Origin of the sequence: Streptomyces sp. NPDC053513 (assembly GCF_044544765.1) — a bacterium.
In the GTDB taxonomy this organism is placed as follows: Bacteria; Actinomycetota; Actinomycetes; order Streptomycetales; family Streptomycetaceae; genus Streptomyces; species Streptomyces litmocidini.
Genome location: NZ_JBITXP010000014.1, coordinates 1 through 57,159 on the forward strand (window position 1 = coordinate 1; position 57,159 = coordinate 57,159).

At 73.1% G+C, this 57,159-nt stretch carries 47 protein-coding genes (1 of these 47 only partly in view); 30 read left to right on the forward strand and 17 right to left on the reverse strand.

Annotated elements, in window-relative coordinates; translation table 11 throughout:
• Positions 1–233: 233 nt before the first annotated feature.
• Positions 234–914, reverse strand: a complete 681-nt coding sequence (locus tag ACIGW4_RS23445) for a ScbR family autoregulator-binding transcription factor (protein ID WP_123456079.1) — start codon at positions 912–914, stop codon at positions 234–236.
• 129 nt (positions 915–1,043) lie between these two features.
• On the opposite strand from ACIGW4_RS23445, the gene ACIGW4_RS23450 reads away from it, so the two are divergent.
• From ACIGW4_RS23450 to ACIGW4_RS23460, 3 genes are read left to right on the forward strand one after another with little or no spacing between them, the layout of a single operon-like run.
• Complete coding sequence (locus ACIGW4_RS23450) at positions 1,044–1,997, forward strand: ScbA/BarX family gamma-butyrolactone biosynthesis protein (protein ID WP_399582657.1); 954 nt, start codon at positions 1,044–1,046, stop codon at positions 1,995–1,997.
• 15 nt (positions 1,998–2,012) lie between these two features.
• A complete protein-coding gene (locus ACIGW4_RS23455; RefSeq protein WP_399582659.1) occupies positions 2,013–2,960 on the forward strand; it encodes an NAD-dependent epimerase/dehydratase family protein in 948 nt (315 codons plus the stop codon).
• Positions 2,961–3,018: 58 nt separating this feature from the next.
• Positions 3,019–3,783, forward strand: a complete 765-nt coding sequence (locus ACIGW4_RS23460; RefSeq protein WP_399582661.1) for an SDR family NAD(P)-dependent oxidoreductase — start codon at positions 3,019–3,021, stop codon at positions 3,781–3,783.
• Between the two features lie 41 nt (positions 3,784–3,824).
• Here ACIGW4_RS23460 and ACIGW4_RS23465 read toward each other — a convergent pair whose 3' ends face one another.
• Positions 3,825–4,475, reverse strand: coding sequence for a ScbR family autoregulator-binding transcription factor (locus tag ACIGW4_RS23465; RefSeq protein WP_123456083.1), 651 nt, complete (start codon positions 4,473–4,475; stop codon positions 3,825–3,827).
• A 340-nt stretch (positions 4,476–4,815) separates the two neighbouring features.
• Positions 4,816–5,910: an Lrp/AsnC family transcriptional regulator gene (locus ACIGW4_RS23470; protein ID WP_260174537.1), complete on the reverse strand. Its 1,095-nt coding sequence runs from the start codon at positions 5,908–5,910 to the stop codon at positions 4,816–4,818.
• A 64-nt stretch (positions 5,911–5,974) separates the two neighbouring features.
• On the opposite strand from ACIGW4_RS23470, the gene ACIGW4_RS23475 reads away from it, so the two are divergent.
• Both ACIGW4_RS23475 and ACIGW4_RS23480 read left to right on the forward strand, forming a co-directional pair.
• A complete protein-coding gene (locus ACIGW4_RS23475; RefSeq protein WP_399582663.1) occupies positions 5,975–7,249 on the forward strand; it encodes an MFS transporter in 1,275 nt (424 codons plus the stop codon).
• The gene (locus ACIGW4_RS23480; RefSeq protein WP_359592149.1) at positions 7,246–8,532 is read left to right on the forward strand and encodes an amidohydrolase; all 1,287 of its coding nucleotides are present in this window, start codon (positions 7,246–7,248) and stop codon (positions 8,530–8,532) included. The genes ACIGW4_RS23475 and ACIGW4_RS23480 overlap by 4 nt, the downstream gene beginning before the upstream one ends.
• Before the next feature lie 13 nt (positions 8,533–8,545).
• Here ACIGW4_RS23480 and ACIGW4_RS23485 read toward each other — a convergent pair whose 3' ends face one another.
• Positions 8,546–9,721: an alkane 1-monooxygenase gene (locus tag ACIGW4_RS23485; RefSeq protein ID WP_399582665.1), complete on the reverse strand. Its 1,176-nt coding sequence runs from the start codon at positions 9,719–9,721 to the stop codon at positions 8,546–8,548.
• A gap of 113 nt (positions 9,722–9,834) precedes the next feature.
• Between ACIGW4_RS23485 and ACIGW4_RS23490 the strand changes: the two genes are divergently transcribed.
• From ACIGW4_RS23490 to ACIGW4_RS23515, 6 genes are all read left to right on the forward strand, one after another.
• Entirely contained in the window at positions 9,835–10,431 is a 597-nt protein-coding gene (locus ACIGW4_RS23490) for a TetR family transcriptional regulator (protein ID WP_398713400.1), read from the forward strand.
• Between the two features lie 222 nt (positions 10,432–10,653).
• Positions 10,654–10,860 carry a cold-shock protein gene (locus ACIGW4_RS23495; RefSeq protein WP_260174540.1) on the forward strand — a complete coding sequence of 69 codons (207 nt, stop codon included), beginning with the start codon at positions 10,654–10,656 and terminating at the stop codon, positions 10,858–10,860.
• A gap of 235 nt (positions 10,861–11,095) precedes the next feature.
• Positions 11,096–11,443, forward strand: coding sequence for a metalloregulator ArsR/SmtB family transcription factor (locus tag ACIGW4_RS23500; RefSeq protein ID WP_123456088.1), 348 nt, complete (start codon positions 11,096–11,098; stop codon positions 11,441–11,443).
• A 100-nt stretch (positions 11,444–11,543) separates the two neighbouring features.
• A complete protein-coding gene (locus tag ACIGW4_RS23505) occupies positions 11,544–12,893 on the forward strand; it encodes an MFS transporter (protein ID WP_399582666.1) in 1,350 nt (449 codons plus the stop codon).
• 153 nt (positions 12,894–13,046) lie between these two features.
• Positions 13,047–14,276, forward strand: coding sequence for a serine hydrolase domain-containing protein (locus tag ACIGW4_RS23510; protein ID WP_398713404.1), 1,230 nt, complete (start codon positions 13,047–13,049; stop codon positions 14,274–14,276).
• Between the two features lie 34 nt (positions 14,277–14,310).
• Positions 14,311–14,697, forward strand: a complete 387-nt coding sequence (locus tag ACIGW4_RS23515) for a VOC family protein (RefSeq protein WP_123456091.1) — start codon at positions 14,311–14,313, stop codon at positions 14,695–14,697.
• Positions 14,698–14,880: 183 nt separating this feature from the next.
• Here ACIGW4_RS23515 and ACIGW4_RS23520 read toward each other — a convergent pair whose 3' ends face one another.
• Positions 14,881–16,836: an amino acid transporter gene (locus ACIGW4_RS23520; protein WP_398713406.1), complete on the reverse strand. Its 1,956-nt coding sequence runs from the start codon at positions 16,834–16,836 to the stop codon at positions 14,881–14,883.
• 189 nt (positions 16,837–17,025) lie between these two features.
• Positions 17,026–18,840, reverse strand: coding sequence for a sigma-70 family RNA polymerase sigma factor (locus tag ACIGW4_RS23525; RefSeq protein ID WP_399582667.1), 1,815 nt, complete (start codon positions 18,838–18,840; stop codon positions 17,026–17,028).
• A gap of 267 nt (positions 18,841–19,107) precedes the next feature.
• Between ACIGW4_RS23525 and ACIGW4_RS23530 the strand changes: the two genes are divergently transcribed.
• Together ACIGW4_RS23530 and ACIGW4_RS23535 are read left to right on the forward strand one after the other, a co-directional pair.
• A complete protein-coding gene (locus tag ACIGW4_RS23530) occupies positions 19,108–19,848 on the forward strand; it encodes a class I SAM-dependent methyltransferase (protein ID WP_399582668.1) in 741 nt (246 codons plus the stop codon).
• Between the two features lie 332 nt (positions 19,849–20,180).
• Positions 20,181–21,524, forward strand: a complete 1,344-nt coding sequence (locus tag ACIGW4_RS23535; protein WP_399582670.1) for a diacylglycerol/lipid kinase family protein — start codon at positions 20,181–20,183, stop codon at positions 21,522–21,524.
• A gap of 21 nt (positions 21,525–21,545) precedes the next feature.
• Here the strand turns inward: ACIGW4_RS23535 and ACIGW4_RS23540 are convergent, their stop codons facing one another.
• Positions 21,546–22,631 carry a hypothetical protein gene (locus ACIGW4_RS23540; RefSeq protein ID WP_148086912.1) on the reverse strand — a complete coding sequence of 362 codons (1,086 nt, stop codon included), beginning with the start codon at positions 22,629–22,631 and terminating at the stop codon, positions 21,546–21,548.
• Between the two features lie 267 nt (positions 22,632–22,898).
• Here ACIGW4_RS23540 and ACIGW4_RS23545 point away from each other — a divergent pair, with 267 nt between their 5' ends.
• The 10 genes from ACIGW4_RS23545 to ACIGW4_RS23590 all read left to right on the forward strand — a co-directional run bounded on the left by ACIGW4_RS23545 (position 22,899) and on the right by ACIGW4_RS23590 (position 33,056).
• Positions 22,899–23,090: a hypothetical protein gene (locus ACIGW4_RS23545; protein WP_123456096.1), complete on the forward strand. Its 192-nt coding sequence runs from the start codon at positions 22,899–22,901 to the stop codon at positions 23,088–23,090.
• A gap of 175 nt (positions 23,091–23,265) precedes the next feature.
• Positions 23,266–24,510 (forward strand): pyridoxal-phosphate dependent enzyme, encoded by a 1,245-nt coding sequence (locus tag ACIGW4_RS23550; RefSeq protein WP_399582673.1) that lies wholly within the window; start codon positions 23,266–23,268, stop codon positions 24,508–24,510.
• Positions 24,507–26,192: a thiamine pyrophosphate-binding protein gene (locus ACIGW4_RS23555; protein ID WP_123456098.1), complete on the forward strand. Its 1,686-nt coding sequence runs from the start codon at positions 24,507–24,509 to the stop codon at positions 26,190–26,192. The genes ACIGW4_RS23550 and ACIGW4_RS23555 overlap by 4 nt, the downstream gene beginning before the upstream one ends.
• Positions 26,193–26,198: 6 nt before the next feature.
• Positions 26,199–27,461: an ATP-grasp domain-containing protein gene (locus ACIGW4_RS23560; RefSeq protein WP_123456099.1), complete on the forward strand. Its 1,263-nt coding sequence runs from the start codon at positions 26,199–26,201 to the stop codon at positions 27,459–27,461.
• Entirely contained in the window at positions 27,458–28,723 is a 1,266-nt protein-coding gene (locus ACIGW4_RS23565) for a DUF1015 family protein (RefSeq protein ID WP_399582676.1), read from the forward strand. The genes ACIGW4_RS23560 and ACIGW4_RS23565 overlap by 4 nt, the downstream gene beginning before the upstream one ends.
• Positions 28,663–29,463, forward strand: coding sequence for a fumarylacetoacetate hydrolase family protein (locus tag ACIGW4_RS23570; protein ID WP_123456100.1), 801 nt, complete (start codon positions 28,663–28,665; stop codon positions 29,461–29,463). The genes ACIGW4_RS23565 and ACIGW4_RS23570 overlap by 61 nt, the downstream gene beginning before the upstream one ends.
• A 49-nt stretch (positions 29,464–29,512) precedes the next feature.
• Positions 29,513–29,947 (forward strand): DUF6917 domain-containing protein, encoded by a 435-nt coding sequence (locus ACIGW4_RS23575; protein ID WP_123456101.1) that lies wholly within the window; start codon positions 29,513–29,515, stop codon positions 29,945–29,947.
• Positions 29,944–31,155 carry an MFS transporter gene (locus tag ACIGW4_RS23580; RefSeq protein WP_123456102.1) on the forward strand — a complete coding sequence of 404 codons (1,212 nt, stop codon included), beginning with the start codon at positions 29,944–29,946 and terminating at the stop codon, positions 31,153–31,155. Before ACIGW4_RS23575 ends, ACIGW4_RS23580 begins: the two co-directional genes overlap by 4 nt.
• Entirely contained in the window at positions 31,142–31,825 is a 684-nt protein-coding gene (locus tag ACIGW4_RS23585; RefSeq protein WP_398713416.1) for an HAD family hydrolase, read from the forward strand. Before ACIGW4_RS23580 ends, ACIGW4_RS23585 begins: the two co-directional genes overlap by 14 nt.
• Before the next feature lie 46 nt (positions 31,826–31,871).
• Positions 31,872–33,056 (forward strand): ATP-grasp domain-containing protein, encoded by a 1,185-nt coding sequence (locus ACIGW4_RS23590; protein ID WP_399582678.1) that lies wholly within the window; start codon positions 31,872–31,874, stop codon positions 33,054–33,056.
• Between the two features lie 79 nt (positions 33,057–33,135).
• On the opposite strand, the gene ACIGW4_RS23595 is transcribed toward ACIGW4_RS23590, so the two are convergent.
• The 3 genes from ACIGW4_RS23595 to ACIGW4_RS23605 all read right to left on the reverse strand — a co-directional run bounded on the left by ACIGW4_RS23595 (position 33,136) and on the right by ACIGW4_RS23605 (position 36,326).
• Positions 33,136–34,680, reverse strand: coding sequence for a phosphodiester glycosidase family protein (locus ACIGW4_RS23595; RefSeq protein WP_399582680.1), 1,545 nt, complete (start codon positions 34,678–34,680; stop codon positions 33,136–33,138).
• Positions 34,677–35,396: a peptidase inhibitor family I36 protein gene (locus ACIGW4_RS23600; RefSeq protein WP_185094674.1), complete on the reverse strand. Its 720-nt coding sequence runs from the start codon at positions 35,394–35,396 to the stop codon at positions 34,677–34,679. Before ACIGW4_RS23600 ends, ACIGW4_RS23595 begins: the two co-directional genes overlap by 4 nt.
• A 261-nt stretch (positions 35,397–35,657) precedes the next feature.
• Positions 35,658–36,326, reverse strand: coding sequence for a hypothetical protein (locus ACIGW4_RS23605; RefSeq protein ID WP_399582682.1), 669 nt, complete (start codon positions 36,324–36,326; stop codon positions 35,658–35,660).
• 196 nt (positions 36,327–36,522) lie between these two features.
• Between ACIGW4_RS23605 and ACIGW4_RS23610 the strand changes: the two genes are divergently transcribed.
• Positions 36,523–38,175 carry a phospholipase A2 gene (locus tag ACIGW4_RS23610; RefSeq protein ID WP_123457563.1) on the forward strand — a complete coding sequence of 551 codons (1,653 nt, stop codon included), beginning with the start codon at positions 36,523–36,525 and terminating at the stop codon, positions 38,173–38,175.
• A 215-nt stretch (positions 38,176–38,390) separates the two neighbouring features.
• Positions 38,391–41,186, forward strand: coding sequence for a S8 family serine peptidase (locus tag ACIGW4_RS23615; RefSeq protein WP_398713421.1), 2,796 nt, complete (start codon positions 38,391–38,393; stop codon positions 41,184–41,186).
• A 58-nt stretch (positions 41,187–41,244) separates the two neighbouring features.
• On the opposite strand, the gene ACIGW4_RS23620 is transcribed toward ACIGW4_RS23615, so the two are convergent.
• Positions 41,245–42,396, reverse strand: a complete 1,152-nt coding sequence (locus ACIGW4_RS23620; protein WP_399582684.1) for a magnesium and cobalt transport protein CorA — start codon at positions 42,394–42,396, stop codon at positions 41,245–41,247.
• Positions 42,397–42,586: 190 nt separating this feature from the next.
• Between ACIGW4_RS23620 and ACIGW4_RS23625 the strand changes: the two genes are divergently transcribed.
• Positions 42,587–43,699 carry a winged helix DNA-binding domain-containing protein gene (locus ACIGW4_RS23625; RefSeq protein WP_399582686.1) on the forward strand — a complete coding sequence of 371 codons (1,113 nt, stop codon included), beginning with the start codon at positions 42,587–42,589 and terminating at the stop codon, positions 43,697–43,699.
• Between the two features lie 125 nt (positions 43,700–43,824).
• Here ACIGW4_RS23625 and ACIGW4_RS23630 read toward each other — a convergent pair whose 3' ends face one another.
• Entirely contained in the window at positions 43,825–44,631 is an 807-nt protein-coding gene (locus ACIGW4_RS23630) for a response regulator transcription factor (protein ID WP_398713487.1), read from the reverse strand.
• Between the two features lie 99 nt (positions 44,632–44,730).
• On the opposite strand from ACIGW4_RS23630, the gene ACIGW4_RS23635 reads away from it, so the two are divergent.
• Positions 44,731–46,416 (forward strand): AMP-binding protein, encoded by a 1,686-nt coding sequence (locus tag ACIGW4_RS23635; protein ID WP_359589905.1) that lies wholly within the window; start codon positions 44,731–44,733, stop codon positions 46,414–46,416.
• Positions 46,413–48,029, forward strand: a complete 1,617-nt coding sequence (locus ACIGW4_RS23640; protein ID WP_399582689.1) for an AMP-binding protein — start codon at positions 46,413–46,415, stop codon at positions 48,027–48,029. The genes ACIGW4_RS23635 and ACIGW4_RS23640 overlap by 4 nt, the downstream gene beginning before the upstream one ends.
• A gap of 75 nt (positions 48,030–48,104) precedes the next feature.
• On the opposite strand, the gene ACIGW4_RS23645 is transcribed toward ACIGW4_RS23640, so the two are convergent.
• From ACIGW4_RS23645 to ACIGW4_RS23655, 3 genes are all read right to left on the reverse strand, one after another.
• A complete protein-coding gene (locus ACIGW4_RS23645; protein WP_399582690.1) occupies positions 48,105–48,713 on the reverse strand; it encodes a GNAT family N-acetyltransferase in 609 nt (202 codons plus the stop codon).
• Between the two features lie 19 nt (positions 48,714–48,732).
• Positions 48,733–49,500, reverse strand: a complete 768-nt coding sequence (locus ACIGW4_RS23650) for a TIGR04222 domain-containing membrane protein (RefSeq protein ID WP_399582692.1) — start codon at positions 49,498–49,500, stop codon at positions 48,733–48,735.
• 88 nt (positions 49,501–49,588) lie between these two features.
• Positions 49,589–50,047 carry a hypothetical protein gene (locus ACIGW4_RS23655; RefSeq protein ID WP_399171936.1) on the reverse strand — a complete coding sequence of 153 codons (459 nt, stop codon included), beginning with the start codon at positions 50,045–50,047 and terminating at the stop codon, positions 49,589–49,591.
• Between the two features lie 1,196 nt (positions 50,048–51,243).
• On the opposite strand from ACIGW4_RS23655, the gene gcl reads away from it, so the two are divergent.
• On the forward strand, positions 51,244–53,031 hold the full coding sequence (gene gcl / locus ACIGW4_RS23660; protein WP_398713450.1) for a glyoxylate carboligase: 1,788 nt from the start codon (positions 51,244–51,246) through the stop codon (positions 53,029–53,031).
• A 51-nt stretch (positions 53,032–53,082) separates the two neighbouring features.
• Here gcl and ACIGW4_RS23665 read toward each other — a convergent pair whose 3' ends face one another.
• Positions 53,083–54,090, reverse strand: a complete 1,008-nt coding sequence (locus ACIGW4_RS23665) for an ArsR family transcriptional regulator (RefSeq protein WP_399582694.1) — start codon at positions 54,088–54,090, stop codon at positions 53,083–53,085.
• A gap of 58 nt (positions 54,091–54,148) precedes the next feature.
• On the opposite strand from ACIGW4_RS23665, the gene ACIGW4_RS23670 reads away from it, so the two are divergent.
• Positions 54,149–55,354 carry an MFS transporter gene (locus ACIGW4_RS23670; protein ID WP_359589899.1) on the forward strand — a complete coding sequence of 402 codons (1,206 nt, stop codon included), beginning with the start codon at positions 54,149–54,151 and terminating at the stop codon, positions 55,352–55,354.
• Between the two features lie 354 nt (positions 55,355–55,708).
• Here the strand turns inward: ACIGW4_RS23670 and ACIGW4_RS23675 are convergent, their stop codons facing one another.
• Positions 55,709–57,159 carry the 3' portion of a catalase gene (locus tag ACIGW4_RS23675; RefSeq protein ID WP_123456116.1) on the reverse strand. The gene runs 7 nt beyond the window's last position, so 1,451 of the gene's 1,458 nt are visible here — the last part of the coding sequence; its start codon lies off the right edge, out of view — the gene reads right to left on this strand; it ends in the stop codon at positions 55,709–55,711.

Genomic DNA, 57,159 nt, shown 5'->3' on the forward strand with positions numbered 1-57,159 from the left:
ACCGCCGCCGCGAACGGGGCGATCTTCGCCTCCGCGAGGGCACGCACCGACTCCCGGAGCATGTCGTGCTCCTCCGAGGGCCGATACAGGTCGAAGTCCTTACCCATGATGGAGCTCCCCTAGACGCTTTTGGCACTGAGTACCCTCAGCAAAACACACTCAGTGCCATGACGCCAGAGCGCCCCGACGCTGTTCTGCGTCGGGGCGCTCAGAAAACCGTGGAGTCGGTTTTATTAATCGTCCGTTTCCATGAAGTTCGCCTGGTCCCGGCGGTGCCGGTTCGCGTCGTATTCGGCGCCGAGCTTCCGTCCGTACTCCTCGGTCAGGCCGAGGCCGGTCAGCAGCGCCGGCGTACAGATGCTCGGCATGAAGTGCTGGAGCAGGACCGAGACGCGATGAATCAGGTCTTTGCGGTCGCACAGGATCTGGGACATCGCCTGGACCCCGGAGAAGGCGCCCGAGAAGAGCGAGGCCGTGTCCGTCACGTCGACGTGGACGAGCAGCTCGCCGCGCGCCTTCGAGACCATCAGGATCTCCGACACCTGGTCGATCCATGCCCGGAAGGGAGCGACCCGGTCGACGCCGATGGCACCGCTGTCCAGGGCCAGGGCGACGCTCGCCCGCACGAGGGCGTCCCGCTGCAGCCGGTGGGCGAGCAGGAAGGCCTGGTCCGCGAGCTCCTGGAGCTTTATCGCCTGCGGGGGCAGCGGGACGTCGAGCATCTGGGCGTCGAGCACGCCGAGGGCGAGATCTTCCTTGGAAGCAAAGTGGAAATAGAGGGCTCCCTTGGTCACCCCCGCGCGAACCAGGATCTCTCCGATGGTCGTGCGCTCGTAGCCCCGCTCGGCGAAGACGGCCGCGGCCGACTGCAGGATCGCCTGCCGGGTCTTGATTGCACGCGCTTGCTGCGCCAAGGCGCCTCCCGCTGTGTCGCTGTCTGTGCCCGTGGTGTGACAAGAAGCATTGAAAAGAAAACCGGGCTGTACGTATTCTAGGTCGGGCGGGCACGCCGCCCGGGGGCGCGGGGATGCACAGGGGGATCCATGGATCGGAACTTTCGAGGCACGACATCGACATGTGTCCCCGGGGAGTTCGTTCACCGAGCTGATCCCGCGGACATCATCCCCACGGGGTGGACCCAGTTGGCGGAGAACCGCTTCTCCGTCTCCGCTCGCTGGCCTGCCGAGCATCCCTTCTTCTCTCCGGTGGCAGGGGACCGGCACGACCCCGTACTGGTGGCCGAGACGATACGCCAGGCCACCATGCTCGTCGCTCATGCCGAATTCGGGGTACCCGTCGAGGACCAGTTCGTCATGTGGGGCCTCCACTACACCGCTGACGCCGAGGCGCTCGCCGTGGACGGCCTGTCCTCGGACGTCACCGTCGACGTCATCTGCTCCGACCTCGACAGCCGCCGCGGCGGCCTCCGCAACCTGCGCACCACCATGGTGCTCACCAGGGACGGCAGGCACCTCGCCACCGGCGGTGCCGCGGCCCGCTCCACCTCGGCCCTGGCCTACCGCCGCGTCCGCGGCGAGCGGATGGCCGCCCTCGGCCGGCCCGTGCCGCTGATCCCGGGCGTCACCCCGCAGCTGGTCGGCCGCGAGCACGCCAAGGACGTCGTCCTCGGCCCGGGCACCCGCCCCGGTCAGTGGCAGCTGCGGATCAACACCCAGCACCCCACCCTCTTCCGGCGGCCGAACGACCACATACCGGGAATGGTGCTCCTCGAAGCCGCCCGGCAGGCGGCGACGCTGACCCTCGGCAGCGGCGCGTACCTGCCGACCGCCATGGACGTCTCCTTCTCGCGGTACGCCGAACTCGACAGCCCGTGCTGGATCGAGACCGAGAGCCTGCCCGGCGCCGCCCCCGGGACGGAGACCGTGCGGGTGACCGGTCTGCAGGACGGCCGACCCGTCTTCCTCGCCACGCTCACCTCCCCGTCCCGGGACCTGACGGCGGCCGGAGCCGGCCTCGGCAGCCGCCTGGCGGGCTGAAACAGACCAGGAACCATGGGGCTTCGCACACTGATCACCGGCGCGACCGGATTCATCGGCGGCCGGGTGGCGGCGGCGGCCGCGGCGTCGGCGGAACCGGCGCACGTACGCCTGCTCGCCCGCCGCCCGCTCGCCCCGCCGCCCGGCCCGGGGGACGGGAGGGTCGAGGTCGTCACCGGTGACCTCCGCGACCCGGACTCCCTGCGCCGCGCCTGCGAGGGCGTCGACGTGCTGATCCACTGCGCCTCGGCGATCGGGACGGCGGAGGACGTGGCCCGCGCCGTCAACGACGAGGGCACCCGCGCCCTGGTCGACGCGGCCGCACGCGCCGGGGTGACCCGGATCGTCTCCCTGAGCACGGCCTCCGTCCACGGCCGCGGCCCGTTCCGCGCGGCGGGCCCCGGCACCCTTCCGCTCGCCCCGGGATCGGCGACCAGTCGCACCCGGGCGGCGGGGGAGCGGTACGTCCTGGACGCGGGCGGGACCGTCCTGCGGCCCCACCTCGTGTACGGCACGGGCGACCGGCAGGTGATGTCCGGCCTGGTCCGGCTGCTCGACGCCCTGCCGGGCCCGCTCGACGGGGGCTCCTCGCTGCACTCCCTGATCGACGTGGACAGCCTGGCGCGGGCCCTGCTCGGCGCGGGGCTCTCCCCGCGGACGCGGCCTGGCCCCCACTTCGTCAACCATCCGGAGCCGGTCACGGCGGCGGAACTGCTCGCGGTCGCCGAGACGCTCGTCGACGGGGGGAGCGGGACCCGGGGGCCGGCGGTGGACATCGCCGAGGCCCGGGAGCTGCTCGCGGACCTCCCCTTCGCGCAGCACCACCTCGCCATGCTCGCCACCGACCACTGGTTCGAGGACGACCGCCCCTGGCGGGAGTGGGGCCAGGACCCGGGACCGGGTTTCGCCGCGAGGATCGAGGACCACATGCCGTGGTACCGGGACCTCCTCGGCCGCTCCTGAGACGGCTCCCCGGGCGGCACCGCCCCGAACGGAAGAACAGAAGGAAGGCACCACCGACATGTCCGCGCTGGCGGGGAAGACCGCGATCGTCACCGGGGCGAGCCGCGGCATCGGAAGAGGCATCGCGGAGCGGCTGGCCGGGGACGGCGCCCTGGTGGCCGTGCACTACGGGCACAGCGAGGCGGCCGCCCACGAGACGGTGCGGGCCGTCGAGGAGGCGGGCGGCCGCGCCTTCGCGTTCCACGCGGACCTGGAGAAGCCAGACGCCGTGGACACGTTCTACGCCGCCCTGGACGCGGGGCTCGCGGAGCGGGGCGCCGGGCCGGAGTTCGACATCCTCGTCAACAACGCGGCGGCGAGCGGCTCGGGCCGGATCCACGAGCTGACCGCCGAGGTCTTCGACCGGCTCTTCGCGATCAACGTCAAGGCCCCGCTCTTCCTCGTCCAGCGGGGCCTCGACCGCCTGCGCGACGGGGGCAGGATCGTCAACATCTCCTCGGCGGCGACGAAGCGCGCCTTCCCCGAATCCGTCACGTACGTGATGACCAAGGGGGCCGTCGACACGATGACCCCGGCCCTCGCCAAGGAGCTGGCGCCCCGGGGGATCACGGTGAACTCCGTGGCCCCCGGTTACGTCGCGACGGACATGAACGCGCACCGCCGCACGACGCCGGAGGAGAGTGCCGCCCTCGCGGCCCACTCGGTCCTCAACCGGCTCGGCACGCCGGCCGACGTCGCGGACGTGGTCGGCTTCCTCGTCTCCGACGACGCGCGCTGGATCACGGGCCAGTGCGTGGACGTGTCGGGCGGCTACAAGCTCTGACCCCCGGTCGCGCGGCACCCCCTCGCGGCCGGGCCGGACGCTCAGCCGACGGGGACGCGGGTGTCGTCGGCCACGGCCGGGCTCCCCGCGGGATCCAGTCCGGCGAGCGCCCCGGGGGCGGCCAGCATCGGCAGCAGGGTGCGCCACAGGCCCGTGACGGTGCGGGGGGAGAGCCATTCGCCGTTGTCGCGCCAGAGGGTCTCCAGGCCGATCGTCGCGGCCACGACGGTGCGGGCGAGGTCCTGTCGGCCTCCGGCGCCGACGGCGAGCAGGCCCTCGTCGGCCGCTTCCGCGAGCCGCTGCTGCACACAGCTCTGCCACTCTTGGCGCAGGCTGAGTTCCGTACGGGAGTCGTCGGCGCAGCTGAGCCGGAAGCCGGCGCGGACGACGACGTCGTCGCGGAGCAGCCGGGCCAGGGCGTGGGTGGTGTCGGTGAGGTTCTGCAGGGCGTTCGACCGCCGGCCGTACACGATCCGGGCGGTGCGGCGCAGGGCGGCGCAGGCCTCCTGCTCGACGGCTTCGGCGACCGCGGCCTTGTTCTCGAAGTGGAAGTGGAGGGCTCCGGGGCTCACGCCCGCTCTCGCGCTGATCGCGGAGAGCGTGGCCAGGGCGTAGCCGTGCCGGTCGAATTCCTCGGCCGCCGACCTGATCAGTGCGTCGCGGGTCCGCGTGGCCCGCTCCTGTTTGGTCACCCAGGGCTCCCATGGCTGTAAACCGACTGCTCGGTATTGTACGAGCCGGGGTGCGCCTTCGGGGTGCTCCGGCGTGTAAACCCTCCTTTGGGGTGAAATACCGGCGGAACCGCTGCGGGAAGGGACGGGGAGGGCGCACGTCGGGGGCCGGGGAGGGGGGCGAAGAGGGGCGCAGGGTACGGGGGGTAAACCGGGTACGCGGTTTGTCAGGCCGCGCGGCACGGCGTCACCGCCGACGCCGGCGAGGCCTTTCGATGCGCCTCGGGTGGGTCAGGAGCACCACCGCGCCCGCGAGCCCGAGCACCGCCTACCACCTCCCCGCGGGCCCCGGGCCGGGGCCTCAGAGTTCGGGCAGCCCCAGCGCGACCCGGCCCGTCGCCCGCCCGTGCTCGTCGAGGAGCCAGCTCATGCGCTTGGGGGAGTGCAGGGCCACCGTCCGGTCCCGCACCTCCAGGGCCGGGAAGCGCTCCGCGAGCTGCGCCTCGAAGGGGTCCACCGCGCCGAGCCCGTGCAGCCAGACCAGGACGAGCAGGTTGTACGGGCCGCTGACCGACGCGCACATCCGCACCTGTTCCAGGCGGGCCAGCGCGTTGCCCGTCCGCTCCAGGAGGGCGTACGGCACCGACGTCCGGTAGATCACCATCGTGGACAGCCCCGCCAGCGGGTGCGCCAGATCGCAGCGCAGGGTGATGTCCCCGTCGCGGATCAGGCGTTGGAGCCGGCGCCGCGCGGTGTGCTCGCTCATGCCCGTGAGCGCGCCGAGCTCCCCGTACCCGAGCCGCCCGTCGGCACCCAGCGCGGTCACCAGCGCCTGGTCCTCGGGCGCGGGGCGCGCGTGCAGATGCGTGCTGTACGTCCGGGGCCGGGCGACGGCGCCCGGCTCGCCGAGCCCGGCCCGTTCCGCGGGGTTCATCGCCCGCATCCGCCAGTCCCGCCCCTCCCCGTACAGCGTCATGCCGAGCCGGGTCCGGGTGGAGCGGACACCGCGCAGTCCGCCGATCCCGGTGTGCACCGCACGGCCCAGGGAGGGCAGGTCCGGGGCGGCGACGGAGAGGAACAGGTCGAAGTCCCCGGCCGTCTCGTCGACGCTGAACACCCACGGCAGCGCCGTGACCGCCGCGCTCACCCGGTCGAAGGCGCGCGGCCGGCACCGCACCTCCACGTAGGCGACGGTGGCCGTCTTCGCCGCGTCGTACGCCGTGACCCAGGCGAGCCCCTCGGCGCGGAGCCGTTCGAAGCGCCGGGCGGCCGTCGTCGGGTTCACGCCGAGCGCCCGCCCGATCCGCGTCCACGGCGCCCGGGGCGCGGCCTGGAGGGCGTCGATCAGCGCCAGATCCAGCTCGGAGAAGGCCACCGTGGAGCCTCCGGTGCGGGATTCCGGCGGAACGGCGCCTCCGAAGATGCTTTCCGGCAATTGCGGGGGGACCTCGCTCACGGACCGGATCGTAGGGGCACTTCCGGCCGGACCACCAGTTCCGGCCACCGGTGAGAGGAGTACCGTGCCTGCTCCGCCCCTTCCCCCGTCCCCGGCGGCGCCGCCCGCGCGCCGCGGGACCGTCCGGCTCACGGTCGCCCTGCTCTTCGCGGCCTGGCTGGTCGACTACGCCGACCGGCTCGTGATCAACCTCGTCCTGCCGTCCCTCGGCGCCGAGTTCGACCTCGACCGCACGCGGCAGGGCCTCGTCGTCTCCGCGTTCTTCCTCGCCTACGCCCTCTGCCAGATTCCCGGCGGCCTGCTCGCCGACCGCTTCGGCGGCCGGCGCGTGACCCTCTGGGCGCTGCTCTCGTGGTCGGTCTTCACCGCCCTCACCGGCTTCGCCTGGTCGTTCGCGGTGCTGCTCGCCCTGCGCTTCGCCTTCGGCGCCGCCGAGGGCGTCTTCCCGCCGGCCTCCATGAAGGTCCTGGTCGAACGCACCACGCCCGAGGAGCGCGGCAGCGCCAACGGGACGGTGATGAGCTCCAACGCCCTGGCCGCCGTCGTCACGCCCCTCGCCGTCGCCCCGCTCGTCGCCGCCTTCGGCTGGCGCTCGGCCTTCTGGTCCACCGCGGCCCTCGGCGTCCTCGTCCTCGTCGCCGTACGCCTCCGGCTCCCGGCCCCGCTGCCCTGCACGGAAGGGGCCGGGACCCCGCGCCCCGCCCTCCGCGCCGTCCTGCGCAAGGGCGTCCTGTGGCGCTTCGCCCTCATGATGTTCGGCTACAACACCATCGTCTGGGGCCTCAACACCTGGGTCCCGTCGTACCTGAGCGAGGAGCACGGCGTCTCCCTCACCGAGGCCGGAGCGCTCGTCGCCGTCCCCGCGCTCGGCGCCGCGGTCGCCACCGTCCTCGGCGGGCGGCTCTCCGACCGGCTCGGCGGCCGGCACCGCCTGATCGTCGTCCCCGGCATGACCGTCGCCGCCGTCGCCCTGCTCCTCATGGCGAACGCGCCGTCCCTCACCGGTTTCGTCGTCCTGGGCACCGTCGCCGTCTTCGCCGCCTCCCTCGCGTACATGCCGATCTTCGCCGTCCCCCTCGCCGGCCTCGCCCCGGGGTACGTGGGCGTCGGCAGCGCCGTCGTCATCCTCGGCGGCCAGGTCGCCGGCATGGTCGCCCCGCCCGTCATGGGCGCGCTCGCCGACGCCTTCTCCTTCCACGTCGCCTTCGGCTTCCTCGTCCTCGGCGCGGTGATCGCCGCCGTCATGGCGTGCCTGACCCCGCAGGACGCCGACGCCTTCCGCGCGGCCGCCGACCGCGCCCCCCGCCCCTCCCGCACCACGAAGGAGTCCCTCGCATGACCGCCGACACGTCGCTCGCCCCCCTCCTCTCCGGCCTCGACGCCCGCCTGCCCGATCTGCGCGCCCTCTACGAGGACCTGCACGCCCACCCCGAGCTGTCGTTCCAGGAGTTCCGCACCGCGGGCGTCGTCGCCGGGCGGCTCCGCGCGCAGGGCTGGGAGGTCACCGAGGGCGTCGGCCGCACCGGCGTCGTCGGCGTCCTCGCCAACGGCCCCGGCCCCGTCGTGCTGCTCCGCGCCGACATGGACGCCCTCCCCGTCAAGGAGGAGACCGGACTGCCGTACGCCTCCACCGCGACCGGCACCGACCCCGACGGCCACGAAGTGCCCGTCATGCACGCCTGCGGGCACGACATGCACGTCACCTGTCTGCTCGGCGCCACTGACCGGCTCGCCGCCCACCGGGACGCCTGGCACGGCACCGTCGTCGCCGTGTTCCAGCCCGCCGAGGAGGTCGGCGGCGCGCCCGCCATGATCGAGGACGGCTTCCTCGACCGCTTCCCGCGCGCCGAGGTGTGCCTCGCCCAGCACGTCGCCCCGGCCCCCGTCGGCTTCCTCGGCACCCGGCCGGGACCGGTGATGGCCGCGTCCGACAGTTTCCGGGTGACCCTCTTCGGGCGCGGCGGCCACGGGTCCACGCCCGAGACGGCCGTGGACCCCGTGGTGATGGCGGCCGCGGTCGTCATGCGGCTGCAGACCGTGGTCTCCCGGGAGGTCGGCGCCTCGCAGACGGCGGTCGTGACCGTCGGATCGCTGCACGCCGGGACGAAGGAGAACATCATCCCGGACACCGCCGAACTGAAGGTCAACGTCCGCTCGACCACCCCGGCGGTGCGCGACCGGCTCCTCGCCGCCGTCGAGCGGATCGTCCGCGCGGAGGCCGCCGCCTCGGGCGCCCCGAAGGAGCCCGAGATCGTCCCGCTCAACTCCTTCCCGGTCACCGTGAACGACGCCTCCGCCACCGCCGTCGTCCAGGCCGCCCTCACCGAAGCCCTCGGCGGGGGGCACGTCTTCACCCTCCCCCGGGCGATCACCGGCAGCGAGGACTTCGGCGTCTTCGGGACCGCGCTCGGCGTCCCCTCCGTCTTCTGGCACTTCGGCGGCGCCGACCCCGCCCTGTACGCGGGCGTCGACCCCGGCTCCCTCCTGGAGGACGGCCTCCCCGACACCGTCCCCGCCAACCACTCCCCGCACTTCGCCCCGCTCCCCGGCCCGACGATCCCCCTCGGTGTGACCGCCCTCCTCGCGGCCGCCGCGCCGTGGCTGACGAAGCGGTCGGAGTGAGGGGCGGGGGAGTTCAGCCGGCCGCCGTCCCGTACCGGGCGAGCAGGCGGGCCCGGCGGGACGGCTGGAGGTTCGCCCGGGTCACGTCCCCGTCGTAGTGGGCGAGGACCCGGGGGTCCATGACGCGGCGCCAGAGCGGGGGCACGTACGCGAGGACGATCATCCCCGCGTAGCCCGTCGGCATCTCGGGTGCCTCGTCGAAGTGGCGCAGCGACTGGTAGCGCCGGGTGGGGTTCGCGTGGTGGTCGCTGTGCCGCTGGAGGTGGTAGAGGAAGACGTTCGAGGCGACGTTGTCGCTGTTCCAGCTGTGGCGCGGGGCGCACCGCTCGTACCGTCCGCTCGCGGTGCGCTCCCGCTGGAGGCCGTAGTGCTCGGTGTAGTTGATGACTTCGAGCAGGCAGAAGCCGAAGACCGCCTGGACCGCGAGGTACGGCAGGACCCCCGGCCCGAAGGCGAGCGCGAGCCCCGCGAAGAGGACGAACGACAGCGCCCAGGAGCCGAGGATCCTGTTGCGCGGGCTCCACACGGACCGGCCCCGGCGGGTGAGCCGGCGCTTCTCCAGATGCCAGGCGGAGGTGAGGCTGCCGAGGACGGTCCGGGGCAGGAAGCGCCAGAAGCTCTCGCCGAGCCGGGCGCTCGCGGGGTCCTCCGGGGTGGCGACGCGGATGTGGTGGCCGTGGTTGTGCTCGACGTAGAAGTGCCCGTACCAGGTCTGGGCGAGCGCTATCCGGGAGAGCCGGCGCTCCAGGGCCTCCGTCTTGTGCCCCAGCTCGTGGGCGGTGTTGATGGCGATGCCGGCGACCCCGCCGAGGGTGAGCGTCAGCCCGATCCGGTCCACGAGGGAGAGGTCGCCCCGGGTGATCAGCCAGCAGCCGAGGACGAGGCCGGCGTACTGGAGGGGGAGGTAGAGGTAGGTGCACCACCGGTAGTAGCGGTCCTGTTCCAGGTGGGCGATCGCGCTGTCCGGAGGGTTGGCGGAGTCCTTGCCGATGAGGTGGTCGACGACCGGGAAGACCACGTACAGGACGAGGGTCCCGGTCCACCAGAAGAGACGGAGCCCGGTGGCGTTCACCAGTCCCCAGGAGAGGAAGGGGAAGGCCGGGATGAGCAGGCCGAACAGCCAGAGCCAGCGCTTGGGGTCGCGCCAGGCGGCGGCGGGGGCTTCGGGGGCGTCGCTGTGCAGGGCCAAGACCGGCTCCTCGGAGAGGTGGACACTTCGCTTGCCTACTGTCCAGTTCATAGACGGAAGCCGTTTGAGCGTCAATGCTCTGGACAGTGCCCGGTGGATAAAGTGGGGGCACGATGACACGTTTCCGCGAGAGTGTTCGGTCCCTCCTGCGTGAGCAGGTGCTCGACGCCGCCTACCGGCTCGTCGCCGACGACGGCTGGGGCGGGCTGCGCATGGCCGCCATCGCGCGGGCCGCGGGCATCAGCCGCCAGACGCTCTACAACGAGTTCGGCTCCAAGGAGGCCGTCGGCAACGCCCTGGTCCAGCGCGAGCTGGAGGGCTTCCTCGTCGGGATCCAGCGGGAACTCGACGCGCACCGGGGCGAGTTGGAGGCGGCGGCGGCGGCGGGCGTCGGCTACACGCTCCAGCAGGCCGTGGACAACCCCCTCATCAAGAGCGTCCTGCTCGCGGCGCGCGGCGGCGAGGACGACCTCCTCGCCTACCTCACGACCCGCCCGGAGCCGGTCTTCGGCACGGCGATGGCGATGCTCGACGCGTACGCGACCGAGGCCTGGCCCGATGTCGACGAGGAGTCCCGGGGGCTCGCCGTCGAGGCGATCGTGCGGCTCACCGTCAGCCACATCGTCCAGCCGGTGGCCCCGCCGGAGGAATCGGCCCGGCGCATCGCCAGGATCACGGCGCGGATCGCGTACCCGGGCGGCCGCGCCTGAGGGGATCCCCGCGGGGAAAGGGGCGAGGCCCGCTGTCGGACACGGGGGATCTCCGACAGCAGGCCTCTGTTGAACATTGTACTAGATCGTCCGGGGTGCTCCGCACGCCCGAGGGCGGTGGCGAAGGGCGGACCGTCGGGGTACATCTCCCCTGAGACGCGGAAACGGCCACCCGGGCCGGACGCTCCCGACCGCGTCGCCGGTGACGACGAGGAGGTCGCAGTGGAAGGCAGAAGCAAAGGGTTCGTGCGGTCCTTCAACCGACTCGGCGGGTACGGCTTCGTCGTCCCCGTGGGCTCCGAGGAGCAGGTGTACTTCAGCGCCGAGGACATCGAGGGCGCGCAGCGGACGGTCTCCGAGGGCCAGCAGGTCTCCTTCGTCCTGGTCCTCGGCGAGGGCCGCTTCGAGGCGAAGGAACTGCGCGTCTGACGCCGCCGGGCCCGGGGCACGGAGACCGGCCGGGCCTCGGGGTGTGAAGACCGGCCGGGCCTCGGGGTGTGAAGACCGGCCGGGTCGGCGGGCCGCCGGGTCCGTCCGCCCTGGGCGTCCGGGGCCGGTCCGGAGTCGGCGGGGCCACGGCACCCCGGCCCGGCCCGGGTCCGCCGGGCCCCCGTGTCCGCTTCCTGGGTACGGTGGGCGCATGTCCACACCCGGGCCCGCGCCCATGGAACCCGCAGCCGCCGCCCGCCCGCACGAGCGGACCCCGGGGGCGCGTGAACTCGCGGCGGCGGCCGAGGTGTTCGGCCTGCTCGCCGACCCGACCCGGCTCCATCTGGTGTGGCTGCTCACCCGGGGCGAGGCCGACGTCGGCGCCCTGACCGAGGCGTGCGGGGCCGCGCGCCCCGCCGTCAGTCAGCACCTCGCCAAACTGCGCCTCGGCGGACTCGTCACGACCCGCAAGGAGGGCCGCCGGGTCGTGTACGCCATGCCGGACGGGCACCTGAAGCGCCTGGTCGTCGAGGCGATCAGCCGCGCCGACCACCAGGTGACCGGAGAGCCCTGGCACGACTGAACCGCCCGCACCCCAGTAGCGTGAACATGTGCGCACTCGTGCACGCGTCGGTTACGGTGGAGACCTCAGCCGTCCGCCGTGGCCGACCGGGGGCTCCCCCATGCTGTCCGTCCTCCGCAACCGCACCTACCGGCGCCTCTTCGCCGCGCAGGTCGTCGCCCTCACCGGCACCGGCCTGGCGACCGTGGCCCTGAGCCTCCTCGCGTACGACCTGGCCGGAGCGGACGCCGGGGCCGTGCTCGGCACCGCCCTCGCCCTCAAGATGGCCGCGTACGTGGCCGTCGCCCCGCTCGCCGGAGCGCTCGCCGACCGGGTGCCCCGGCGCGCGCTGCTCGTCTCGATGGACCTGGCGCGGGCGACGGTCGTGCTCGCCCTGCCGTTCGTCACCCGGGTGTGGCAGGTGTACCTCCTGATCCTCCTGCTCCAGGCCGCCTCCGCCGCCTTCACCCCCGCCTTCCAGGCGACGATCCCACAGGTGCTGCCCGAGGGGCACGACTACACCGAGGCCCTCTCCCTCTCCCGCCTCGCCTACGACCTGGAGAGCCTGGTCAGCCCCCTGCTCGCCGCCGCGCTGCTCACCCTCGTCCCGTACTCCTGGCTCTTCACCGGCACCACCGCCGGGTTCCTCGCCTCCGCGCTCCTCGTCCGGACCACCGCCCTGCCCCCGCCACCCCGGCCCGAAGCCGCCGGGACCGGCACCGGCCGCCTGTACGCCAGGGTGGCCTTCGGCGTCCGGCTCCTCCTCGCCACCCCGCGGCTGCGCGCCCTCCTCGCCCTCGACCTCGCCGTCGCCGCCGCCGGCGCCGTGGTCCTCGTGGACACCGTGCTCCTGGTCCGCGACACCCTCGGCCGCCCCGCCGGCGACGTCCCGCTCGCCCTCGGCGCGTACGGGGCGGGGTCCATGACCGTGGCGCTGCTGCTGCCCCGCGTCCTGGACCGGGCGGACGACCGAGCCGTCATGGTCCGGGCCGCCCTCGTCCTGCCCGGCGCCCTCGCGCTCCTCGCCCTCGGTCTCACCGCCGCCCCGGGGCCCTGGTCCTGGCCCGCGCTGCTCGCGGTCTGGCTGGTGGCCGGCGCGGCCGGCTCGGCGGTCCTCACGCCCGGCGGCAGGGTGGTGCGCCGCTCGGCCGCCGGGGGCGACCTGCCGGCCGCCTTCGCGGCCCGGTTCTCCCTCTCGCACGCCTGCTGGCTGCTCGCCTACCCGCTCGCCGGCGGGCTCGCCGCATGGGCGGGACCCGCCGTCTCGGCGGCCGTGCTCGCCGCCCTCGCCCTCCTCGGGGCCGTGGGCGCCGCCCGCCTCTGGCCCCGCGAGGACCCGGCCGAGCTGGAGCACGTCCACCCCGAGCTCCCGGCCGGCCACCCGCACCTGGCCGGGGCCGGCGCCCACCACGCGCACGCCTTCCACATCGACGCGCTGCACCGGCGGTGGCCGGCCGCGCCGGGCCGGTAGACGAGCCCGGCTCCCGGGCGGCACGACCGGGCGGCACGACCGAGTGGCGGGACGGGGCGGCGGCCGTCCCGTCTGCCCCACATGGATGCCTCTCGTCCGCTCCGTGGAGTGTTCGACCGGTTCAAGACGGTTCCTGCCGACATAGTGCGGGACATGAGACCCACCCCCACCCGGAGCCGGTCCCGCAGGGCCCTCCTCTGCGCCGCGCTCCTCGCCCTCACCGTCCAGACCGCCGCCGCCCCGGCGCTCGCCTCCCGCCCCGGGAGGCCCGGCGGGAGCGACTGCGTGCGGACCGAGCGGCCCCTCGACGGCAAGGCCCGCCGGATCCTCGACATCACCCGCAAGGCCAAGAGCGACCTCAAGCTCAAGTCCGTCCAGCTGCGGGTCACCGTCGACGGACACGAGGTCGTCACCGACGCCCTCGGCGAGTCGATGACCGGAGTCCCCGCCGAGCCGGACATGCACTTCCGGGCCGGTTCCGTGGCCTTCGCCCACATCGCCACGGTCCTCCTCCAGCTCGTCGAGGAGGGGAGGGTCGGCCTCGACGACACGGTGGAGCGATGGCTGCCCCACCTGCCCAAGGCGGACCGGATCACCCTGCGGATGCTGGCCGACAACACCACCGGCCTCCACGACTACGTCACCGACCCGGCCTTCCTCGCCGAACTGGTCCCGCACCCCTTCCGCCAGTGGACCCCGGCGGAGCTCCTCGCCTACCCCCTCAAGCACTCCTTCTGGTACGAGCCGGGCACCAGCTGGAGCTACTCCCACGCCAACTACCTCCTGCTCGTCGCCGCGCTCGAGAAGATCACCGGCACCCGCATCGACCGGCTCGTCAGGGAACGGGTCACCGGCCCGCTCGGCATGCGGAACACCAGGAACGGCTTCACCCCGGACATCCCCGGCCCGGTCCTGCACGCCTTCACCTCGGACCGCGGCTTCTACGAGGAGTCCACCTTCTGGAACCCCTCGTGGACCACCGCGCCGGGCGCGGTCATCACCACCCACATCTGCGACCTGGCCACGTCGGCGCGGGCCGTCGGCAGCGGTGAACTCCTCTCCCACCGCTCGTACCGCACGCTCCTGAACCCGGGGACGGTCGGCCTCGGCGGAGGGACGGCCAGGTGCCCCGCCTCGATCTGCCTGAAGCAGACCGAGGCCAAGCACTTCGGCCTCGGCGTCATCGTCGTCAACGGCTGGGTGCTGCAGAACCCGTCGTTCTCCGGGTACGCGGCGATCCAGGCGTACCTCCCGTCGAAGCGGCTCGCCCTCGCGGTCTCCGCGACGAAGACCCCCACCACCCCCGAGGGCAACATGGCCGAGGTGGTCGCCCGGCGCATCGCCGCCGCGCTCGCCCCGAACGACCCGCTCGCGATCACCTGACCCCGTGTCCGTCCGCACCACAGGAGGAAACGCCATGCGGATCCACGTCACCAGTGTCTTCGTCGACGACCAGGACAAGGCGCTCCGCTTCTACACCGAGAAGCTGGGCTTCGTGAAGAAGACGGAGGTCCCCCTGGGCGACTACCGCTGGCTGACCGTCGTCTCGCCGGAGGCCCCCGAGGGCACCGAGCTGCTCCTGGAACCCGACGCCCACCCCGCCGCCAAGGCGTACGCCGAGGCCCTGGTCCGGGACGGCATCCCGGCCACCTCCTTCGCCGTCGACGACGTCCGCGCGGAGTACGAGCGGCTGAGCGCCCTCGGGGTCCGCTTCACCCAGGAGCCCACGGAGGCGGGACCGGTCGTCGTCGCGGTCCTCGACGACACCTGCGGCAACCTCGTCCAGCTCGCCCAACTGCCCTGACCGGCCCCGTCCGGAGACGCCCCGGACGGCAGCGCCTGTCCGTGGCGAGCCGTCGGACGTGGGCGGCGGCCTCGTCCGCGTCCGTGCCGACGTCTGCTGCCCGCCCCGCTCGGGACGGGCCGGCGCCTTCGCCGCCCGCCGCCGCACGCGGCGGGCGCACGAGGTGTGAGGTCGCCGCCCGGCTCAGCCGACGTGGACGCGGGGGCGGCGGTCCCGGTCGGGCTCCGCCTCGCGCAGCACCTCGCGGGTGGTGGGGGCGACCTCGCCCCGGCCGAGGAGGAAGAAGCGGAAGAAGTTGGCGAAGGGGTTGCCCTCGGTCCACTCGAAGTAGATGTGGGGGCGGACGCCGGTCAGGTCGCGGGCGTGGAGGAGGAGGGCCGCGAGGGCGTTGGGGACGGAGGAGGACTCGACGGTGAGGACGCGGTAGCGGTCGTGGAGGACCTCGCCGCGGACGGTCAGGCCGGCCTCGAACTCGGAGGGGTCGGTGACGGTCACCTCGACGAAGACGAAGTCCTCGGTGGTCGGCAGGTCGTTGTCGGCGCGGATCTGCTCGATCTTGTCGTGGTACTCGGCGACGTCCCGGTCGCCCGGCTCGTTGGCGATGAAGCGGGGGGTGCGACGGGACACGTCCTGGATGAAGCGTTCGGCCATGTCGTCGAGCTCGATGTGGGTGACGCGCAGCTCGAAGGCGCGGCCGAGGCGGGAGAGGAGCGAGATGAGGATGATGCCGGCGATGAAGCAGGCGCCGATCTTCACGCCGTCGGGGCGCTCGATGACGTTGACGACGGTCGTGTAGAGGAAGACCACCGAGATCACGCCGAAGCCGATCGTCCAGCCCTTCTGCCCGGCCTTGCGCGCGGCGATGGTCACCGCGATGGCGGCCGAGCAGATCAGGACGAGGACACCGGTGGCGTACGCGCCGCCCTGGGCGTCGACGTCGGCGTCGAAGATCCACGTCACCAGGAAGGCGACCAGGGTGAAGACGATGACCATGGGGCGCACGGCGCGCGCCCAGTGCGGGGCCATGCCGTACTTCGGCAGGTAGCGGGGCATCAGGTTGAGCAGGCCGGCCATGGCAGAGGCGCCCGCGAACCAGAGGATCGCGATCGTGGAGACGTCGTAGACCGTGCCGAAGGCGCTGCCCAGGTACTCGTGGGCGAGGTAGGCGAGCGCGCGGCCGTTGGCGTTGCCGCCGGACTCGAACTCCTTCTGCGGGATCAGGACCGTGGTGATGAAGCTGGTGCAGATCAGGAAGACGCTCATGATCAGCGCGGCCGTGGTGAGCAGCTTCTTCGTCCCCCGGATGCGTCCGGCGGGCCTGGCCTCGGTGTCGTCCGGATCGCCCTGGACGTGCGGCATGACCGCCACGCCGGTCTCGAAGCCGGACAGGCCGAGGGCGAGCTTCGGGAAGACGAGCAGGGCGACGCCGACCATGGCGAAGACGTTGCCGTGCTCCTGGGTCAGCGCCGCGGACCAGTCGGTCACCACGTGGCCCTCGGTGAGGACGTGCCACAGGCCGGTGGCCACGACGACCACGTTCAGGCCGAGATAGAGCCCGACCAGGGCCACCGCGACGCCGATGGCCTCCAGGAAGCCCTTCAGGAACACCGCGCCCAGCAGGGCGATCAGCACGAGCGTGATGATCATCTGCTTGTCGTGCAGCGCCGATTCGAGATGGGGGTTCTCCACCAGGTGGGTGGAGGCGTCGGCGGCCGACAGGGTGATGGTGATGAGGAAGTCCGTCGCGGCGAATCCGAGCAGGGTGAGGACGAAGAGCTTGCCCTGCCAGAAGGACAGCAGCCGCGACAGCATCGCGATCGAGCCCTCGCCGTGCGGGCTCTCCTCCGCCACCCGCCGGTAGACCGGCAGGGCGCCCGCCAGGGTGACGATCACCAGGACGACCGTCGCGACGGGGGAGAGGAGCCCGGCGGCCAGGGCCGCGATGCCCGGCTGGTAACCGAGGGTCGAGAAGTAGTCGACACCGGTCAGGCACATCACCCGCCACCAGCGCTGCCCCTGGTGGGTGGCGTCCGGCGCCGCCTCCACGGGCCGGGAGGGCCTGCCCTTCCCCATGTCGGAGAGGCCCTCCAGCATCCACGCCCGCAATCGTCCGGTGCGGGCGTCCTTCGTGGTGGCCATACGGGTGTCCCTGGAGTGTCGGCGGGCGTCGACGAGGCGTCGACCCGGCTGTCGGCTTTCGGCCATCGAATGGACGGCCGGGCAAGCCTAAGCAGCCCGGGAGGGCCGGAGCCGGGGTCACGCGTCAGGGAACCGTCAAGATGCCCCTCATGGACGTCGTCCTCGTCACATCGGGCCCCTCACCGGGTCTCAGCGGCTGCCGAAGGCCTGCGTCCAGTAGGGGCCCCCGGAGGTGTGGAGGCCGACGCCGATCTCCTTGAAACCGCAGTTCAGGATGTTCGCCCGGTGACCGGGGCTGTGCATCCAGGAGTCCATCACCTCGGCCGCCGTGGTCTGGCCCTTCGCGATGTTCTCGCCGTACGACGACCACGCGTATCCGGCCGCGGTGATGCGCTCGCCGGGGCCGTCGCCGTCGGGGTCGGTGTGGTCGAAGAAGTCCCGCGCGGCCATGTCGTCGGAATGGCCCTGGGCGGCCTCGGTCAGCAGGGGGTGCTCGGTCAGCGGCCCGCAGCCCGCCTTGGCGCGTTCCGCGTTGACCAGCTCGATCACCTGCTCCTGGGCGGAACCGGAACCGGAACTGGAACCAGAACCGGAACCGGATCCGGCGGCGGAGCCGGAGGTCGTGTGCGTGCGGGTGGGACGGGGAGCGGAAGCGGTCGAGGGCGCGGCCGTACGCGTCGGCCGGGGTGGCGGTGAGGTGCGGGAGGCGGTCGGCGCGGGGCGCGAGGGCTTCGGGGTCGTACGGGGGGTCTTCGAGGCCGACGGCGAAGAGGCGGCCGAGGGGGAGGCGGCCGCCGGGGAGGCGGTCGATCCCTGAGGGGCGGGCAGGCCGGTGCCGGTCGTCGCGGCGAGGGTCGTCTCCCTGCTCTCCGTACCCTCGTCGGGGCCGGTGGTCAGGGTGAAGGCGCCGCCGGTGACCGCCACCACGGCTATGCCCGCCGCGATGACGGCGCGCCTGCGGCCCCGCTGTTGCCGGCGCCGGCGCCGGGCGGCGCGGCCGCTCCGGGGGCCGCGCCCCGCGGCCCCTCCCCGGGGCCCGGCCCCGGCTCCCGTACCGACCCCGGCCCCGGCTCCCGTACCGGCTGCGCAACCGTGCGACGGCGCGGTGAGCGGCCCGGCGTCCGGCGACGCGAGCGGGTCCGCGACCGGACCGGCCACCGGACCGGCGAGCGGAACGGCCGACGGGGAGACCGCGGCGACGGTCTCGAAGCCCGCCCGCTCGCGGACGCCCGCGAGGAGCAGCGCGGCCGGGGGCACCAGGAGCAGCCCGGCGAGCAGCCCCTCCGCCGGCACGAGCCCGCTCCACAGCCCGGCGCAGTACGCGCACGCGCGCGCGTGCCGGGCGATGCGCTTGCGCCAGAGGGCCGACGGCCGGCCGTCCCAGGTGTCGATCTCGTGGTGCAACGTCGCGCACGGCGGGTTCTGCGACAGGGCCCGCACGACGACCCGCGCGGTCTCGAGCCGCTCCTTCATCCGCTGGACCCGCACCGCGGTGTGCTGCGGGGACAGCCCGAGCGCGGCGGCCACCTCGTGGCGGCTCAGCTCGCCCGCACATTCCAGCCACCACAGGGAGAGCAGCTCCCGGTCGTCCGGCTCCATCCAGCGGGTCGCCTCGGCGGTCTCGCGCCGCTGGCCGGAAAGGTTCAGCCGGACCACGGCCAGCTCCACGAAATCGGCCCCCGGCTGCGCGAGCTCGCGGGCGTCGTCGAGGCCGCTCGCGGGCAGGCCGGCCTGCTGCTGCCGGTGCCAGTGGCTGCGGACGCCGTTCATGGTGATGGCGACCAGCCAGGACCTGAAGCTGTCCGGGGACCGCAGGTCGCCGAGGCCGGCGAGCGCCCGCAGCATCGTCTCCTGCACCACGTCGTCGACGTCGTGGTGGCCGTTCATCGCCCGGCCCACGATGTTGTAGACCAGCGGCAGTTGGAGGGCGATGAGCCGGTCCTGCGCCCGCGGATCTCCGCTCTGTGCCGCCCTGACCAGTTCCGTACCGTGCTGTGCGCCCATGCTCCGAACCACCCTGTCCGTTCCCGCTGTCGTCTACGGCCAACAACTGGGAGATCACGGGGCGGCGGGCCGATAACAGGAATCGGCGGAGGAGTTTCCGGAGTCCTCGACGTCCCCCGGGACCGTACGCGCCCCCGTACGGGAGGCCAGCGCGGTGTCCGGGACTTCGTGGGATCCGCCAGTACGGACTGCCGTCGCGATCCGGCAAGACTGCCGAGGCACGACTGATCACCAGGGACATGACCGAGCACCGGGGAGGATCGCGCCATGGGCGTGCAGCTGTACGACGAGATCGGCGAGACGTTCGAGGGATTCAAGTCCCTGCCGCTGACACGGTACGGGGAGGTGCCCAGCTTCCTGGGCCTGGTCGGCGACGTACGGGGCAGGTCGGTCCTCGACCTCGCCTCCGGCACCGGCTTCTACAGCAGGGAGTTCAAGCGGCGGGGCGCCTCCGAGGTGCTCGGCGTCGACATCTCCGGCGCGATGGTCGACGCCGCGCGGGCCTTCGAGGAGAGCGAACCGCTGGGCGTGCGCTACGAGGTGGGCGACGTGTCCGAGCTGCGCGACCTCGACCGGCGCTTCGACATCGCGCTGGGGGTCCAGCTCCTCAACTACGCGCCGGACGTCGCCGCCATGGAGCGGATGTGCCGCCACGTGCACCGGAGCCTGGAGCCCGGGGGCGAGTTCTTCGTGCTCGCGCAGAAGCCCGACTACCGCTTCGACGGGCCGTCCCTCGCCAAGTACGGCTTCCTCTGCGAGGCGACCGGCGAGGAGATCGAGACCGGGCCGCGCGTCCGGATCACGGCGCTGCTCGACCCGCCGATCTCGTTCGTCGGCGCCTGCCCGCGCCGCGAGGTGTACGAGGGGTCCCTGCGGGCGGCCGGTTTCGGCGAGCTGACCTGGGTCCCGCTGGAGATCTCCGAGGCCGGCGTCCGTGAGTTCGGCGCGGACTTCTGGGCGGACTGCCTCGCCAACCCGCCCTTCGAGCTCCTGCGCTGCCGCGCCTGAGGGCCGACCGTCCGTCCGACCGGCTGTCCGGCCGGCCTCTGCCCGCCGGGCCGGGAGGCCCCCGAGGAGCTCGAACGGCCCGCACCCGGATGCCCTCGGGACCGGGACCGGGCAGGCTGGTGTCCCGGACCGGACACGGGACCCCGCGAGCGCCCGGCCCCGCGAGCGCCCGGTCCGCGACCGGGCACGGCTCCGTGGCTGTACACGGCTCCGTGGTCGGGAACGGTCCCGTGGTCGGGCACGGCTCCGTGGGCGTACACGGTCCCGTGGTCGGGCACGGCTCCGTGGGCGTACACGGTCCCGTGGTCGGGAACGGCAGGGGAGAGGACGGCATGGAAGGCTCAGGACCCGCAGGGAACCCGGCCGCGCGGCTGCTCGCGCGGCTGGCCCTGCTCGCGGCCGTCGGTTCACTGGTCGTGCTCCTGCTCGCGATCGGGGACGGCGGCCTCGCGGTCGTCGGGGCCGGGTTCCTCGGCCTCGTCCTCTGCGCCGCCGGCGTCTGGTGGTTCGTGTCGCGCCGGGGCGCCGTGCGCCTGCTCGGGGCGCTCCTCGCGATCGCCGCGCCCGTCGGCGTCCTGGTCCTCTTCACGTACGAGGGCCTGTGGCTGACGGCGCTGATCCTGGGCCTGTGCTGGGGCGCGGCCCTGGCCTGCGCACGGGCGGCGCTGCGCCGATCGCGTCCGAAGCGGTCGATGCGGGCGGCTCCGGCGGCCCGGCCCCGGCGGCCGGTCCTGATCATGAACCCGAAGTCCGGCGGCGGGAAGGTCGAGCGGTTCCGGCTCGTCGAGCGGGCGGAGGCGCTCGGGGCCCGGGTGGTCCTGCTCGACCCGTCCGCCCCGGCCGACGTCGAGGCGCTGGCCCGGGAGGCCGTGGCCGGGGGAGCGGACCTGCTCGGCGTCGCGGGCGGCGACGGCACGCAGGCCCTGGTCGCGGCGGTCGCCGCCGAGCACGACCTGCCGTTCCTGGTGATCTCGGCCGGCACCCGCAACCACTTCGCCCTGGACCTGGGCCTCGACCGCACCGACCCGTCCCGCTGCCTCGACGCGCTGACCGACGGCGAGGAGCTCCGGATCGACCTCGGCGACGTCGCCGGCCGGGCCTTCGTGAACACGGTGTCCTTCGGGGTGTACGCCGACGTCGTCCAGCACCCGGAGTACCGCGACGACAAGGCCGGCACGGCGCTCTCCCTCATGCCGGACCTGCTGCTCGGCGAGGGGGTGCGCCGGATCGACGCACGCGTCGACGACACCGTGCTCTCCTCCCAGCAGGCCCTCCTCGTCAGCAACAACCCGTACGTCTCGCCCGACGACATCAGCGGCGCCGGCCGCCGGCCCACCCTCGACGACGGCGAGCTGGGGGTGCTCGGGATCAAGGTCACGGACGCGGCGCAGGCCGCCGACCTGGCCGTCCGGGGCTCGCAGTCCACGGCGCTGTCCGTCCTGACCGCCCACCGCGTCGAGGTGACCTCCGACGCGGAGGAGATCCCCGTGGCGGTCGACGGCGAGGCGCTGCGGATGCCCACCCCGGTCGTCTGCACGCTGCGGCCCGGCGCCCTGCGCGTCCTCGTGCCGCGCGACCGTCCGGGTGTCCCCGCGCCGGTGCCGCCCGTGAGGTGGCGCCGGGTCATCGACCTCGCGTTCGGCCGTGCGGAACGGTCCGCCGAGGCGTCGCCGTGACGGGGCGCCGGGCCCGTCGGATCAGGCGTCGTCCGAAGGCCCGGCCGCCGGCTCCTCCTGCGGAGGCGTCCGGTCCGCTCCGGCCGCACCGGACGGGCCGAGCAGGCCCCGGACGGCCGCCAGGTAGCCGGCCTGGAAGCGGCTCTCGGCGCCGAGCGACTCCATGATCGCGGCGATGTGGCGGCGGCAGGCCCGTACGGACATGCTCAGGCGGCGGGCCACGCCCTCGTCCTTGTGGCCGAGCGCGAGGAGCTCGACGATGGCCCGGCGGAGGTCGCCGTTGGCCTGGCCGTAGCCGACGCGGTTGGGGGCCGCGCAGAACGGGGTGGCGGTGCTCCACAGGCTGTCGAGCGAGCGGTAGAGGTACTCGACCACGGCGGGCTCGCGCACGACCACCGCGCCCACGCCTCCGGAGGGCCGGACGCGGTCCGGCAGGACGGCGACCTCGCGGTCGAAGACGATGATGCGCTCGGCGACCTGGTCGCTGGTGCGCAGTTGCGAGCCGTGGTCCGTCATCTTCGCGAAGTGCGCCTGGATGTACGGGTGGGCGAGGACCGCGTGCGGATAGAGGGTGCGGATGCGCACGCCCCGCTCGATGACGTCCAGGGTCCGCTGGAGGCCCTCGTCCAGCGCTTCGGGGGGCGGCAGCACCGGATGGGCGGCGAACACCTCGGTGCGGCAGCCGGAGGTGAGCCGGCCCAACTCGGCCTGGACGGCGGGAAGTCCGGTGAGGACGTCGACCGAGGTGCCGCCCCGGTCGAGGTGCCGGGCCTCGATGTAGGTGGGGTTGAGGGTGAGCAGATGGGAGCGGATCTGCTCGATGGACCGCCGGTGGAGCTGCACCTGTGCCTCGATGGGGCCGGTCAGATGGGCCGCGGCCACCTCGGGGCTGCTGGGTATCAGCGCGCCGTCCTGCGGGGAGAGCCGGAGCAGGTGCATCCGGAGCAGGTCGGCCACCCCGGTGGCGACCTCGGCCTCGGCCAGGCCGGTCTCCGCCGTGAGCGTCTCGACGTGGGCCCGGCCGTTGCGCAGAACCCGTTCGTAAAGCAGCTGGTGGATCTCGGTGAGCCGGGGAAGGGTATCGGGAGGGTGGCCCACCTGGTGCATCTCAACAGGATGTTGAGGAATTACTGGAGCGAATCCCTCCGGTTTATCGACAGGAATGCGCTCCACTGCTTCGCGGTCAATGCGTTCTGTCCGGTTCTTGCCCACTTGTGTGTTCCTGTCCGGGTGGGGGGTTCCTGCCTGCAACTTGATGACACCGGTGGTATCTGGTGCGCAGCCTACTCGCGGCCGCAGGATTACTTCCGCCGCACCCCGGCAGAACATCGAGCGCCTTGCCGTGACCTGGCAGGGGCACCTCAGGAGAATGACGTGCAGTTCGTGGAAAAAATTACTCGATCCCTTGTTGTCATCGGTTTTTCCGCCGCGGTTTCCGTGATGATCACCCAAGCCGCGCAGAGCGGGTTCCCGACCCCTTCGACGGCCTCCGCGGGGTCGTCCGTGACGCTCGCGGGCCCGGCCCGCCCCGCCGTCGGCCCGCAGCCCGACATCATCTGGCACTGAGTTCCGGCATCGCACGAACGGGCCTCCCGGACGGTATGCCGTAACCGCCCGGGGCCCGCGCGATCGCCCCATCGGCCTTCTGCCGCCTGCCACTTCGGACGCCTGGCGCGGATGCCCGCCGCCAGGCCGCAGGCCGGCCGCCTCCAGTACTCCATCGACGCCCAAGGGGTCCGTCATGCCGTTCGTCAAGTACGCGGAACTTATCGACAGTTACGCGCGTGGATCGAGCGAGAAGGTCGTCCACCACTGCTGCATTCGCTGCGGGAAGGAGAGCGACGACCCGACGCTCAACCGCTGTCCCGAGTGCTCCGGGGCCATGGACGCCATCTACGACCTCGATTACGCCGCGCAGACCGAGTGGGAGGATTCCCCCAATCCGCTCCTGCGCTATTTCCCGCTCATTCCGGTTCGGGACCCGAAGAACGTCGTGTGGCTGGGCGACGGAAACTCGCCCTGTATTCAGTCGCACAAGCTCGGCGCGGAGATAGGCCTTCCCGGCCTCTTTCTGAAGGACGAGTCCTTCAATCCGACCCGTTCCACCAAGGACCGTATCGCCTCCATGGGAATTTCCCGGTTCGGGGAGCTCGGAATCACGAAGCTCGCACTCGCCTCGACGGGCAACAGCTCGACCTCCTACGGCCGCGCCGTCCAGATCGTGCCCGGCTTCGAGGCCCACATCTTCGCCGGCCGGGCGTTCGTGCACCGCCTCAACTACGGCGACCACCCGCGGGTCAAGACGTACGCCATCGACGGCGAGTTCGCCACCGCGGGCAACGCCGCCCAGCGCTACGCCGAGGAGAACGGCCTCTTCTCCGAGGGCGGCTTCTTCAGCCTCTCCCGGCGCGAGGGCCTCAAGCTGGCCTACCTGGAGGCGTTCGACGCCATGCCGGTCACCCCGGACTACGTGTTCCAGGCGGTCAGCAGCGGCATGGGCCTGCTCGGCGCGTACAAGGGCGCCCTCGAGTACCTCAGGCTCGGCCGGCTCTCCAGGCTGCCCCGCTTCGTCGCCATGCAGCAGGCCAGCTGCGCCCCCATGGCCCACGCGTACGCCGAGGACTCCGAGACCATCCAGGACCGGCACATCGTCAAGAACCCCAAGGGGCCGGCGTACGCCATCCTGCGCGGCAACCCCACCCCCAGCTACCCCTACATCCGCGATGTGGCGAAGGAGTCGGGCGGTGACATCCGGTCCGTGACCACCGAGGAGATCGAGCACGCCAAGGACCTGCTGCGCACCGTCGAGGGCATCGAGGTCTGCCACGCCGCGGCCACCGCCTTCGCCGGAGTGATCGCGGCCGTCGCCGACGGCCGGGTGCCCTCCGACGCCAACGTCCTGGTCAACCTGACCGGTGGAGTGCGCCCGCACCGCCCGTCGCCCTCCCAGGTCATCGACTTCGAGATCGCCGAGGCGGACCTGTGAGCCTTCCCTCCACCCCCGTGACCCCGGCCGCCGCCCCGACGGCGCCGACCGTCGCCGAAGCCGCCGTCGACGAGCTCGCCCGCGCCGGCGTCCAGCACGTCTTCGGCTTCCCCGGCGAGACCTCGCTCCCGCTCTACGTCGCCCTCCAGCAGCGCCCCGAGGTCGACCACGTGCTGGCCCGCTGCCCGCGCTGCGCCGGCTACATGGCCGAGGCGTACGCCCGGATCTCGGGCCGGGTCGGCGTGTGCGACGCGCCCGGCGGCATCGGATCGCCCTGGACCACCCCCGCCCTCCTGGAGGCGCGCAACAGCTCCACCCCGCTGGTCTTCCTGGCCAGCGGCATGGCGCGGCGCAAGGAGGACCGCTGGGCCACCGGCGAGGTCGACCAGCAGGCCCTGTTCGGCCCCGTCACCAAGAAGACCGTCCGGCTGGCCGGCCCCGAGCGCACCCGCGAGGAGGTGGCCGGCGCGCTGTCCGCGGCCGCGACCCCCCGCACCGGACCCGTACTCCTGGAATTCCCCGCCGACAGCCTCGACCAGGCCGTCCACGGCGGTCCGAGCCCGGCGTCCGCGTCCTGGGGCTGCGCCTACCCGCAGGTGCGGGCCTACCCCGACCCCGCGCTCGTCACCGCCGCGGCCGACGCCGTGCGGAACGCCCGCCAGACCGTCGTGGTCGCCGGCGGCGGCGTCCACCTCTCCGGCGCCGTCGAGGAGCTGCGCGCCCTGTCCCGGGAGACCGGACTGCCCGTGGCCACCACGCTCAACGGCAAGGGCGCGGTCGACGAGGACGACGCCCGCTCGCTCGGCGTCACCGGCGCCAAGGGCCTCGAAGTCGCCAACCGCTACGTGCACGAGGCCGACTGCGTGATCGTGCTCGGCAGCAAGCTCGGCGACAAGTCCTCCGACGGCTACAGCTGGCCCGAGCCCCACCAGACCCTGGTCAACGTCAGCGACGACGCGGCCGAACTGGTCCGCGGCGCCCGCGGCGGCATCGTCGTGCAGTCCGACGTCCGCGCCTTCTGCGAGGCGCTGCGACGCGAACTGGACGGCTTCCGCTACCCGGGACCGGACGTCCACCGCGCGGAGCCGCGCTGGGACACCGGCCTGACCGACACCCTCTGCCGGATGCTCACCGACGCGCTGCCCGAGGACGGCATCCTCGTCGCCGACGCCAGCGTCTCCAGCGGCTGGGCCGGCGCCGCCGTCCGGCTGCGCGGCGGCACCCGCAGGCTGCTCACCCCGCGCGGCACCGGCAGCCTCGGCTACGCCCTGCCGGCCGCCATCGGCGCCTCCGTCGCCCGCCCCGGCGCCCGGGTCGTCGCCATCGGCGGCGACGGCGGACTGTCCATGGCCATGCACGAGATGGAGACCGCGGCCCGGCTCGGCCTGCCGCTCGTCTACTTCCTGCTGAACAACGAGCGCCTCGGCCTCATCGACCGCCACGCCACCGACCTGCTCGGCGGCGACCCGGTGAGCTCCTCGTTCACCTCCGTCGACTGGCAGTCGGTCGCCGCCTCCTTCGGATGGCGCTCGCACCGCGTCACCGACACCGACGCCCTCAAGAGCGCCTGGGACGAGATCCTCGCCCCGGCCGACGGCCCGGCCCGGCCCACGCTCGTCGAGTGCATCGTCCCCGCCACCGAGATGGCACCCGACTTCCTGCTCACCCTCAAGAGGAACTGAACCGACATGAGCGTCCTGATCCTGCACACCAGCAACGCCAGCCGCAAGCGGCACTTCGCCCGCGCCCGCCTGCACGGGGAGCGCCTGCTCCTCATCGTCAAGAACCCCACCTGGGAGACCGAGTTCGTCGACCGCGTCGTCGCCGCCGACACCAGCAGCATCGAGGACACCGTCGCCGCGGCCCTCGAACTCGCCGCCTCCGAGACCGAGAAGATCGACGCGGTCGTCGCCTTCGTCGAGCACAGCGTGCCCGCCGCGGCCGCGGTCGCCGCCGCCCTCGGCGTCCCGTTCGTCTCCGAGAAGACCGCGCACATCGCCCGCAACAAGTTCGAGATGCGCACCGAGTTCGCCCGCCACGGCGACGTCCCCGGCCCCGGCTTCGGCCTCGCCCACACCCTCGACGAGGCCCGCAAGCTGGCCACCGACATCGGCTACCCGCTGGTCATGAAGCCGCTCATCGGCGGCGGCAGCATGTACGTCCGCCGCGTCGACGACGAGACCGAGCTCGACGAGCACTTCGAGCTGATCCGCTCCGGCTCCTGGGACGGCTTCGACTACGACCCGCTGTACCGCGCCGACCGCGAGAAGTACGGTGCCGCCCTGCTCCTGGAGGGCTACATCCAGGGCGACGAGATCAGCGTCGAGTCCATCGTGCGGGACGGCGTCACCCACGTCGTCGCGATCCACGACAAGCCGCTGCCGATGGAGGGCCCCTTCTTCGAGGAGGTCTTCTACTGCACGCCCACCCGGCTCGCCCCCGAACTCCAGGCCCGCATCAAGGAACTGACGGCCAACGCGCACGACGCCCTGAACATCCACACCGGCGCCACGCACACCGAGTTCCGCATCACCGCCGACGGCGAGCCGGTCATCCTGGAGACCGCCGCCCGGCTCGGCGGCGGCCCCATCTACCGCTCGGTGCTCACCAGCACCGGAGTGGACATGGTCGACGCGGTCCTCGACGTCTCGCTCGGCCGCACCCCGAACCTCGACCCCCCGGCCCCGGTCCGCCCCACCGGCTTCTTCATGTTCTTCGCCGAGAAGGCCGGCGTGATCACCTCGATCAGCGGGGTCGAGGAGGTCCGCGCCTCCGAGGGCGTGGTCGAGGTCGAGCTCTACAAGAACATCGGCGACGCCGTCCAGGTGCCCCCGCACATCTGGCAGGCGCACGGCCACGTCGTCTTCACCGTGGACGACGCGGCCGACCTCGACGCCCGCTTCGCCGAGCTGCGCGACATGCTGCGGATCGACGTGGCGCCCGAGCAGTGAGGACGGGACCCCTGTCCACCGCCGCGCCGCTGCGACCGTTCCGCGCCCTGCGGTACGGTCCGGCGGCCGGCGGCCCCCCGCACGGACTCCTCAGCCCGCCCGGCGACGGCGTCACCGCCGACCGCGCCGCCGCCCTCGCCGCCCACCCCCACGCCTTCCTGCGGCTGGTCCGGCCCGACCTCCTCGAAGGACGGGAGACCTGCGGACAAGCCGACGGCACCGCGCGGTTGCTGCGGGAGTGGACCGCCCGCGAGGTGCTCCGCCGGGACGCGGACCCGAGCCTGTACGTCGTCGAGCAGTGCACCGGCGACGCGCGCGTGCAGCGGGGCCTGATCGGCGTGCTCGACCTGGCGCATCCCGGCTCCGCCGAGGTGCGCCCGCACGAGGAGGTCGACCCCCACCGGGTGCGGGCCCAGGCCCACCGCCGCAAGGCCGCGGGCGCGGACCTCGAACCGGTGCTGCTCTGCTTCGACGGCTCCGAGGCGGACCCCGACGCCGCCCCCTCCGTCGAGGCGGGCGCGGCCTGCCTGGACCGGGTGGCGGCCGGCCGGCCGCTCGTCGAGACCTGGGCCGAAGGGTGCCGCATCCGGCTGTGGCGGGTCGACGACCCCGTACGGCTGGGCACGCTGGACGCCTACCTCGCGGGCCGGCCGCTCTGCATCGCCGACGGCCACCACCGCTGGGCCGCCGCCGAGGAGCAGTACCGGGCCGACCCCACGGGCCCCGGCCGGACCCTGCTCGCCATGGTCGTCGACGTCGGCCGCCACCCGCTCACCTCGTCGGCCATCCACCGGGTGCTGACCGGAGTGCCGGCGGCCGAACTGCTCGCGGCCGCCGGGGAACCGCATCCGCTCCCCTCCCGTCCCGCGCACGCCGTCGACGTGCGCGGCCTGCTGCCGGAACACGTCCACGACCCGCTGGCGGCCTACCGGCTCGCCGAACGGCTGATCGCGCGGGTACGGCCGGACGGCCGGGGCGTGGAGTTCGAGGCCCGCCGGGACCGGGCCGTCGCGCGGGCCGCGGCCACGTCCGGCACCGCCCTGATCCTGCCGCCGGTCGCCTTCTCGGCGGTACGCGAACGGGCCGCCCGGGGCCTGCTCATGCCCCGCAAGACCACCTCGCTCACCCCCAAGCCGTGGAGCGGGCTGGTGGTCCACCGGCACCACCCCGAATCCACCTCCCACCATTCCGAGGAACAGGTATGCGACTGGCGCGAGTCCGAGTCCATCACGACGGCACCGAGCACTACGCGGCCGTCGTAGCCGCACCGACGGGCCCCGGCGGCCCGGACGGCATCGAGTACGTCCTCCTGGAGCGGAACCCCTTCGACGGATCGGCGGAACCGCTCCGGCAGCCGGACGGCCCCCGGATCCCCGCCCGGTCCGTGACGCTGCTCTCGCCCGTCCCCGACTCCGCCAAGGCCGTGGGCATCGGCCGCAACTACGCGGGCACCGTCGACGGCCCCGGGGACTCCCCGCTCTTCCTCAAGCCCAGCACCTCGCTGCTCGCCCACGGCGAGCCGATCGTGCAGCCCGCCTTCTCCGACGAGATCGGCTTCGAGGCCGAGCTCGCCGTGGTCATCGGCCGCACCTGCAGCCGGGTGCCGCACGGGAGCGCGCAGGAGTACGTGCTCGGCTACACCTGCGCCAACGACGTGACGGCCCGCGACGCCCAGCGCAGCGACGGCCAGTGGACCCGGGCCAAGGGCTTCGACACCTCCTGCCCGATCGGCCCCTGGATCGTGACCGGCATCGACGTCGCCGACCTCGGCATCACCGCCCGGCGCAACGGCGTGGTCGTCCAGCACGGACGCACCTCCCAGATGCTCCTGGAGATCGCCGGACTGATCGAGCGGGTCTCCGCCGCCATGACGCTGAACCCCGGCGACGTGCTCCTGACGGGAACCCCGGTCGGCGCCGGCGGCCTGAGCGTCGGCGACGAGATCGAGGTGGAGATCGAATCCGTCGGCAGGCTGGCCAACCGCGTGGTCGCGATCCGCTGACCCGCCGGCCGACCCACAAAACGGACAAGGCAAGGAACGGAACCTGACAGTGGCCCCCACGACTTCGACCCTCTTCTCCGCCCGCAGCGACGTGACCGCCCACTGGGTGGCCGTCATGCGACACCGCAGGAACGACCGGGCACTGGTGCCCGCCCCGCTGCGCACCCGCTGCCTGCGGGCCGGGGAGATCCACGAGTTCATCCTGTGCCGCCCCGGCACCGACCCGGCCGAGCCGATGAACGAGGTCTCGTACCTCGGATTCGCCGAGATCTCCCGGGGCGGCGTCCTGGAGGTCGGCGACGAGCTGTACGCGGGCAACCGCCTCGTCGGAACCATCCACGGCTTCGACGAGATCCACCTGCCCAACCACTACAACATCCTCGTCGCCGTGCCCGAGCTGATCACCGGCGCCGACGCGGGGCTGCGCCCCGGCGAACCACTGACCATGACGGCGGGGGCGGACAAGAAGGACCACACCCCGTGACCGCCACCGCCGCCGCTCCCCCCGTGCCGATGCGGCGGGCCGTCCTCACGATCTCGGCGACCCGGGTGGTCACCAGCCTCGGCTTCTACCTCAGCATCCCGATGCTCGGCGTGATCGCGCTGCGCAGCGGCACGATGAGCGCCGCCGACGTGGGACTGCTCGTCGCCACGCACGCCCTGTTCCGGCGCGCGTTCAGCATCCCGCTCGGCATCGCCTGCGACCGGTGGGGCGCCCGGCCGATGCTGGTCGGCGGCCTGTTCGCCGAGACCGTCGCGTACGGGCTCCTCGCGAGCGGCACCAGCTTCCCGCTGTGGCTCGGCGCCCTCGTCCTCGACGGCCTCGGCGGGGCCGCGTACAACGCCGGCGCCAGACTGCTGCTCGCCCGGGTCGCCCAGGGCAACGCGGCCTCGTCCTTCGCGGGCTTCTACATCGCGACCAACCTGGGCGCGCTGTTCGGCCCGCTCGCCGCCGCCGCCCTGTCGGGCGCCGGCCACCCGGCGCTGCCGCTCGCCCTGTCGGCCGGCGCCTACGGGATCAGCACGGTGGCCGGGTTCCTGGTCACCCGCCGGATCGCCGACGAGACCAACCCGGGCGCGCGCTTCGGCAAGGCCGTGCTCGCGCCGCTGCGCCACCGGTCCTTCATGGGCTACTGCGCCAGCACCGTCCCCCTCTGGTTCGGCATCTCCCTGCTGGTCTCGGCGCTGCCCCTGGAGGCCGAGCTGAGGGACCTGAGCGCCTACGACGTGGCCGTGGTCAACGCCCTGAACGCCCTGGTCGTGGTCGCCTTCGGCGGTGTCGTCGGCCGCCGCGCCGACGGCTGGTCGCTGGCGGCCCGGCTGAAGGTGCTGGCGATCGGGTCGCTGACGATGTCCGCCGGAAGCCTGGTGTGCCTGGTCCCCGGCCGCCCCGGCCTGTACGGGGGGCTGCTCCTGGTCACCGTGGGCGAACTGGCCCTCATCACCGCCGCGGACGTCGTCGCCGTCCAGCTGGCGCCGCCCGGCGAGACCGGCGCCTACCTCGGCTACGTCACCTTCGCCTGGGCGGTCGGCGGCGTCGCCGCCGGCATGCTCGCGGGCCGGCTGCTCGACGTCCCCGGCTCGGGCACTACCCTGTTCTGGCTGATCAGCGCGGCCCTCGGCCTGGCGGGCGCGGCCGCGCTGCTGCGTCGGTCGGTGCGCGTCGGGGGAGCTGCCCATGGAACTGCCTGAGGACTGCGCGGGCGTCCTTCTGGACCTCGACGACACGCTGATCGACTTCAGCGAGGCGAGTCCGGCCGCGCTCGCCCACGTCCTGGGCCCCGACGCGGACTTCGCGGAGTGGATGGAGCTCACCGAGGAGCTCTACCCGCGGTTCACGGCGGGCGCCATCGGCTACCGGGAGCTGGAGCGGCGGCGGCTGGCAGCCCTGCTCACCCGGATGGGACGGCCCGTGCCCGACGTGCCGGAGCTCGACGCCGTCGAAGCGCACCGCAGACGCGAGGTCGAGTCCCGGCTCCGGCTCTACCCCGACGTGCTCCCGTTCCTCGCCCGGGTACGCGCGTCGGGGCGCCGCATCGGCGTCCTGTCCAACTCGGACGGCCCGCAACAGCGGCGAAGAACAGAGCAGTTGGGCCTGGCGCCGTGGCTCGACGCGGTGACGGTCTCCGGTGACACGGGCATCGCCAAGCCGCGCCGGGAGGCCTTCGCCCTGGCCTGCCGCCGACTGGGCGTCCCGGCCGCGCGGACCGTGCACATCGGCGACAGCCTGGAGGCCGACGCCCTCGGCGCCCACGGGGCCGGCCTCGGCGCGGTCTGGCTCCACCGCCCCCACCGGGGCCCGACACCGCCGCCACCGGCCCGGGGCGTCGCGGTGGTCACCACGCTCGACGCGCTCGTGTGACGCGGCCGCCCCTCATCCTTCCTTCCCTTCCTCCCAGGAGCGCACCATGCACCTCCTCCTCGTCGGAGCCTGGCCCGAGCTGGCCAACTGCCTGATGGGGCTGCCGGCCCGAGTGACCCTGATGCAGACGCCGGGGACGCCCCACAGCCCCTGGCCGGAGCGGCAGACGACCGTCGACTACACCGACACGGCCGAGGCCCTGCGCCGCGCGGCCGAGCTGCACGCGACCGACCCCTTCGACGCCGTGGCCGGCTTCCGCGAGCTGTCGCTGCCCGCCGTCGCCGTGATCGCCGAGGGCCTCGGCATCCCCTGCGTCCCGGGCCCGACCACGAGCCTCGGCCAGGACAAGGCGGCCGTACGCGACCTGCTGGCGGCGGGCGGCTGCCGCACCGTCCGGCACCGGGTCTGCGCCGCCCCCGAGGAGCTCGCGGAGTTCGTCCGGGAGGTGGGCCTCCCGGTGGTGGTGAAGCCCGCGTCCGGCGCGGGCAGCGCCGGCGTCCACGCCCTGAAGGAGCCGGGCGACCTGGAGGCGGCCTGGGCCCACACGGCGGCCGCGGACCAGGGGGCCCTCCTGGCGGAGGAGATGATCTCGGGCCGGGAGTTCAGCGTGGAGGTCCGCTCGGTGGCGGGTGCCCACGAGGTCGTGGCCGTGACCGAGAAGCACACCACCGGTGCCCCGCACTTCGTGGAGACGGGCCACGTGGTCCCGGCCCGGCTCACCGCCGCCGAGCGGACGGCCGTGGCGGACGAGGCCGTCCTCGCCCTCAAGTCCGTCGGCCATCTGGACGGCCCCTCCCACGTGGAGATCATGCTCACCGCGGACGGCCCGGCGGTCATCGAGATCAACCGGCGGCTCGGCGGTGACCGCATCTGGGAACTGGTCCAGCTCGCCACCGGCCGCGACATGATGCGCGAGTCCCTCCTCGACGCGACCGGCGCGGCGTCCGAGCCCGCCCCGCACGCCGCTCGCGCCGCCGCGATCCGCTTCGTCCAGGCGCCGCGCGAGACGACCGCCCCGGAGGTCCCGACGGACCTCGACCCGGGTGCGGAGACACCCGGGTTGGTGCGACTGCGCCTGTCCCTCCCCGCTCCCGGGACGCCCGTCCGCCCGATGCGGTCCTCGCACGACCGCCTCGGCTATCTGATCTGCGTCGCCGACACGCCCGACGCGGCCGACGCGGCCGCCGACCGGGCCCTCGCTCGGACCCTGGAACGGCTGTTCCCGGAGTAGGCCCGGCCGGGCCGACCGCGTACCGAGGGCCTCGGCGGGCTGACGCCGGGGCCCTCGTGGCCGTACCGCCGGCGACGCCCTACCCCACGACCGGGCTGCCGCCGGCGGCGACGTAGAGCGAGTCGTAGACCCGGCGCTCGACGCCGGGAGCCGGGCCGTCGGTCAGGCCGTTCACCGGACGCGCGCCGTCGCCGAGCAGCATCGTCGACGAGCCGCCGCCGTCCTGGTTGAGGGCGTCCACGACGCCGAGGGCCTTCAGCGGCTCGGTGACCTCCGCGAGGAAACCGCCGTCGGGGTGGTACTGGTCGCGCGGTCCGCTCAGGGTGACCAGGAGGGTGCGGCCCCGGTCGTCCACGCCGACGGCGGTGCGGGAGTCCCGGCAGAAGTCGGTCCTGGCCTGGGGGGTCGCGGCGGTGACCTCCTTGCTCCGGCCGTTCTCGTCGTAGAGGCGGCCGCAGCTGCCGTGGGCGTAGCCCGTGGGCCCCGAGCTGCCGTACCTGTCGACGCCGTCGCGCATGAGCAGGGATCCGCCGTCGACGACGTCCACCGTCTCGTCCAGGGGGATCTCCCGCTTGATGCCGTCGGCCTCGAAGCGGTGGTCCCAGAGCTTCTGCGTGACCGTGAGGGTGGCCTTCATCTGCTGTTGCCGGCGCAGCCAGTCGGTCTGGTGGTCCCCGATCGCCTGGAGGACGTACTGGCCCTTGCCGACCGTGCGGCCGCCCCGGCCCGGGCCGCCGTCGAGGATCGCGCCGGTCGTGGCGTCCAGCACCACCTCGTACCCGGCCTGGTCGTCGGCGGCGATGTTCTTGTTGACGTCCGGCTTCGGCGTCGTCGTCCTGTAGGAGGAGTTGAACAGCACGAACTCGGTCGGGTCCGTGTAGGCGGTCAGCTCCTTGCCATAGGCGTCCTGGTAGGGGCCCGTCCCGCCGGCGTCGTCGTCGGCGTCGCGCGGGCAGCCCAGGGCGCCGCCGGGGTTCCGGTTGACGTCGTCCACGCGCTGGGCGGCCTCGCCGTACGGCCTGCCCTGTTCCTCCGTCAGGCTGCTGGTCACGCTGATGTCGGTCTCCAGCTTGGCGACGTACGGCACGCCGTACTGGAGCACCACGCCGTACCGGTTCCTGTTCAGGAGGCAGGAGGCTCCCATCACCTCCCCGTCGCGGACGGTGGCGCCGAAGGTCTGGACGGTCTCCGGTACGGCGTCCGTCGTGTCCGGGGTGCCCTCGTTCATGAAGTAGCCGCCGTTGATCGCCGCGAGGGGGGTCCCGGGCAGGGCGGCCGTCATCTCCCGGACGGTCTCGCCGGTCCCGGCCTTCCTGCCGAAGGTGCTCTCGATCCGCAGGGCGCCCTTGGCGGGGTCGACCCGGACGACGTTCAGCTCACGCGGGTACGGGCGCTGGGCGATCGGCGCGGTCTCCTTGTAGCGGAAGTACTCCACGCCGGGCGCGAGCAGCCTGCTGTCCGCGGTCTGGGCGGTCCAGTGGGCCAGCTCGGGGGCGGGCGGCGGTTCCTCGGCCGCGCTCGTCGGGCCCGGGGCGGTGAGCAGGAGCACCGAGCCCAGTGCGGTGGCGGCGGCCGCCAGACGTGCGCCGCCGCGCTGGGCGGTACGGGGTGCGGGGCGTGTCATGACAGGCATTCCTTGTCCGTGGCGGGGTCGGCGTCCGGGGTCCTGAGCCGGTGCGACCGGAAGGACGCGTCGAAGGGGGCCGTGAGCGACGTGCTGTCGCCGGCGTTGACCTTGTACGCCTTGGCGACGGGCTGTCCGGCCTGCGTCCACTCGCCCGTCCAGGAGGCGTCGTCGAAGAAGCAGGCGACCTTCTCGGTGCGGTTCACGACCGAGCGCACGTTGTCCGCCCAGACCCCGGCGAGGTAGCCCGGGTGGTCGTTCGGGGTGCCGTACATCCCGCCACGGCCGTTCGGCTCCTTGAAGATGCACAGCTGACCGACGGGGCAGCGCTCGTACCCCGTGAAGCAGCCGCCCTGCGAGGGGGCCAGCTTGTGGGAGGTCACCTGCAGCCCGAGCGTCCTCAGGTCGCCGCGGGTGCCCGGCGGGATCGTCTCCACGGCGCCGCCGAGGTAGGTGTTCGCGTACACGCAGCCCCAGAAGTGGGTGTTGTTGTACACGGACACGGCCTTGTCGTCCCAGCCCGAGCCGGTGACGGTGGCGGTGCCGTCCAGCGGGAGCCGCAGGCTCTCGCCGGTACCGCCGGCGCCCTGGTAGAGGCAGAGGGACGGTCTCTCACAGTTCTCGTAGGCGGCGTTCGCCGGCAGGGCGAACAGGACTGAGCAGAGGAGGGCGAGGGCTCCCACGACCAGGGAGCCCCGCAGCACGTTGATCTTCACGGCCCGAGAGTCTGTCAGGAGACGCCGACGCGCGGGAGCGTGTCTCCGAAAGCGGCGGACCGCAGCCTTCCGCGGCGCGACTGATTGCGGAAGCAACCTTTATGGCAACCTCCGTGGACAACTGCCCCTCAATGGCCCGGCGCTCCCTAACTCGCCGCTACAGCATCGATTTAGGACACTATCTCCCATTCATGGGTAACGTGATGTCGCCAGTTGATCACCCAGAATGAGGCGAAACCTGTGACCTGAGTCACATCGGAATCATGATCGGCGGTGGATATTTGCAATATTGAACGGTCCATCGGCGGGTGCGGAGCAGGCGTCGACCTCCGTCAGTTCGCCGTTGGCCGTGCCGTCCAGGCACAGCCGCCCTCCCTTGTCGCGGAGGTCGACGACGAACTTCGTGGTGGCGCCGGACTGCTTCAGGCCGTGGATGCGCCCGTCGGTGTAGCCGAGGCCGTTCAACGTCTTCCTGACCTGGGCGGGGTCGGGCTTCTTGAGCTGCAGGACCGCCTCGGCCACGCGCTGTTCGTGCTGGACGCCGGCGCACCGGTCGTGGGCGTCGAGCTCCACTTCCGGGCCCGCCGTGGGGGTGACGGGCTCGACCGCGCCGCCCGGCGGCGTCTCCGCCGTGGCACCGGGCGGCGTCTCCACCGGAGCGGTCGGCGCCTCGCCCTCCGGGGCGGCCGGCGACTGCCTCTTCGTGCCCGGCGGGGGGCACTCCCGCGCCACCTCGTCCAGCATCTTGACGAAGGCCGCGTCGTCCCTGGTCGGGGCGGCGACGGCGGACTTGCCCCGCTCCCCCTGGGAAGCGGGCTCCTCGGAGCCGCAGGCGGTCAGGGCCAGGGCGGCGAGAGCCGTCACCGCGAAGGTGCGCCGACGGTGCATTACGGGGTCAACTGCCCTGATCCGGGCTCGGGTTCGCGTCATGCGCCCAGTCTCGGGACGGCCCGCACGCGCCACATGAGTACGCGTACTCAACCTCGGGCGGCGGGCGGGCACTCTTCGCTGCTGCAAGGAAGCGGAATCAACTACACCCACTTGTAAGGCACTTGTCGCGGTGATCGACACCGGTCTACGGTCCGCAGCGATCAAGCAACACACCGACGACACGAGGGGGGAACTCGTGCGCAAGACAGCCCTGCCTGTCATGGCCGCGCTTTCCATGGCGCTGCTGCTCCCGCAGCAGACCGCCGGAGCCGCTGTCACCGTGCAGCCGCAGGCCGCGGCCGCCACCGTCGATCCGCCGCTGGCCGACGGAGAGATCCAGCAGGTCGGTCCCGGCCTGTACTCCACCGCGGAGAAGTCCTTCGAACTGGCCGAGACCGATGTGGCCGAGGGCCTCATGGGCCGGACCCACACGGTGACCCAGGGCGCGGACGGAGTCGCCAGGCCGGAGTCGGCACCCGCCACCCGTCCGGACCAGGGCGTCTTCGGCCCCGGCTGGGAAGCCGGGTTCCTGGGGGGCCAGCTCAACCGCAAGCTGGAGCAGAAGGCCGACTCCGTCGTGGTCACCGACCTCGACGCGAAGGTCTCCGTCTCGTACGCCCTGAAGAGCAGCGTCGACTACCCGAGCGGCGGCGGCGTCAAGAAGTACGAGACCACCACCGGCGACAAGCTCACCGAGACCACCACGTACAACGAGGCGACCGGCACGCTGGTGACCACCGCGGTCGAGACCCTCGCCCCGGCCACCGGCACCCCGGACACCGACGTGACCGGCGACGAGGACGCCGGCGCGCCCATCGGGGTCGCCAACCTCACGGCCACCTACAACTGGAAGCAGGTCGCCCCGGGCACCGACAAGTGGCGCGTGACCAGCGTGGGCAACCTGGCCGACGGCGCCACCGCCACGGTCACCTACGACACCAAGGGCCGGGTCGCCACGGTCGGCGAGCCCGCCACCGCCGACACCCCGGCGCAGTCGCTGACGGTCAAGTACTCGACCGCCACGACGGCCACCGGCACGGCGCTCGGTGAGTACGCGGGCCGCGCCAAGGAGATCACCCTCACGTCGGGCGCCACCACGCAGACGCTGGCGCGCTACTCCTACGACGCCTCGGGCCTGCTGCGCAACGTGACCAACCCGGTCGAGGGCACCGACCCGGTCTCGTCGTACGCCTACGACTCCACGGGTCGTGTCTCCGACGTCGCCTCGCCGTCCAACGGCGAGTGGGACCTGGCGTTCCCGGCCGGGTCGGCCGCCCCGAACGCCCAGCCCGTCGGCACCGACCTGCCGTCCTCCACCGAGTCCCTGCAGGGCCCGGCCGGCGACGGAACCGCGACCGCGCCCCCGGCCGGGGACTTCACCACCGGTGAGATCAACGACCCGCAGGCCTACCCGCGCTACTGCAACCGCGCCACCGAGTGGATGTGGTACCTCAACCGCGGCTGCGTCGCGTGGGCCGCGCACTACGGCTGGCACTGGCCGTACTTCCGGTACACGCCGACCGGCTTCCGCGTGGCCGGCATCATCTACGACGGATGCAGCACCCCCGGCCCGAACATCAGCCGCCCGGGCGGCTTCAACTTCCGGGCCGCGTGCGACACCCACGACTACGGCTACGGCCTGATCGGCAACACGTACAAGGGCTACAAGTACTACCTGGACCGCAGCAAGAAGTCGAACGTCGACAACGCCTTCTACAGCACGATGAAGACGCACAGCTGCAAGGCGTACAACATCCTGGTCCGCTGGAAGTGCAACTCCTACGCGTACGTCTACCTCAAGGCCGTGGCCTGGAAGGGCAACCCGAAGAACGGTGCCAACAAGACCTGATCACGGTCCCCGGCACCTTCTGACGACGCACAGCACGACCTCCTGACGGAGCGCGCCCCTCGGGCGCCGACGGGCCGGGTGGCGGACACCTACCGCCGCCCGGCCCGTTCCACCAGGACCCCGCACCCCATCGCTCCCCCACGTCTCCCCGGGCTGCGCCGTGCCCGCCTCCCCACGGGCCTGGCCACGGCACGCCCCCTGCTCACCGAGGCAATATGAAGAGAACGATCTGGGCGACGGTCGTCACCGCGATGACGGCCGTGACCCTCGGCGCCGCGATACCGGCCCACGCCGTCACGCCGTCGATCACCGCCACAGCGGCCGGAGCCGCGACCGACCCGGTCGACCCGCCGCTCTACGACCGGACCGCGAGCGGCGGCAAGATCCGCGTCAACGTCGTCACCGAGACCCTCGCGGACGTCGCCGACGCGGCGACCGCCGGCGAGAAGAAGCAGGAATTCGAGACCGTGCCGGTGGTCACCCTCAAGGTGGACCGGGCCGGGCTCGACCGACTCGCCGCGAAGCCGGGCGTGGTCAGCGTCACCGAGGACAAGGTGGAGCGGGCGACCCTGGACCAGAGCATCCCGCTCATCGGCGGTGACGACGCCTACGCGGCGGGCAAGACCGGCACGGGCCAGGCGATCGCCGTCCTGGACACCGGTGTCGACACCGGTCACCCGTTCCTGAAGAACCGGGTCGTGGCCGAGGCCTGCTTCTCGCCGAGCGACGCCGAGAGCGGCATCGTCAGCCTGTGCCCGAACGGCGCCGACACGCAGGAGGGCACCGGTGCCGCCAACACCGCGGCCGGCCCCTGCGCGACCATGGCCGACTGCGACCACGGCACCCACGTGGCCGGCATCGCCGCGGGCAACGGCACCGGCATCACCGGCGCTCCCAAGCACGGTGTCGCGCCCGGCGCCGACATCGTCGCCATCCAGGTCTTCAGCCAGTTCACCACCGAGGAGTTCTGCGGTGGCGTCGCCCCCTGCGTGGGCAGCTACCAGAGCGCCCAGCTCAAGGGCCTCGAGCACGTGCTGAAGCTCAAGCAGGCCGGTACGCCGATCGTCGCGGCCAACCTCAGCCTCGGCAACGGCCGTTACACCACCGCCTGCGACACCGATCTGCGCAAGCCGGTCGTCGACAGCCTGCTCGGCGCCGGCGTGGCCACCGTGATCGCGGCCGGCAACAACGGCCACACCGACGCGGTGAGCATGCCCGGCTGCATCTCCTCCGCCGTCACGGTCGGCTCCACCACCGACGACGACGAGCTGTCCTCCTTCACCAACCGGGGCCCGCTGCTCGACCTGTTCGCCCCCGGCACGGGCATCGTGTCCTCGGTGCCCGGCGGCACCTACGCCTCCAAGAACGGCACCTCCATGGCCGCTCCGCACGTGACCGGCGCCTTCGCCGTGCTCAAGCAGGCCTTCCCCACCAAGAGCGTCGCCGACCTGACGGCCCTGCTGAAGAGCAGCGGCCGGCCCATCGTCTACACCGGCGCCACCACCCCGCGGATCGACCTCGGTGCCGCGCTCGGCGGCGGGGGCACCACCCCGAAGCCGGCCGGGATGACCGACTTCAACGGTGACGGCGTGGAGGACATCGCGATCTCCGACCCCCAGGCCACCGTCGGCACGGACGCCAAGGCCGGTCTGATCCGCATCGTGTACGGCGGCGGCAAGGGCACCGCGGAGATCAGCCAGGACCTGGACTGGGTGCCGGGCGGCTCCGAGGCGGACGACTACTTCGGCGAGACCCTCGCCACCATCGACTGGAACAAGGACGGCTTCACCGACCTGGTGGCCGGCACCCCGAGCGAGACCGTCGGCACCGCCGTCGACGCGGGCTTCGTCGACATCCTGTACGGCGCGGCCGGTGGCCTGGGCGCCGGCACTCTGAAGGCCACGCACTTCGAGCAGGGCTCCGGCACGGGCGCGATCGGGGGCTCGGCGTCCGAGGCGGGCGACCGGATGGGCCACAGGATCGCGGCCGCGGTGAACGACGCCGGCCGGCCGTACCTGATCATCAGCCTGCCCGGTGAGGCCATCGGCGACATCAAGCAGGCGGGTTCCTCGTTCTACGTGTACGGCACCACCAGCGTGGCGCTGAGCCAGGCGACGGCCGGTGTTCCCGGTGACCCCGAGGCGGGCGACCTCTTCGGCTGGTCCGTGGCCGCCGACCAGAACTACATCGCCATCGGCTCCCCCAACGAGGCCATCGGCAGCACGGCGAAGGCCGGCGGCGTCGCGATCTTCGACGCCAACCGCTTCGACTCCACCGGCCACCCCCTGCCGCTGGCCGGACTCGACCAGAACAACGCGGCCATCTCCGGCGGTGCCGAGGCGGGCGACCAGTTCGGCTACGCGGTGGCCATCGCCCCGTTCCGGGCCAGCGGCGCCGCAGCCGCCACGGAGTCGATCCTGGCGATCGGCTCCCCCGGCGAGAGCGTGACGGTCGGCACCGAGGACCGCGCCAACGCGGGCCGCGTGGTGCAGATCCGCATCAAGCCCGACGGCACCTGGAGCTACCTGCGCGAGCTCAAGCAGGGCACCGCGGACGACGACGTGTCCGGCACCTCCGAGACCGGCGACCGCATGGGCGAGACGCTGGCCGCCGTCAACACCGCCCCCGGTTCGGTGAGCACCGTGGCGTCCATGCGGCTCGCCGTGGGAACGCCCGGCGAGGACATCGGCACCGTCGCCAACGCGGGCGCGGTCCACACGTTCTCGCTGGCCGGATCGGCCGGTCCGAACGACCGCTGGATCGAGGCCGGCGACGGGGACGGCATCCCCGGCACCCCCGGCGCCAACCAGTACCTGGGCAGGAGCATCCACTTCACGGCGACCAGGCTGTACGTGGGCATGCCCTCCGGGCCCCTGGCCACCGGCGCGCTGTACGCGCTGCCGATGTCCAACGTGACCCAGGGCGGCACGGTCGCTCCCGTGACCACGTACAAGCCCGGCTCGGGCGGCCTGCCGGCCAACGGCGTGGCCTTCGGATACTCGGCACGGTAGACGTCGACCGACGCGAGCGGCCCCCGGAGGCACCGGCCCTCGGGGGCCGCACCCCTTCTCAGAGCCAGTCGCGACGCTTGAAAATGGCGTACAAACTGACACATACGATCGCCATCAAGCCGATCGCGAAGGGGTATCCGAGGCCCCAGCGGAGCTCCGGCATGGAGTCGAAGTTCATGCCGTAGATGGTTCCCACGAGGGTGGGAGCGAAGAGGATGGCGGCCCAGGACGAGATCCGCTTGATCTCCTCGTTCTGCTCGAAGCCCGCTTCCGCCAGGGCGCGCATCTCGGCGTTCTGCTGTTGGGTGACCAGGGTCGCGTTGACCGTGAGGATGTCCGCCAGGGCCTGGCGGAAGCCGTCGACGCGTTCGCTGGTGTGGGTGACGTGGTCGGCGACGTCGCGGAGGTAGCGCTGGAGCTCCTCGTCCGTGCCGTACTTGGCGAAGCCGGCCATCAGGGCGTGGAGCATGCCCACGAGGGGGCGGGTGGCGCGCTGGAACTCGACCATCTCGCGGGAGAGTTCGTAGATGCGGCGGGAGACCGCCGGGTCGCCGCCGAAGACCTCCGTCTCGATCTCGTCGATGTCGTTCTGGACGCCCGCCACCACCGGCGCGTAGCCGTCGACCACCGCGTCGAGGATCGCGTACAGGACGGCTTCGGGACCCAGGGCCAGCAGGCCCGGGTCCTCCTCCATGCGGCGGCGGACGGCCGAGAGGTCCGGGGCGGCGCCGTGCCGGACCGTGATGAGGAAGTCGGGGCCCACGAAGACGTGGAGCTCGCCGAACTCGACCTCCTCCGGGGCGTCGAGGTAGCGGGCGGCGCGCAGGACGACGAAGAGCGTGTCGCCGTACCGCTCCAGCTTGGGGCGCTGATGGGCCTCCCGCGCGTCCTCGACGGCCAGCTCGTGCAGGTCGAACTCGGCCGCCAGGGAGTGGAGTTCCTCGTCCGTCGGGTGCTGGAGCCCGATCCAGGCCATGCCGTCGGGGTGCTCGCGCAGCTGGCGGAAGGTGTCCGCGAGGGTGGTGGGGGAGGAGACCCGGTGGCCGTTGCGGTAGAGCGTCGACTGCACCACGCTCGACCGCACCCCGTTCGAGGGGGCCCCGCCCGGCCCCCTCGCGTTCGGCGCCGCCGGGGGCGGCTGCGCGGACGAGGTCTCGGGCGGCGGTTCGGCGCGGCGGCGCCAGGCCGCGCGGGGGCGCCGGTCGGACATGCGTCGCTCACCTCCTCCTCGGTCGGTGGCCTCGGCGACTCCGCAGGTCCGGGGTGCGTCCGCGGGTGGAGGGCGGGGCACGGACGAGAGCAGGATATATGGGGCGAAACCTTTCCGTCCGGATATTGCCGGTCCGCCCGGTCCGCATCGAGGACGGCAGCTGTCCGCAACTGTCGCTAGCGTGCCGACCATGGCCCTCAAGACGACCCACCCCGTGCTCGGCCCCCGCGCCCTGAACCGCGCCACCCTCGACCGGCAGCTGCTCCTGCGCCCCGCCCCGCTCGGCGTCGAGGAGGCCGTCGCCCGTCTCGTCGGCCTCCAGGCACAGAACACCAAGCCCCCGTACTACGCCCTCGCCGCCCGCCTCGACGGCTTCCGGCCCGAGGACCTGTCCGCCCTGATGGAGTCCCGGCGGGTCGCCCGGATCGTCTCGCTGCGGTCCACCGTCCACACCCACACCGCCCGCGACGCCGTCGGTCTGCGCCGGCTCGTCCAGGCCGGGGCCATCGACCGGGAGCTGAAGACGTTCCGCAAGGGGCTCGACGGCGTCGACCTCGACCGGCTCGCCGCCCTGGCGACCGCCCACGTCGAGGAGCGGCCCCGCACCCCCAAGGAGCTGCGGGAACGGCTGCTCCGGGAGTGGCCGCAGGCCGATCCGCAGGCGCTGTCCGTCGCCGCCCGCTGCCTGCTCCTGATGGTGCAGGTCACCCCGCGCGGCCTGTGGGGGCGCGGCGGGCAGGTCGCGCTCACCACCGCCCGCACGTGGTTCGACGGGCCCGAGGACGAAGCCGCCGACCTCGACGAGACCGTACGCCGCTACCTCGGCGCCTTCGGCCCCGCCTCCGTCAAGGACATGCAGACCTGGTGCGGTCTCACCCGGCTCCGCCCGGCCTTCGAGCGGCTGCGGCCCGAGCTGCTCGTCTTCCGGGACGAGCGGGGCACCGAGCTCTTCGACCTGCCCGACGCGCCCCGCCCCGACGAGGACGCCCCCGCGCCGCCCCGCTTCCTGCCCGAGTTCGACAACCTGCTCCTCTCGCACGCCGACCGCGCCCGGGTCGTCCCCGCCGAGCACCACGGCCGCACCTGGACCGGCAACCAGGCGCACCGCACGTTCCTCGTGGACGGGTTCCTCGCCGGGATCTGGCGCCTCGACGAGGCGAGGGACCGCACGACGCTCACCGTCGAACCCTTCGCGCGCGTGCCGCGTGCGACGCGCACCGCCCTCACCGCCGAGGCCGAGCGGACCCTCCGGCTCATGACACCCCCCGGCACCCCGTACGACATCGTGTACGCGGAGGACTGACGGCCGATCGGGAACGCCGTGACGGGCGACCGGCGTCGCATACCGCGGCAGGGCGGCGGACCGGATCCTCCGGGTGAGCGGCCCAGGGCGAGCGCCGGGACGCTCGGGCCCGCGCGCCCCCGCCCCTACGGCAGCGCCCCCGCCCTCCGGGCCGCCACCACCGCCTCCAGGCGGGTGTGGGCGCCCAGCTTGCGCATCGCCGAGCGGAGGTAGCCCTTCACCGTCTCCGGGCGCAGGCCGAGGCGCTCCGCCGCCGTCGCGTTCGTCGCGCCGGAGGCGACCGCCGCCAGGACGTCCGTCTCGCGGGGCGTGAGCGCCACGCCCGGCACCGGCGCGGGAGACGCGGCGGCCGTCTCCAGCCGCCCGCACACCGCGAGCAGCCGCGCCCGCAGCTCCGGGTCCAGGACCTTCGGCGCGAGCTCGCGCAGCTCCCCGTACGCCTGGCGGACCTCCTCCCAGGACGGGCCGGGCGCCGGGGGCGCGAGCAGCCGCCGCACCTCGTCCCGCACCGCGAGGGCCTGCTCGACGTCACGGGCCGCCGCCATCGCCGCGTCGAAGACGCGCTCGCCGATCGGCAGGGACTCCCGCAGCGCCCCGTACAGCACGCCGCGCACCTTGCGCCGCACGACGACGGGGACGGCGATCACCGCGCGCAGGCCCTCCGCCGAGACGGGGACGTCGTACTCGTGAGTGATGTGCCGCGACGACGGGTAGTCCGTGACCGCGCACGGGCGGGAGAGGGCCAGGCACTTCCCTCCCAGGCCCGAGCCTGCCGAGATCGCCAGGCCGCTCAGCGCGGGCGTCATCGCACCGCTCAGCTCGGCGATCCGCATCGCGCGGCCCTCCTGGAGCAGTCCGCCGAAGGCGACGGGCAGCCCGGTGGCGCGCCTCAGCCGCAGCAGCGCCGTACGCAACTCCACCGCTTCCACCATCTCGGACACGGAACCACTCCTTCACCCCCGAACGGGGGTAGTGAGACCTGGGTCACCGATTACACGATGTCCGGGACAGTCCCGCAACGAGGAGGACACATGACGGCCACGAGCGCGACCGGTGCGACGGAGAGGTTCCGGGCCGCCCGGGACTTCCTGCTGCAGCATCGCGAGGACTACGAGACGGCCTACGAGGGCTTCGCCTGGCCCCGGCCCGACCGTTTCAACTGGGCGCTCGAATGGTTCGACGTCATCGCGCGGGACAACGACCGGACCGCGCTGCACATCGTCGAGGAGGACGGCTCCGAGACGAAGGTGTCCTTCGCCGAGATGTCCGCCCGCTCGAACCGGGTCGCGAACTGGCTCCGGGCCCAGGGCGTGCGCGCCGGCGACCGGATCGTCCTGATGCTCGGCAACCAGGTCGAGCTGTGGGAGACCGTGCTCGCCGCGATGAAGCTGCGCGCCGTCCTCATCCCCGCCACCCCCCTCCTCGGCCCCGCCGACCTGCGCGACCGCGTCGACCGGGGCCGCGCCCGGCACGTCGTCGTGCGCGCCGAGGACACCGCCAAGTTCGACGACGTCCCCGGCGACTACACCCGGATCTCCGTCGGCGGCGACGGGGTGAACTGGCTGGGGTACGAGCTCGCCGCCCAGGAGTCGGACGTCTTCGAGCCCGACGGGGCCACCCTCGCCGACGACACCCTGATGCTGTACTTCACCTCCGGCACGACCGCCCGCCCCAAGCTGGTCGAGCACACCCACGTCTCGTACCCCGTCGGGCACCTCTCGACGATGTACTGGATCGGCCTCAAGCCCGGCGACGTGCACCTCAACATCTCCTCGCCGGGCTGGGCGAAGCACGCCTGGTCCAACCTCTTCGCGCCGTGGAACGCCGAGGCGACCGTCTTCATCCACAACTACACCCGCTTCGACCCGGCCCGGCTCATGGACGAGATGGAACGCAACGGCGTCACCAGCTTCTGCGCCCCGCCGACCGTGTGGCGGATGCTGATCCAGACCGACCTGAGCCGGCTGAAGACCCCGCCGCGCGAGGTCGTCGCCGCCGGCGAGCCGCTCAACCCCGAGGTCATCGAGTCGGTGCGGCGCGCCTGGGGCGTCACCATCCGGGACGGCTTCGGCCAGACCGAGACCGCCGTCCAGGTGTCCAACAGCCCCGGCCAGCGGCTCAAGGAGGGCTCCATGGGGCGCCCCAGCCCCGGCTTCAAGGTCACCCTCGTCGACCCGGTGAGCGGCCGGCCGGACGTCGAGGAGGGCGAGATCTGCCTCGACCTCGCCGCCGGCCCGGTGGGCCTGATGACCGGCTACCACGGTGACCCGGAGAAGACCGCCGAGGCGATGGAGGGCGGCTACTACCGCACCGGCGACATCGGCTCCCGGGACGAAGACGGATACATCACCTATGTCGGGCGCGCCGACGACGTGTTCAAGGCGAGTGACTACAAGATCAGCCCCTTCGAGCTGGAGAGCGCCCTCCTGGAGCACGAGGCCGTCGCCGAGGCGGCCGTCGTCCCCGCCCCCGATCCGCTGCGGCTCGCCGTCCCCAAGGCGTACGTCGTCCTCGCGGCGGGCTGGGAGCCGGGCGAGGAGACCGCGAAGGCCCTCTTCGCCCACTCGCGCGCGGTCCTCGCCCCGTACAAGCGGATCCGGCGCATCGAGTTCGCCGACCTGCCCAAGACCGTCTCCGGCAAGATCCGCCGCGTCGAACTGCGCCGGCTGACGGCGGAGGGCGGCGGCACGGAGTACGCGGAAGGAGACCTCACGTGACCGGCCCGACGGAGAGCACTACGGAACTCTCCTACGCGCACGGGGTGTCGGGGACGCCGCTGCTCGGCGACACCATCGCCGCCAACCTCGACCGGGCCGTCGCCGCCTGGCCCGACCGCGAGGCCCTCGTCGACGTCCCCACCGGCCGCCGCTGGACGTACGCGGAGTTCGGCGCGGACGTCGACCGGCTGGCCGGCTCCCTGCTCGGCAGCGGGGTCCGCAAGGGCGACCGGGTCGGGATCTGGGCGGTGAACTGCGCCGAGTGGGTGCTCGTCCAGTACGCGACCGCCCGCATCGGCGCCGTCATGGTCAACATCAACCCGGCCTACCGCGCCCACGAGTTGGCGTACGTGCTCAAGCAGGCCGGCATCTCCCTGCTCTTCGCCTCGCTCGCCCACAAGACGAGCGACTACCGCGCCATGGTCGAGCACGTGCGCGGAGAGTGCCCGGAGTTGCGCGAGGCGGTCTACTTCGGCGACCCCAGCTGGGACGCGCTGCTCGCCCGGACGGCCGGGGAGCTGCGTCCGGAACCGCTCTCCTGCGACGAGCCCGTCAACATCCAGTACACCTCGGGGACGACGGGCTTCCCGAAGGGCGCCACGCTCTCCCACCACAACATCCTCAACAACGGTTACTTCGTGGGCGAGATGATCGCCTACAGCGAGCAGGACCGCATCTGCATCCCGGTGCCCTTCTACCACTGCTTCGGCATGGTCATGGGGAACCTCGCGGCCACCTCGCACGGCGCCTGCATGGTCATCCCGGCCGCCTCCTTCGACCCCGCCGCCACCCTCCGGGCGGTCCAGGAGGAGCGCTGCACCTCGCTGTACGGGGTGCCGACGATGTTCATCGCCGAGCTCAACCTGCCCGACTTCGCCGACTACGACCTCTCCACGCTCCGCACCGGGATCATGGCGGGCTCGCCGTGCCCGGTCGAGGTGATGAAGCGGGTCGTCGCCGAGATGAACATGGCGGAGGTGTCGATCTGCTACGGCATGACCGAGACCTCGCCCGTCTCCACCCAGACCCGCCGCGACGACGACCTGGAGCGCCGCACCGGCACCGTCGGCCGCGTCATGCCGCACGTCGAGGTGAAGGTCGTCGACCCGGCGACCGGGCTGACCGTCGGACGCGGCACGGCGGGGGAGCTGTGCACCCGCGGCTACAGCGTGATGCTCGGCTACTGGGACGAGCCGGAGAAGACCGCCGAGGCGATCGACACCGGCCGCTGGATGCACACCGGGGACCTCGCGGTCATGCGGGACGACGGCTACGTGCAGATCGTCGGCCGCATCAAGGACATGATCATCCGGGGCGGGGAGAACGTGTACCCGCGCGAGATCGAGGAGTTCCTCTACGGGCACCCCAAGATCGCGGACGTCCAGGTCGTCGGCGTCCCCGACGAGCGGTACGGCGAGGAGATCCTGGCCTGCGTGATCCCGCGCGACCCCGCCGCCCCGCCCACCCTGGACGAGATCACGGCCTTCTGCCGCGACCGGCTCGCCCACTACAAGATCCCGCGCAGGGTGGAGATCCTCACCGAGTTCCCGATGACGGTGAGCGGGAAGGTGCGGAAGGTGGAACTCAGGCAGAGGTACGGCGAGGAGGGCTAGGCCGTCTCTTCCGGATCCTGCCGGTTGAGCCCGCGTCGTCCGGTGCCGTGCCTCGCAAGGCGGAGGAATGCCCGATCACTGGACGTCCTCGGGCTTTCCGGCAACGCGGCGAGGTGCGGTGCCGGGCGGCGTGGGCGAGGCGAGATCCGGAAGAGACGGCCTAGGCTCCCGGACCAGCTCCCGGCGCATGCAGACGCGGGGCCAGAGCGACAGGCCGTGGGCCGCCTCGGCGCGGCTGATGGCGCGCAGGCCCTCCGTCAGCGCCGGGTCGGAGTCGGCGAGCGGGCGGAAGCCGAGCCGCGCGTAGTACGGGGCGTTCCACGGGACCTCGGCGAAGGTCGTCAGCGTCAGGGCCGCCAGGCCCTGCTCCCCGGCGGCCGCCGCCAGGTGCTCGATCAGCGCCCGGCCGACGCCCCGGCGGGCGGCGTCCGGGTGCACCGACACCTGCTCGATGTGGGCGGCGCCGTCGACCGTGTCCGTGAGCAGGTACGCGACCGGGCGGTCGGCGGCGTCCACCGCCACCCACGCCCGGCCCGCACGGCGGTAGGTCTCCAGGACGTCCAGGGGCAGCGGGTCGTCGTCGGCGATCGCCGCCATGCCGAGGGCGCGGAACGGCTCACCCGCCGCCCGTTCGATGTCCTGGAGCAGCGGGAGTTCGGCCGGAGCGGCCGCTCTGATGCGCATACGACAGTATGACGCGGCCTCAGCACGAGGCACCGCCCGCGTCCGGACCTCCGTCCGCCGGCGGCCGGTCGAGGAGTCCGCCGTCGCGCGAGAAACGGGGCAGGAACAGGGCCAGGGCCGGATCCCCGTACAGCGCCACGTACAGCTGGACGAGCCACCCGTCCGTCACCTCGCGCCGGTGCGCCGGCAGCGGATACCGCTCCCGCAGGTCGGCGAGGAGCCGTCGCGCCGCCCCCGTCGTGTCCGGCAACCGCAGCAGCGCCGGGGCCACGAGGACCGGCGGCATCCCGGCCGCGAGCGCCACCGCGAGGTCCGCCCCGGACGCCCCGGCCGCGAACGGTCCGGCCATCACCGTCACCGGTACGCACCCCAGCAGCGCGCGGGCGGCCCACAGCCGCGCCGGGGGCCGCAGCAGCCCGGCGCCGCACAGGTCGCCGCGCAGCGCGTCCACGGCCCGCCGCGCCTCGGGGCGCTGCGTGAGCGTCCGCAGCGCGAGGGCGCGGTGCAGCGCGCCGTGCACCCCGAGCTGTACGGGGTCACGCGTGCGGCCCGGTCCGCCATTGGCCCGAATCGTACGTTTACGGCCCGCGGCGACCGCCCCGCGCTGGTGCAGCGCCACCAGCGCCACGGTGACGGCCGCCCGCCGCCCGCCGCGCAGCAGCGCGAGGGCCTGCGGCGGCGGCACGTCGCTCGCGCCGCTCGTCCCGCCGGGGGTTCTCAGCAGGACGACGGCGAGCAGCAGCTCTCCCCACGCAGCTCCGATGAACCACCACGTCCCCGTCGGCATGACGCCCACCCCCCGAGGGTGTTGTGCCCGGTGGAGCGTGATCGTCACGCGTGAATGGCCGATTTCGGATGCCGAGGAGTCGTGAGGCTCAGGCGCCGCCCGCCGTCAGTTCCTCCGCGGCGTCGTTGGCCGGCTGCGGGGTGCCGGTCAGGTCGAGGACGAAGAGCGGGAGACCGACCTCGGCGGCTCGCGAGCGGGCCTCCGGGGTGTAGCCCGCGAGTGAGAAGAACACGCTCACGGCGGCCGTGCTCAGACCGTTGAGCCAGAGGCACTCGACGGCCCGCAGCCCGGTGGGCCGGGTGCTCGGGTCGACCTGGGCGACCAGGCCGGGGCCCCGCAGGTCCACGCCGGACGCCGGGCGCTCCTCGGGCTGCACGACGTCCCTGAAGCCGAGCCAGCGCAGATACCCGGCCGCCGCCGCGACCGCGTCCCGCGAGGTCCGGATCGTCACCGGCCGGAACGCTCCGCGCAGCGGAGCCGGCCGGGGCGCCGTGGACGGCAGCGGGACGCGCACGGGGTACCGCTCGGCGAACGGACGGTGCCCCACGGGCCCGCTCCCGCCCGAGCCGTGTCCGGCGGGGCCGGTCCCATCCGTGCCGTGCCCGGTGGGGCCGGTCCCGGCTGCGCCGTGCCGGGTGGGGCCGATCCCGTCCGTGCCGTGTCCGGCGGAGTCGGCCTCTTCCGTGCCGTGCCCGGTGGGGCCGGTCCCGGCCCCGTCGTACCTGGCGGGGCCCGCCTCGCCTGTGCCGTGTCCGGCGGAACCCGCCCCGCCCGCGCCGTGCCCCGCCGGGCCGGGGCCCCGGGCCTTCGGTCCCGGACCGAACCACGGGGACCCGGCTTCTCCGGGTGCGGAGGGGACCTCACGGAGGGGTGCCTCCTCCCTCGTCCGTCCTCCGGTGGCGCCGTCCGCGTCGCCGGACGTGTCCCCGACGGCCCCGCCGGTGGCCCCGTCGCCCTGTCCGCCGCCCGCCGCGGCGCCGGACGCGCCCCCGGCCGCCCCCGCTCCACCGGCGCCGGGAGCTCCCGTGCCGGACCCGGCCGCAGTCGTACCGGACGCCGCCGGGCCGTGGCCGGTGCCGGTCCGGCCGGGGGCGGCACCGCCCGTACCGGATCCGTCCACAGGGCCCCCGCCCGCCCCGAGGGCATCCCCACAGGACCGGCCGGAGGCGGGCCCGCTCCTTCCGGCCACGCCGCCCCTCGGGCCGTTTGAACCGACCGCGGCGGTTCCGTTCGCCGGCGGTACCGGTTCCGCCGGGCGCACCGGTACCCGCAGCACCGTCCCGCAGGGGCAGCCCAGTTCCGGGTGCGGCCAGTCGTTCTCGTGGCCGCAGGCCCCGCAGCGGACGGTGACCCATTCGTCCGCCCAGTTCCGGTGCGTGATCGGCTCCGCGACCGCGCCCGCCAGGACCGGTGGCGCGACGGGGCTCCCGCACGCGCAGGGGAAGACGGGTGCCGTGTACGCCTGCGTGCGCAGGCATTCCGGACAGCGCACCGGTACCGACTCGCCCACAGCCCAACCCCCTGTCGTTCCGCCCCATCGTCCACCCATCCGAGGGCCCGGGGGAGGGTGTTCGGCCACTTCCGTGATCCCGGCGGGCGGACTTCTCTTGACGGCTCTCCGGACCCCGACCTACATTGCTTCCGTATAGCAGAACAGCATTTCCGCATTACGGAAACAGGCGCCGGGGCCTCCCGAGACGAGGCGCCCGCCTGGATCCGCCCGGCCGAAGCAGGAGCACTCCCATGCCTCGTATGACCGCCGCCGCAGCGGCCGTTGAGATCCTCAAGCGCGAAGGCGTCACCCAGGCGTTCGGCGTCCCCGGCGCGGCGATCAATCCCTTCTACCGCGAGCTCAAGAACGTCGGCGGCGTCGCCCACACGCTCGCCCGCCACGTCGAGGGCGCGTCCCACATGGCCGAGGGCTACACCCGTGCCAAGGCCGGCAACATCGGCGTCTGCATCGGTACGTCCGGCCCCGCCGGCACCGACATGATCACCGGCCTGTACTCGGCCATCGCGGACTCCATCCCGATCCTCTGCATCACCGGCCAGGCCCCGGTCTCGAAGCTCCACAAGGAGGACTTCCAGGCCGTCGACATCGCCACGATCGCCAAGCCGGTCACCAAGGCCGCGACGACCGTCCTGGAGGCCGCGCAGGTCCCGGGCGTCTTCCAGCAGGCCTTCCACCTGATGCGCTCCGGCCGTCCCGGCCCGGTCCTCATCGACCTGCCGATCGACGTCCAGCTGACCGAGATCGAGTTCGACCCGGAGACCTACGAGCCGCTGCCGGTCTACAAGCCGTCCGCGACCCGCGCCCAGGCCGAGAAGGCCCTGAGCTTCCTCCTGGAGTCCGAGCGCCCGCTGATCGTCGCCGGCGGCGGCATCATCAACGCCGACGCCTCCGACCTCCTCGTCGAGTTCGCCGAGCTGACCGGCATCCCGGTCATCTCCACCCTCATGGGCTGGGGCACCATCCCGGACGACCACGAGCTCGCCGCCGGCATGGTCGGCGTCCAGACCGCGCACCGCTACGGCAACGCGACCTTCCTGGAGTCGGACTTCGTCCTCGGCATCGGCAACCGCTGGGCCAACCGCCACACGGGCTACAACCTGGAGGCGTACACCAAGGGCCGCAAGTTCGTCCACGTCGACATCGAGCCCACCCAGCTCGGCAAGATCTTCGCCCCGGACTACGGCATCGCCTCCGACGCCAAGGCCGCCCTGGAGCTGTTCGTCGAGATCGCCAGGGAGTGGAAGGCCGCCGGCAAGCTGCCCGACTTCTCCGCCTGGGCCGCCTCCGCGCAGGAGCGCAAGGCCACCCTCCAGCGCCGCACGCACTTCGACAACATCCCGATGAAGCCGCAGCGCGTCTACGAGGAGATGAACAAGGCCTTCGGCCCGGAGACCCGCTACGTCACCACCATCGGCCTCTCCCAGATCGCGGCCGCGCAGTTCCTGCACGTCTACAAGCCGCGCCACTGGATCAACTGCGGCCAGGCCGGCCCGCTCGGCTGGACGATCCCGGCCGCGATCGGTGCCGCCACCGCCGACCCGGAGACCCCGGTCGTCGCCCTCTCCGGCGACTACGACTTCCAGTTCATGATCGAGGAGCTGGCGGTCGCCGCCCAGCACAAGGTCCCCTACGTCCACGTCCTCGTGAACAACGCCTACCTCGGTCTGATCCGCCAGGCGCAGGGCGGCCTCGGCATCAACTTCGAGGTCAACCTCGAGTTCGAGAACATCAACACCCCGGAGATCGGCGTCTACGGCGTCGACCACGTCAAGGTCGCCGAGGGCCTGGGCGTCAAGGCGATCCGCGTCGAGGACCCGAGCAAGCTGGGCGAGGCGCTGGAGGAGGCCAAGAAGCTGGCCGTCGAGCACCAGGTCCCGGTCGTCGTCGAGGCGATCCTGGAGCGCATCACCAACATCGCCATGAGCAAGACGGTCGACATGAGCGACGTCACCGAGTTCGAGGACCTGGCCACCGAGCCCGGCCACGCGCCGACCGCGATCAAGGCCCTCCAGGTCTGATCACGGAGCCGTGAGACGGCCCCCGCCCCGAGGAGCACCGGGGCGGGGGCCTCACCCTTTCCGCGCCCGTACGGGCGCCGGGCGGGGGTCTCCCTGTGCCGCCACGAGGACCGCGCCCGCCTCCGTCCACTCGTACAGCACCGAGCGGCCCGCCCGTCCCCGCCGTACGAGTCCGGCGTCGAGCAGCACCTTCAGGTGGCGGCCGACCGAGCCGAGGCCCTGGCCGGTGAGCGCCACCAACTGGCTGGTGGACAGCGGGGTTCCGAGCCGTACCAGCACCCCGGCGCGGGCCGTCCCGAGCAGGGCTCCCAGGGCCTCCGGGACCCTCGGGCCGGCCGTGTCCGCCAGGACCCCCGCGCAGGGGTAGACGATCGCGTAGCGCTCCGTCCCCTCCCAGGACACCCAGCCGGTCGCCGGTGTCACCGGCACGAACAGCAGCCGCCCCCCGTCGACCGAACGCGGCGGGTAGTCACGGGTGTTGACCTGGAGCCGCCCGTCGCCGAGCCAGCGCGTCCTCCCCGGAGACAGCTCGTCGAGCGCCGCCGCCCAGCCGCCGCGGCTCAGCAGCGCCGTCCGCGCCAGCACGTCGGCCTCCAGGATCCGCCGCCGCCGCGCCCACTCCGGCCGCACCGTCTCCCGCCACACCCAGCCGAGCACGCCCGCGAGCCGCTCCGGCAGGTCCCGTGCCGAGCGCAGCGGCTCCGGCACCGGTCCGCCGATCGCCACCGCCAACTGGTCGACGGCGTCGGCCGGTCCGGTCGCCAGGACCGCCCCGACCTCCTCCTCGAAGCTCCGCTCGCGGTCGCCCAGCGGGGTGGGGGTGAGGAAGTCCGCGTTCCAGGTGGGCCCGATCGCGGCCCGCACGAGCAGCGCGTCGAGCGGCTCGGCCGCGAGCCGCTCCCGGTACGCGGGCAGGTGCCGGCCGAGCCAGGCGCGCTCGCCCGGATGCGAGGCGGCCGCCGCGTGCAGGGTCTTGAGCGAGGCGACCGTCTCGGCGAGCGGCGAGAGCACGAACGAGCTCCCCGCCAGGGTGTCCGTGCCGATCCGCCACCAGCCCATGTTTCGCCTCCCCGCGAAACATTACCGGCGGTCCGCCACGTCCTCCGAGACTCCCCGCATGCCCCGCTACCGCGCGCTCTTCCGCACCCCCGAGTTCACCCCGCTCTTCCTCACCGGCGCCGTCCACACCGCCGCGCAGACCGTCGCGGGGCTCGGTCTCGCCACGCTCGTCTTCCGCGCGACCGGCTCCCCCCTTCTCTCCGCCCTGGCCCTCTTCGGCCCCTCGCTCGCGCAGCTCCTCGGCGCGACCACCCTGCTCTCCGCCGCCGACCGGCTGCCGCCGCGCACCGCGCTCTGGGGGACCGCCCTCTTCTTCGCCCTGGGCACCGCCGTCCTGGCGGTCCCCGCCCTGCCGACCTGGGCGGTCTTCGCGGTCCTGCTCGCCGAGGGGCTCGCGGCCTCGCTGGGCGGCGGGGTGCGCCACGGGCTCCTGAACGAGATCCTCCCGCGCGAGGAGTACCTCCTGGGCCGCTCCGTGACGAACATGGCCGTCGGCGCCTGCCAGATCGGCGGCTTCGCCACCGGCGGGCTCCTCGTCGCCCTGCTCTCGCCCCGCGGCACGGTCCTCGCCGGTGCCGGGCTCTACCTCGCCGCCGCCCTGACCGCCCGCCTCGGTCTCGGGGCGCGCCCGCCTCGCGCCGCCGGACGGCCCTCGGTCGCCGAGACCCGGCGCACCAACGGACGGCTCTGGGCCGTCCCCGCCCGCCGCCGCGCCTACCTCGCGCTCTGGGTGCCGAACGGGCTCGTCGTCGGCTGCGAGTCCCTCTTCGTGCCGTACGCCCCCGAGCGCGCCGGGCTCCTCTTCGCCTGCGGCGCGCTCGGGATGCTGGCCGGGGACACCGCCGTCGGCCGCTTCCTGCCGGCGCGGCTGCGCGGCCGGGCCCGCTTCCCGCTCCAGGCGCTGCTCGCGGCCCCGTTCCTGCTGTTCGCGCTCGATCCGGTGCTTCCCCTCGCGCTCGTCCTCGTGACGGTGTCGGCGGTCGGGTACGGGGCGAGCCTGCTGCACCAGGAGCGGCTCATGGCGCTGGTGCCGGAGGAGCTGGGCGGTCACGCCCTCGGGCTGCACACCTCGGGGATGCTGGCGTTCCAGGGGATGAGCGCGGCGCTGGCCGGCACCCTCGCCCAGTACACGTCACCGCGTACGGGGATGGTGCTGCTCGCCCTCGCCTCGCTCGCCGTGACGTTCCTGCTCGCCCGCGCCGAAAAAGAAGAAGAGCGCGGAACCAGGGACCGTAAACCTGGTTCCGCGCTCTCCCGTTGGTGACCGCCCGGCGGCACGAGGCTGGCGCGACAGGACGTTCGCGTCGCCGGGCGGAGTCTCGGGGTGTTGCGGGTACTGCGTGTACTGCGTGTGATGCGGATGTCGCGGTTGTTGCGGGATCCCCTCGGGAGAGGGGGCGTTGGGACCGCGGCGGTGCCGACGGGCGCCGTGGCGGTTCCCCTTCCTTCAGGTCAAGAAGGGGGCCCGGCGTCCTGACCACCGCACTGGCTCGGAGCCGCCGCGGTCCTCACGCTTGTCCGGTTCGCCGACCACCCCTCATCCGGGCCGGCGATCCGGACCGCGTACCGCACTGACCTCCCGTCAGGCGCGGTACGCAGTCTGGGTGTTGCTGAGGGATCAGTCCTCGCGCAGGGCCTCGACGGCCTCGCGCACGCGCTTGCCGTAGTCCGCGTCGGCGGCGGCGAAGTGCGCGAGGTTCTTCTCGATGACGTCCTCGCGGGACACCTGGGACAGGCCACCGGCGATGTTGGCGACCAGGCGCTTCTTCTCGTCCTCGGACATCAGGCGGTAGAGCTCGCCGGCCTGGAAGAAGTCGTCGTCCTTGGCGTGCTGCGGAGCCTCGTGGGTGCCGGTCCAGCCGTGGATCGCGAGCGGCGCGGAGAGCGCGGCGTCGGTCTGGGCCGGGCCCTGGTACGAGTTGGGCTCGTAGTTCTTGTCGTGGCGCGAGCCGTTGCGGGTGGCCATGAAGCCGTCGCGGCCGTAGTTCTCGGCCACGGTCGCCTTGGGGGCGTTCACCGGGAGCTGGGTGTGGTTCACACCGAGGCGGTAGCGGTGGGCGTCCGCGTAGGCGAAGAGGCGGCCCTGGAGCATCTTGTCCGGCGAGGGGCCGATGCCCGGGACGAAGTTGTTCGGGGAGAACGCGGCCTGCTCGACCTCGGCGAAGACGTTGTCCGGGTTGCGGTCGAGGACCAGGCGGCCCACGCGCTGCAGCGGGTAGTCGGCGTGCGGCCACACCTTGGTGAGGTCGAACGGGTTGAAGCGGTAGTCCGCGGCCTCGGCGGCCGGCATGATCTGGACGTACAGGGTCCAGGAGGGGTTCACACCGCGCTCGATGGCCTGGAGCAGGTCGGTCTGGTGCGAGTTGGCGTCCTTGCCGACGAGCTCGGCGGCCTGCTCGGCGGAGAGGGAGCGGATGCCCTGGTTCGTCTTGAAGTGGTACTTGACGAAGAAGGCCTCGCCCGCCTCGTTGGTCCACTGGTAGGTGTGCGAGCCGTAGCCGTTCATGTGACGGTACGAGGCCGGGATGCCGCGGTCGCCCATGAGCCAGGTGATCTGGTGGGTGGCCTCGGGGGAGTGCGCCCAGAAGTCCCAGACGTTGTCCGGCTCCTGACGGCCCGTGAAGGGGTCGCGCTTCTGCGAGTGGATGAAGTCGGGGAACTTGATCGGGTCCTTGATGAAGAACACCGGAGTGTTGTTGCCGACGAGGTCGTAGTTGCCCTCTTCGGTGTAGAACTTCAGGGCGAAGCCGCGGGGGTCGCGGACCGCGTCCGCGCCGCCGAGCGAGTCGGCCACGGTGGAGAAGCGGATGAAGGTCTCGGTCCGCTTGCCGACCTCGCCGAGGAAGTTCGCCTTGGTGTACGCGGTGACGTCGTCGGTCACCTCGAAGTAGCCGTACGCGCCGGAGCCGCGGGCGTGCACCACGCGCTCCGGGATCCGCTCACGGTTGAAGCGCGCGAGCTTCTCCAGCAGGTGCTGGTCCTGGAGGAGGAGAGGGCCACCGACGCCGGCGGTGGCGGAGTTCTGGTTGTCGGCGACGGGGGCGCCGGACTCGGTCGTAAGCACGCGCT

Bases quoted from the DNA above. Each gene is read 5' to 3' on its own strand.
- ACIGW4_RS23605 (WP_399582682.1), bottom strand. From the start codon at position 36,326: ATGACGCGAACCCGAGCCCGGATCAGGGCAGTTGACCCCGTAATGCAC.
- ACIGW4_RS23650 (WP_399582692.1), bottom strand. From the start codon at position 49,500: ATGCCGACGGGGACGTGGTGGTTCATCGGAGCTGCGTGGGGAGAGCTG.
- ACIGW4_RS23505 (WP_399582666.1), top strand. From the start codon at position 11,544: ATGCTGTCCGTCCTCCGCAACCGCACCTACCGGCGCCTCTTCGCCGCG.
- ACIGW4_RS23635 (WP_359589905.1), top strand. From the start codon at position 44,731: ATGACGGCCACGAGCGCGACCGGTGCGACGGAGAGGTTCCGGGCCGCC.
- ACIGW4_RS23620 (WP_399582684.1), bottom strand. From the start codon at position 42,396: ATGTCCGACCGGCGCCCCCGCGCGGCCTGGCGCCGCCGCGCCGAACCG.
- ACIGW4_RS23670 (WP_359589899.1), top strand. From the start codon at position 54,149: ATGCCCCGCTACCGCGCGCTCTTCCGCACCCCCGAGTTCACCCCGCTC.
- ACIGW4_RS23665 (WP_399582694.1), bottom strand. From the start codon at position 54,090: ATGGGCTGGTGGCGGATCGGCACGGACACCCTGGCGGGGAGCTCGTTC.
- ACIGW4_RS23520 (WP_398713406.1), bottom strand. From the start codon at position 16,836: ATGGCCACCACGAAGGACGCCCGCACCGGACGATTGCGGGCGTGGATG.
- ACIGW4_RS23500 (WP_123456088.1), top strand. From the start codon at position 11,096: ATGGAACCCGCAGCCGCCGCCCGCCCGCACGAGCGGACCCCGGGGGCG.
- ACIGW4_RS23585 (WP_398713416.1), top strand. From the start codon at position 31,142: ATGGAACTGCCTGAGGACTGCGCGGGCGTCCTTCTGGACCTCGACGAC.
- ACIGW4_RS23560 (WP_123456099.1), top strand. From the start codon at position 26,199: ATGAGCGTCCTGATCCTGCACACCAGCAACGCCAGCCGCAAGCGGCAC.
- ACIGW4_RS23570 (WP_123456100.1), top strand. From the start codon at position 28,663: ATGCGACTGGCGCGAGTCCGAGTCCATCACGACGGCACCGAGCACTAC.
- ACIGW4_RS23530 (WP_399582668.1), top strand. From the start codon at position 19,108: ATGGGCGTGCAGCTGTACGACGAGATCGGCGAGACGTTCGAGGGATTC.
- ACIGW4_RS23615 (WP_398713421.1), top strand. From the start codon at position 38,391: ATGAAGAGAACGATCTGGGCGACGGTCGTCACCGCGATGACGGCCGTG.
- ACIGW4_RS23630 (WP_398713487.1), bottom strand. From the start codon at position 44,631: ATGGTGGAAGCGGTGGAGTTGCGTACGGCGCTGCTGCGGCTGAGGCGC.
- ACIGW4_RS23525 (WP_399582667.1), bottom strand. From the start codon at position 18,840: ATGGGCGCACAGCACGGTACGGAACTGGTCAGGGCGGCACAGAGCGGA.
- ACIGW4_RS23535 (WP_399582670.1), top strand. From the start codon at position 20,181: ATGGAAGGCTCAGGACCCGCAGGGAACCCGGCCGCGCGGCTGCTCGCG.
- ACIGW4_RS23490 (WP_398713400.1), top strand. From the start codon at position 9,835: ATGACACGTTTCCGCGAGAGTGTTCGGTCCCTCCTGCGTGAGCAGGTG.
- ACIGW4_RS23460 (WP_399582661.1), top strand. From the start codon at position 3,019: ATGTCCGCGCTGGCGGGGAAGACCGCGATCGTCACCGGGGCGAGCCGC.
- ACIGW4_RS23590 (WP_399582678.1), top strand. From the start codon at position 31,872: ATGCACCTCCTCCTCGTCGGAGCCTGGCCCGAGCTGGCCAACTGCCTG.
- ACIGW4_RS23595 (WP_399582680.1), bottom strand. From the start codon at position 34,680: ATGACACGCCCCGCACCCCGTACCGCCCAGCGCGGCGGCGCACGTCTG.
- gcl (WP_398713450.1), top strand. From the start codon at position 51,244: ATGCCTCGTATGACCGCCGCCGCAGCGGCCGTTGAGATCCTCAAGCGC.
- ACIGW4_RS23455 (WP_399582659.1), top strand. From the start codon at position 2,013: ATGGGGCTTCGCACACTGATCACCGGCGCGACCGGATTCATCGGCGGC.
- ACIGW4_RS23540 (WP_148086912.1), bottom strand. From the start codon at position 22,631: ATGCACCAGGTGGGCCACCCTCCCGATACCCTTCCCCGGCTCACCGAG.
- ACIGW4_RS23645 (WP_399582690.1), bottom strand. From the start codon at position 48,713: ATGCGCATCAGAGCGGCCGCTCCGGCCGAACTCCCGCTGCTCCAGGAC.
- ACIGW4_RS23480 (WP_359592149.1), top strand. From the start codon at position 7,246: ATGACCGCCGACACGTCGCTCGCCCCCCTCCTCTCCGGCCTCGACGCC.
- ACIGW4_RS23550 (WP_399582673.1), top strand. From the start codon at position 23,266: ATGCCGTTCGTCAAGTACGCGGAACTTATCGACAGTTACGCGCGTGGA.
- ACIGW4_RS23625 (WP_399582686.1), top strand. From the start codon at position 42,587: ATGGCCCTCAAGACGACCCACCCCGTGCTCGGCCCCCGCGCCCTGAAC.
- ACIGW4_RS23510 (WP_398713404.1), top strand. From the start codon at position 13,047: ATGAGACCCACCCCCACCCGGAGCCGGTCCCGCAGGGCCCTCCTCTGC.
- ACIGW4_RS23515 (WP_123456091.1), top strand. From the start codon at position 14,311: ATGCGGATCCACGTCACCAGTGTCTTCGTCGACGACCAGGACAAGGCG.
- ACIGW4_RS23450 (WP_399582657.1), top strand. From the start codon at position 1,044: ATGGATCGGAACTTTCGAGGCACGACATCGACATGTGTCCCCGGGGAG.